The organism is Kocuria nitroreducens (assembly GCF_042879195.1).
Classification (GTDB): domain Bacteria; phylum Actinomycetota; class Actinomycetes; order Actinomycetales; family Micrococcaceae; genus Kocuria; species Kocuria nitroreducens.
Genome location: NZ_JBHZTC010000007.1, coordinates 1 through 55,901, shown reverse-complemented (window position 1 = coordinate 55,901; position 55,901 = coordinate 1). Strand labels below are relative to the sequence as shown.

Here is a 55,901-nt window from a genome sequence, read left to right as displayed (position 1 = left end):
TGGTCGAGGATTACGCTGGGGGCATGCCCTCGCCCCTCCTGTCCCGACCCGTCCGTGCCGTGCTGGGGGCGGGCGCCCTGGTGGCGGTCCTGGCGGGGTGCTCCCCCGCCGTCACCGTGGACCCCGCCGAGAACGCCGCCGACCCGGGGTGCGCCCCGGCGCTGCTGGCCATGCCGGAGACCGTGGGAGAGCACGACCGGCGCGAGACCACGAGCCAGGCCACCACGGCCTACGGCGATCCCACGGCGGCGGTCGTGCGGTGCGGCGTGACACCGCCGGGGCCCACCACGGACGCCTGCTCCTCCGTCAACGACGTCGACTGGCTGATCCGCCGGGACGAGGACGGGAGCACGTGGACCGCCACGACCTACGGCCGGGACCCGGCGGTCGAGGTGGTCTTCGACAGCACCGCCGTGGCGTCCTCCACCCTGCTCGTGGAGCTGGGCTCCGCCGTGGAGCAGATCCCCGCCGAGCGCCGGTGCCTCGACCTCCAGGACACCGTGGAGGGTCTGTGACCCGGAGGCTAGGCGGGTGCCGCCGCGCCTGGGCCGCGCCGCGCCGGGAGCTCGGGAATAGGCCCATGCCCCGCCGGGTTGTGGCGTGGACACGCACGCGAGCGCACCACTTCCAGAAGGAGACACATCCGTGGCAACCGATTACGACGAGCCCCGCGTCAAGCCCGAGGACGAGCCCGCCAACGAGTCCCTCGAGGTGATCCAGGCGCAGCGCAGCGCCACCGCGCAGAGCCCGGCGATCGATGTCGACGACTCGGACACTGCGGAGGGCATCGACCTGCCCGGGGCGGACCTGTCCCAGGAGGAGCTGCTCATCCAGGTGGTGCCCGAGCAGGACGACGAGTTCACCTGCATGTCCTGCTTCCTGGTCCGCCATCGCAGCCAGCTCGCCCGCGAGAAGGACGGCGCCCGGTACTGCATCGAGTGCGAGAGCTGACGCCCCCGGCACGGCACCCTGCCGGGTTCCGCCCGGTCACTCGTGGCGCAGCGAGGCGATGGGATCCTTCCGTGCGGCCCGGACGGCGGGGATCGTCCCGGCCAGGAACGCGATCCCCATGACCGACAGCACGATCAGCGCCACCCGCCACGACTCGAACGCGAACAGCGACAGCCCCGGCAGCCCGGACAGGAACCCGTTGGCCAGCGCCCCGCTCAGGGCGGAACCGCCGACGACGCCCGTGACGGCGCCGACGACCGCCCCGAGGAACCCGATGAAGACAGCCTCGAGGGAGAACAGTCCGAAGACCCTGCCCCCGCTCATGCCCATGGCCTTCATGAGGCCGATCTCGCGGGTCCGCTCCTGCACCGACATCAGCAGCGTGTTGACGATGCCGAGCCCAGCGGCCACGAGGGCGATGACGGCGCAGGCGTTGAGGATCCACACGATGGCGTTGATGACGGCGCGGAACATGCCGAGCTGGTCCTCGACCGTCAGCCCGAGCATGTCGTGGTCCTCCAGCCGCGCCTGGATCCCCGGGGCCCGGGCCATGTCCTCGACCGTGACCGTGGCCATCGCGAAGCTCTCGGGGACCACCTCCGGGGCGCCGCTGACCTGGTAGTCGTAGAGCCGCTCGTTGAAGGAGTCCGACGGGATGGGGTTCAGGGAGGTTCCGACGAGGCTGGCCTGCGTCACGCCGGAGATCGTGGCCGGGAACGCCCGGTCCTGCTCCGCCATGTTGGTCATGACCACGTCGACACGGCCTCCGACGGCCTCCCGCGCGGAGGCGAAGCCGAGGTCGGCGACCCAGCTGTCGGGCACGACGATCTCGTCCCGCCCGGCGGCCGGGGCTCCGCCGGCCACCATCTGCAGGCCCACGGCGTCGACGGGGATCCCCGGGGAGAGCTGGAACCGGCTGCCGTCGGCGGCCTTCAGGTAGGTGGGGGCCACGGAGTACATCGGCTTCACGGAGCGCACCCCGTCGATGTCCTCGATGACCTCGATGTCCTCGGCGGTCAGCCCCTCGAAGGACACGCCGAACCCCGTCCGGATCCGTGTGGTGTCAGGGTCGTACTCCCGGGGACCCGAGCTCGAGGACAGCTCGATGAGAGGCTGCGACTTCTGCACGTAGAGGGCGTCGGAGTCGCCGAACGCCGCCACGGTGTCGTCGATGTACCGGTTCACCCCGGTGCCCATGCCGGAGGTGAGGGTCAGGGCGAACGCTCCGATGAAGACGGCGAGCACGGTCAGGGTGGCTCGGATCCTGGCGCGCCGGGTGTTGGCGACCGCGGAGCCGAGAAGGTCGGGCCATCTCATCTGACGCCCCCGACCGCTCCGACGGCGACCTCGTCGTCCGCCCCGCCATCGCCCGCCCCGGCAACGACAGCGGGTGCCGGAGCAGGGGCGGCCACGACGAGCCCGTCGTGCAGGTGCACCTGGCGGCCGCAGCGCCGGGCGAGGTCCTCGTCGTGGGTGACGACGACCAAGGTGATGCCACGCTCCCGGTGGAGGTCGAACAGGAGGTCCTGGACCACCGCGCCGGTGGCCGAGTCGAGGTTGCCCGTAGGCTCGTCGGCGAAGATCACGGAGGGGTCGTTGACCAGGGCGCGGGCGATCGCGACCCGCTGCTTCTGCCCGCCCGACAGGTCTGCGGCACGGCTGGAGGCCTTCTCCGCCACGTCCAGGCGCTCCAGCACGTCCAGGGCGCGGCGCCGGCGCGCCCCGGGACGGACACCGGCGATCCGCAGGGGCAGGACCACGTTCTCCAGGACCGTTTGGTCGGGGGTCAGGTAGAACTGCTGGAACACGAAACCGAACGCGGCGTTGCGCGTCTCGTTGAGCTCACGGGCCGTCATCGACGCCGCGGGCCTGCCGTCCAGGAACACCGTGCCGTGGGTCGGCGCATCGAGCAGCGCGAGCAGGTGCATCAGGGTGGACTTGCCGGAACCGGACTTCCCGACGACGGCCACGGACTCCCGGTGCCGGATCCGCAGGTCCACGCCCCGCAGCGCGGCGAAGCGGGTGTCCCCCCGGCCGTAGATCTTGACCAGGTTCTCGGCCTCGAGCACCGCGGACGTCATCGGATTCCCCCTGTCGGGGCGCCCGTCCCCCCGGACGGCCGCCGTGGGACCATGTCCCGCCCCCATCATGTGCGCAAGTTAACAGTAGCGGCGACCCGATCCGTGTCCCCACTAGTGCTGTCCTCTGCCGCACGGGCCGTGACCGCGGGCGACGACGCCCCCGGAAGGCAGGGCGGGCGGGGCCCGACGCAGCCCCTTGCGGCCGGCGCAGGATCCCCGACTCCTCCTGTCACGTAGCAATTCGCCCTTGCTAATGCGAAGAACTGGGCGATAGTTAACAGCACAGCTGTTCTTCGGCCGGGGGTTCAGGCTCCGCGGGACGGGCGCACGATCCGTCCGGGCCGGACGACGAGCAGCACGACGTGACGGGGGTCCGTCCGCGCGGGGGCGCGGGAACGATACCGGTGGGGTCGTGCGGCACGCTGGCGGTCCTGGGGTGGGCCCGGGCCGACGAGGGGATACAGGAGATACATCGACATGACTACTACGAGAAAACTGGCTGTCGCCGGTGCCTCGGCGACCGTGCTGGTGGGGGGCCTGTTCATGGGCGCCCCGGCCGCGGTCGCCGCACCGGGCGACGCGCCGCCGGGCGGAGTTCCACCCGGCGCAGCCGCCCCGGTGGTCGAGGAGCCCGCACCGCCGGCACCGCTCGTCCCGGAACCGGCACTGGTCGTCCAGGAGGCACCGGTCGTCGCACCGCCGCCACCGGTCGTCCAGCTGGCGCCGGTCGTCGAGCTGGCGCCGGTCGTCGAGCAGGCGCCCGTCGTCGCACCGCCGCCACCGGTCGTCGAGCAGGCGCCCGTCGTCGCACCGGCACCGGTCGTCGCACCGCCGCCACCGGTCGTCGAGCAGGCGCCCGTCGTCGCACCGGCACCGGTCGTCGCACCGCCGCCACCGGTCGTCGAGCAGGCGCCCGTCGTCGCACCGGCACCGGTCGTCGCACCGCCGCCACCGGTCGTCGAGCAGGCGCCCGTCGTCGCACCGGCACCGGTCGTCGCACCGCCGCCACCGGTCGTCGAGCAGGCGCCCGTCGTCGCACCGGCACCGATTGTCGAGCAGGCACCGGCCATTCAGACGGCCGCACCCGCGGTCGAGCAGGAACCGACGGCATCCCTCCTGGAGACGGCCGCACCCGCGGTCGAGCAGGAACCGACGGCATCCCTCCTCGAGACGGCCGCACCCGCGGTCGAGCAGGAACCGACGGCATCCCTCCTCGAGACGGCCGCACCCGCGGTCGAGCAGGAACCGACGGCATCCCTCCTCGAGACGGCCGCACCCGCGGTCGAGCAGGAACCGACGGCATCCCTCCTCGAGACGGCCGCACCCGCGGTCGAGCAGGAACCGACGGTGCGGGAGGTCGCCGCACAGGCGACGTTGGACGCGGTCGTCAACGAGGGCCTCAACGTGGACACGTTCCTCGAGATGGCACCGATGCATCAGCCGGCCGGCGCTGGAGTGCTCACGGCACTGCTGGCGGCGGCGGTCGCCCTGCCCGGAGCCCTGGCGCTCCGGGCCCGACGGCTCGGCCGCGCCTGAGGCCGAGCTCCGGACCGGGACGGTGCCGCCCTGCGGACGGGACCGTCCCGGTCCCCTTGAACGACAAGGACAGCATGACCGCGAACACCCTGCCGGCCCAGCCGCTCACCGACCGGTCCGCGGTCCGGGATCCGCACGCCCGCGTGGCCGCCGTCGTGACGCTGGGCGCCGCGGTGCTGTGGATCGCGCTGATGAACCAGTGGTTCATCCTCCAGGAGGTCTTCGGCCACACGCCGGTGGCAGCCGCGCCCGTGGGACTGCGGATCGACGCCGTCGGCTTCGACGCGGACGTGCTCCCCTACGACCCGACGGACGAGGACCTCGCAGGCGGCTCGCTCGTGCCGCCGCAGACCTACAGCGGCTACCGGCTCACGCCGTACGGGATGCCCGGCGAGGGGTCGACGAACACCACGTACATCGCCGGGCACAGCTACGACGAGGTGGAGCTGCCCTTCAACAAGCTGAGCGACCCGGCCCTGGTCGGTGAGGAGCTCGAGGTCGAGACCGTGGACGGGACCCTCGACTACGTGGTGGACTCGGTGACCACCTATGAGAAGGACACGCTCAAGGACAGCGACATCTGGCAGGTCGTCCCGAACCGCATCGTCCTGATCAGCTGCTACATCCAGGACGCGGTCGGCAAGAACGTCGTCGTCACGGCGTCGCCCGCTCCGTGACCGATGGGCGGGTCCCCGCACCTGCCGCCGTGCCGCGGCTCAGCGCAGCCCCACCGGCCGTTCCAGGGCGAGGCCTAGGAGCTCGTCGATCAGCTCGGCGTAGTCGAGTCCGGACGCGGCCCACATCCGCGGGTACATCGAGATCGGCGTGAACCCGGGCATCGTGTTGATCTCGTTGATGACGACCCGCCCGTCGGCGGTGTAGAAGAAGTCGGCACGGCACAGGCCCTCACCGTCCAGCGCCTCGAAGGCGGCCACGGCGCTGCGGCGGATCGTCCCGATCGCCTCCTGCGGCAGGTCCGCCGGGCAGCTGAGCCTCGCGGAGGCCTGCGAGACGTACTTCGCCTCGAAGTCGTAGAACGCGTGCTCGTCGACAATCTCGATCTCGCCCGGCATGGAGGTCCGGGGGGCGCCGGTCCCGCGGCCCTGGAGGACGGCGCACTCGATCTCCCGTCCTGCGATCCCTGCCTCGACCACCAGCTTTCGGTCGTGCTCGCGGGCGGTCTCGATCGCGGCGTCCAGCTCCTCGGCGCAGCCCACCTTCGTGATGCCGAAGGAGGACCCCGCGCGGGCGGGCTTGACGAACACGGGGAAGCCCAGCGCGGCGATGCGCTCGCGCACGCCCTGGGGGTCCAGGGCCCACTGCCGGTCGGTCACCACCGTGTAGGGGCCCACCGCCAGTCCGGCCGCCTCGAAGGCGAGCTTCATGAAGTGCTTGTCCATCCCCACCGCGGAGGCGGTGACGCCGCAGCCCACGTAGCGCAGGTCGGCGAGCTCGAGCAGTCCCTGCAGGGTGCCGTCCTCCCCGAAGGGGCCGTGCAGCAGGGGCAGCACCACGTCGATGTGCCGGTCGCGGCTGACGGTCTGCCCGCAGGGACCGTCCTGGCGCACGATGAGCTCGCTCTCCCCGACCTTCAGCGGCAGGCTCACGAGATCGTCGCCCACGGGCAGCTCGGCGATCGGGTTCGCGTCGAGCAGGGCCTCCAGCTCTGCCTGCGGGCAGAGGAACCACTCGCCGGAGGTGGCGATGCCGACGGTCACGACGTCCCACTTCTCCCGGTCGATGGCGCGCAGCACTCCGCGAGCCGTGATGAGGGAGATGGAGTGCTCGCTGGAGCGTCCGCCGAACAGCACGGCGACGCAGGGGCGGGGGGTCATGGGGCGGTCCCTTCGGATTTGATCTCACGGCCCAGCAGCAGCGGGGCCACGTCGTCGATGGTGATCTCCTCGCGGAGGATGGCCACGACGGCCTCGGTGATGGGCATGTCGACGCCGTGTCGGCGTGCCAGGGCGAGCACGGCCGGGGCGGACTTGATGCCCTCGGCGGTCTGGGTCATCTCCTCCTGGACCTCCGCAGGGGTGAGACCCAGGCCGAGGAGCCGGCCCGCGGTGCGGTTGCGGGACAGCGGCGAGGAGCAGGTCGCCACGAGGTCCCCCAGCCCGGCGAGACCGGAGAGGGTCTCGAGCCGGCCCCCGAGGGCCAGCGCGAGCCGGGTGGTCTCCGCGAGCCCGCGGGTGATGATGGAGGCCTTGGAGTTCTCCCCGAAGTGGCGGCCGTCGGCGATGCCCACGCCGAGGGCGATGACGTTCTTGACGACGCCGCCGATCTCGGTGCCCACCACGTCCGTGTTCGTGTAGGGACGGAAGTAGCGGGTCCGGCAGGCGTGCGCCACCCAGGTGGCCAGTTCCGTGGCGGGGGCCGCCACGACGGAGGCCGTGGGCTGCTCCTCGGCGATCTCCATGGCCAGGTTGGGTCCGGAGAGCACGCACGTGCGCGCCCGCCAGTGCTGGGCGCCCCGGCCGGTGTCCCGCCCCAGCTCCTCGGCGACCACCTCGCTCATCCGCAGCCCGGTGGCCCGCTCGAGACCCTTGGCCAGGGACAGCACGACCGCGTCCCGCTCGAGGTGCCCGGCCACGGCGGCCAGCTGGGCGCGCAGCGACTGGGCGGGCACGGCGAGGACCACGAGGTCCGCCCCGCGCACGGCGGCGGCGAGGTCGGCGGTGATCTCCAGGCGCGCGGGCAGCCGGATGCCGGGGACGTAGCGGTCGTTGACGCGGGTGCGCGCGGTGTGGTCCATCGCGGCCGAGCTGCGTCCCCACAGCGCCACGGCCCGCCCGATCGGCTCGGCCCGGGCGTGCGCGGACTCCCGGGCGCTGTCGGCGAGGATCTTGGCGAAGGTCGTGCCCCAGGACCCGGCGCCGAGGACGGCGATCCTGCGCGGCCCGGCGGCGGGCAGGCCGTCGGGGAGCACTGCGCCGGTCCCGGGCGGCGTCACAGGTGGCCTCCTCGGCGGCGGTCCCAGAGGCCGGCCGGTGCGTCCGCCCCGCGCAGCACCGCGAGCTCCCGGGTCACGGCGTGCATGACGGCGTCGGTGGCCTCCTCGAGCCGTGCCGCGTGCCGGCCCACCGGACGGGTCAGGTCGGGGACGTCGTCCCGCCACGGCGTGAGGTCCACGGGCGGCCCGATCCGCACGCGCACGTCCTTCCGAGGGAAGAGGCTGACCGTGCGCCGGCCGGTGGAGCAGTCGTGGTCGAGGACCTCCTGGTCCCCCCAGTGCGCCACCGGGACCACCGGGGCCCCGGTGGCCAGGGCCAGGCGCACGGCTCCCGTGTGCCCGGTCATCGGCCAGCGGTCGGGGTCGCGGGTGAGGGTCCCCTCGGGGTAGATCACCACGGCGCCGCCGGAGGCGAGCTCGGCGCGGGCGGCCGTGAGCGCCGCCGCGGCGTCCGCGGTGCCGCGCAGCACGGGGACCTGGCCCGTGGCCCGGAGCACCGCCCCCACCCCGGGAGCGCGGAACAGCGACTCCTTCGCCAGGAACCGCGGCATGATCCCGTTGTCGTAGAGCGTGATGGCAACCGTCAGGGGATCGAGCTCGGTGAGGTGGTTGGGCACCACGATGAACCCGCCCTCGGCCGGCAGGTGCTCCTCCCCCGTCCAGCGCAGCCGGGCCACCAGCCGGTAGGCCGGTCTGACGACGCCCGCGAGCCCGCGGAACAGGCGGCGGTTCGAGGTGCGGCTCATCGGCGGGCCCGGCTCACTCGCCGTCGAGCTCGAAGGACGCCCCGAGCCCCGTCAGCTTGTCGGTGAAGTGCTCGTAGCCGCGCTTGATCAGCTCGACGCCCGTCACGTGCGAGACCCCGTCGGCCGCCATCGCCGCGATCAGATGGGAGAAGCCGCCGCGCAGGTCAGGGATGTTGATCTCGGACGCCTGCAAAGGGGTCGGCCCGGAGATCACGGCCGAGTGCACAAAGTTGCGCTGCCCGAAGCGGCACGGCACGGAGCCCAGGCACTCGCGGTGCAGCTGGATCGTGGCCCCCATCCCGTTGAGGGCCCCGGTGAAGCCGAAGCGGTTCTCGTAGACGGTCTCGTGGACGATGGACACGCCCTTGGCCTGAGTGAGGGCGACGACGAGCGGCTGCTGCCAGTCGGTCATGAAGCCCGGGTGGACGTCGGTCTCCACGATGAGCGGGTTGAGGTCCCCGCCGGGATGGTAGAAGCGGATGCCGTCCTCGGTGATGTCCAGGCCGCCGCCGATCTTCCGAAAGGTGTTGAGGAAGGTCATCATGTCGGACTGCCGGGCCCCGGCCACGAAGATGTCGCCGCCGGTGGCGAGCGCGGCCGAGCCCCAGGATGCGGCCTCGATGCGGTCGGGCATGGCCCGGTGCCGGTAGCCGGTGAGCTCGGGGACGCCCTCGATGCGGATCACCCGGTCGGTCTGGACGGTGATGATGGCGCCCATCTTCTGCAGGATCGCGATGAGGTCCATGATCTCGGGCTCGGTGGCCGAACCTCGCAGCTCGGTGTGGCCGTCGGCCCGGGTAGCGGTGAGCAGCACCTGCTCGGTCGCGCCGACCGAGGGGTAGGGCAGCTCGACCTTGGCGCCGTGCAGGCCGTGCGGGGCGCTCATCCGGATCCCCGACTCCAGCTTCTCGACCCGGGCACCGAAGTGGCGCAGCACGTCGAGGTGGTAGTTGATGGGCCGGTCGCCGATCTTGCACCCGCCGAGGTCGGGGATGAACGCCTCGCCGATGGCGTGCAGCAGGGGACCGCACAGCAGGATCGGGATCCGGGAGTCCCCGGCGTGGGCGTCGATGTCGGCGTGCCGCGCCGTGGTCACGTTGGACGGGTCCAGGGACAGCCGGCCGTCCTCGCACCCCACGTCGACCCCGTGCAGCGCCAGCAGGTTGGTGACGACCTGGACGTCCTTGATCTCAGGGACGTTCGCCAGGACGGACGGTGTCGAGCCCAGGAGGGCGGCCACCATGGCCTTGGGGACGAGGTTCTTGGCACCTCGCACGGTGACCTGCCCGGACAGGGGAATCCCGCCCGTGATGTGCAGTGCGCTGCTCATGACCTTCCGATCTGCTGTTGCCGGGCCACTCCCGAGCGGGAGCGGCACCCGTACAGTGTAGGTTCCCCGGCGCGGGCGCTCGCACAAGGGCCGGCGTCCTGCGTGTTCAGGACAGCACGACGGCCCGGCGGGCCGTTGAGGGCTCCGCCGGGCCGTGCCGTGCGTGGCGAGGTCAGGTGCGGGCGGGCAGCGTGGTCGGCTTGAACGCGGGACGGCCCGCCTCGAACGCGACGATGTCCTCCTCGCGCTGAAGGGTGAGGCCGATGTCGTCCAGGCCCTCCATGAGGCGCCAGCGCGTGTAGTCGTCGATGGAGAACGGCACGGTGACCGTGTCGCACGTCACGGTGCGGGACTCGAGGTCGACCTCGATCTCGGTGCCGGGGTGCTCCTCGATCAGCTTCCACAGCAGCTCGACGTCCCCCTGGTCCACCTGCGCGGCCAGCAGGCCCTGCTTCCCCGAGTTGCCGCGGAAGATGTCCGCGAACCGGGAGGAGATGACGGCCTGGAAGCCGTAGTCGCGCAGCGCCCACACCGCGTGCTCGCGGGAGGAGCCGGTGCCGAAGTCGGGTCCGGCCACCAGCACGGAGCCGCGCCGGTAGGGCTCCTGGTTGAGCACGAAGTCCTCGTTCTTGCGCCACGCGGCGAACAGGGCGTCATCGAAACCGGTCTTGGTGATCCGCTTGAGGTAGACGGCCGGGATGATCTGATCGGTGTCCACGTTGGACTGGCGAAGCGGGACGCCGACACCCCGGTGGGTGGTGAACTTCTCCATGGCAGGGCCTTTCTGGGCTTCGGGTCGAGGGCTCAGGCGCCGGTGGACACGAGGTCCGTGGGGACGCCGGCGGGCCCGAGGTCGGACGGGGAGGAGAGTGTGCCGCGCACGGCGGTGGCGGCGGCCACCACGGGCGAGACGAGGTGGGTGCGCCCGCCCTTGCCCTGCCGGCCCTCGAAGTTGCGGTTCGACGTCGAGGCGCACCGCTCGCCGGGGGCGAGCTGGTCCGGGTTCATGCCCAGGCACATCGAGCAGCCCGCGAAGCGCCAGTCCGCGCCGAACTCCGTGAACACCCGGTCCAGGCCCTCGGCCTCGGCCTGCAGCCGCACCTTCGCGGAGCCGGGCACCACCATCATCCTCACGTTCTCGGCCTTGGCGCGGCCCTTGACGATCTCCGCCGCCGCCCGCAGGTCCTCGATCCGGGAGTTGGTGCAGGAGCCCAGGAAGACGGTGTCCACCGGGATCTCCTTCATCGGCGTGCCGGCGGCCAGGCCCATGTACTCGAGGGCCCGGCGGGCATTGGCCTTGTCGTTCTCGTCCCCGATGTCCTCGGGATCGGGGACGGGCTGGGACAGCGGGACGCCCTGGCCGGGGTTGGTGCCCCAGGTGACGAACGGCTCCAGCTCGTTCGCGTCGAGGAACACCTCCGCGTCGAACACGGCGTCCTCGTCGGTGCGCAGGGTCCGCCAGTACTCGACGGCCGCGTCCCAGTCGGCGCCCTCCGGCGCGTGCGGGCGCTCCCGGACGTAGTCGAAGGTGGTGTCGTCGGGGGCGATCATGCCCGCGCGGGCACCGGCCTCGATCGACATGTTGCAGATGGTCATCCGGGCCTCCATGGACAGGGCGCGGATGGCCGAACCCCGGTACTCCAGGACGTAGCCCTGTCCGCCGCCCGTGCCGATCTTCGCGATCACGGCGAGGATGATGTCCTTGGCGGACACCCCCGGGCGCAGTGTGCCCTCGACGTTGATGGCCATGGTCCGGAACGGGGCGAGCGGCAGCGTCTGGGTGGCCATCACGTGCTCGACCTCGGAGGTGCCGATGCCGAAGGCCAGCGCGCCGAACGCGCCGTGGGTGGAGGTGTGGGAGTCACCGCAGACCACCGTCATCCCGGGCTGCGTGAGGCCCAGCTGGGGGCCGACCACGTGCACGATGCCCTGCTCGGCGTCCCCGAGCGGGTGCAGGCGCACGCCGAACTCGGCGCAGTTGGCCCGGAGGGTCTCGATCTGCTTGCGGGAGGTGTCGTCGGCGATGCGGGAGAAGATGTCCTGCGTGGGTGTGTTGTGGTCCTCCGTGGCGATCGTGAGCTCGGGACGGCGCAGGGGGCGGCCCGCCAGGCGCAGTCCCTCGAAGGCCTGCGGCGAGGTGACCTCGTGGAGCAGGTGGAGGTCGATGTAGAGCAGGTCCGGCCGCCCGTCCTCACCCTGACGCACGAGGTGGTCCGCCCAGACCTTCTCGGCGAGGGTGCGCCCGTCCGCGGCCCCGGAGGCCGTGGCGGAGGTCGTGGAGGGGGTGGAGGACTGGTAGTCCGGCATGGCGGATCCTTCCGTGCTGCCTGTGCGACGTGTTTCTTCCATGGTCGATGCCCTGCTGTCACTGGGCCAGCTTTCGGGCTTGCTTCTCATATGCTGAGACGGCAGTATCAATGCATGGACACATCTGGACACATGGACCCGTCCGGCGCCCCCCTCGGCACGCCGCTCGGCGGGCAGGGCACCGGGGAGGCGCTCGCGCTGACCTCGACCACGGCACCCAGCGGGGTGGGTGTGGTCGACAAGGCCGCGGTGATCCTCGACGCCCTCGAGGCCGGGCCGGCGACGCTCGCCCAGCTCGTCAGCGCCACGGGACTCGCCCGTCCCACCGTGCACCGGCTGGCCGTGGCACTAGCCCACCACCGGTTCGTGGGCCGGGACATCCAGGGCCGCTTCGTGCTCGGCTCGCGGCTCGTGGAACTGGCGTCCGCGGCCGGCGAGGACCGCTTGATCGCCGCCGCCGGTCCCGTCCTGATGAACCTGCGGGACGCCACCGGCGAGTCCGCGCAGATCTTCCGCCGACAGGGCGACTGGCGCGTGTGCGTGGCGTCGGCCGAGCGGCCGATCGGGCTGCGGGACACCATCCCGGTGGGCACGCAGCTGTCGATGAAGGCGGGCTCCGCCGCGCAGGTGCTCGTCGCGTGGGAGGACCACGACCGTCTGCTCGAAGGCCTGCGCCACGCCCGGTTCTCCGCGACCGTGCTGGCCGGGGTGCGCCGCCGGGGCTGGGCACAGTCGCTCGGCGAGCGCGAACCGGGCATCGCCTCCGTCTCCGCGCCGGTTCGCGGGCCCTCGGGCCGGGTGATCGCCGCGGTGTCGATCTCCGGGCCGATCGAACGGCTCACCCGCCAGCCGGGCCGGCTGCACGCCGAGGTCGTGGTGCAGGCCGCGCGCCAGCTCACGGAAGCGGTCCGGGCCACCACCCAGTAGCCGGACTCCGGCGGCCCCGTCCCGCGGCGGGGCCGGCCCCGGTGGGGAGCGAGCTGCGCCGTCGCCACGGTGCCGACTTCGAGGTCGTGGTCTGCACCGACTGCCCCCACGCGCGGGCGGCTTTCGCGGGCCTCCGGTGCCGGAGGGTCCGGGTCTGCACGATCCCGAGCTGCCGGTCCTGGTCCTTCAGTTCACCTCGCCGCCGACCGTGCTGGTGAATCCTAGCGACCCGGGGATCGCCGACGCGATCGGGCTGAACCGGCCACCGCCCGCGGACAAGGTCGTCGACGTCGTCGGCGCGGGCCCCGCCGGGTTCCTGCGCACGGGCGGAACCCGGGGGATCGAGGACGTTGTGCTCGGCGGACCGGCCAAGCCGCCGCTGCTCCTGGAGACCAGCATGCCCGGCGTCTTCGCGATCGGCGACGTCCGGGCCGGCTCGTCCAAGAGCGCGGCGTCCGCCGTCGGGGACGGCGCCACGGTGGTGTCACTGCTGCACGGCCACCTGGCCGAGCAGCCGCCGGCCGGGCCCGGGGCTCAGCCGCGCAGGACGGCCAGGGCCCTCCGGAAGGCGGCGAAGGCCTCGAGCTCCGTCCGCACGGGTTCGACGACGGTGCGCCGGCCCGCTTCGGCCACCGACGCGCGCAGCCGGCGCCGCACCGAGCGCTCCCGCATCCGGGCGCCGAAGCCGGCGAGGATCCGGCCGGTCAGGGCCACGAAGAGACCGAGCACCACGCCGGCGAGGACGAGCAGCGTGGGCACGGGCAGCGGAAAGCCCTCGACGTACGGGGGCGGCGGGACGGGGATCTGGAACCACTCGAGCAGGAACAGCCCCAGGAGCCACACCAGGCCCGCGACCACCGCGAGCATCGCGAGCCACTGGACGACGTCGAAGACGAGCCACCACCAGGAGTTCCGCCCGGCCCGGAAGTCGGTGCGGGCGACGGCCTGGTCGATCGCGTCCGGCAGCTTCTGCTCGTGGGTGCGCGCGGCCTGCCGGACCGACCGGGTCCACGGCTCCGCGGCCCCGTCCGCGGCGTCGTGGGCGAAGGTGCGCACCGCGGAGTCGGCCGCCGCCCGCTGGGCGGCGCCCATCGGCGGCAGCGACGTCCGGTTGACCTCCGGGTTCACGGTCTCGCCCCGGTCGAGGTTCAGCCGCCGCATCGGGTCCTTGCGGAACTTCAGGAGCCACCGGGTGGCGATCCACCCGGTGTGACCCGCGGCGTGCAGGGCGTAGGACCGCCCGGCGGCCCGCGCGATCCCGGGCACGTTGGCGGCCTGAGCCAGACCGTCGGTGAGCCGCTCCTGCGCCGGTTCGGTGATCCCGGCCGGCTCCCCCTCCCCCGAGGCCTCGGCGAGCCGTGCGGCGGCGTCGTCGACGTCGGCGTCGAGCCGGGCGCCGGCCGCGGCCTTGGTGTCGGCCACCTGGCGGATCCGGGCGCGCAGGGCCTCGACGCCCTCCCCCGTCAGGGCCGAGACGGCCACCGGCTTCGACAGCCCCGTGGTGGGCAGCCCGTCCTGGGCGACGAGCTCCTCGAGGGAGGCCATCACGGCGGGGACCTCCGCGGGCGGCAGGCGGTCCACCTGGTTCATCACCACCATGGTCACCGCCCCGTGGCGGGCCAGGGGCGCGATGAAGTCCTGGTGGATGACCGCGTCGGCGTACTTCTGCGGGTCCACGACCCACACCACGACGTCGACCATGCCGACGAGACGCTGCACGACGGTGCGGTGGTGCAGGCTGACGGAGTCGAAGTCCGGCAGGTCGAGGAGGATCAGCCCGCCGGCCCCCTCCGCGGCGGGCCCGCCCGTGATCCGCTCCTTGACGCGCGTCCACCGGCCGGTGTCCCCGTGCCCCGTGGGCAGGGGCGTGTCGACGTGGTGGCGCTGGGAGACGCCGAGCCAGTCCAGCAGGGCCTCGCTGCCCGGCTCCCCCCAGACGGCCGCGAGCGGTTCCGAGGTGGTGGGGCGGCGGGCCGCCGCCCGGGCGATGTCCCGCCCCACGACCGCGTTGAACAGGGTGGACTTGCCGGACCCGGTCGCCCCGAAGAAGCCCACCACGGTGTGGTCGGCGGACAGGGACCGCCGCTCGGCGGCGCGGTCCAGGACGGTGCGGGACGCCGCCACGGCCTCCTCGTCGAGCCGTCCGGAGGCCAGCTCCGTGGCGCGCGCAAGCGCCGTGAGCCGTTCGGAGAGGGTCGGGGCCGCCTGCCGGGAGGGACTCACCGGCTCTCCCCCAGCGTCCGCCCCGCGGTGCGGATGCGCTCGGCCGCGGCCGCGAGGTCGTCGGCCTCCGGGTGCCCGTCCAGGACGTCGAGGCGCCGCAGGAACACGGACGCCTGCTGGTCCATGACCGTGTGGATCCGGGACTCGAGGTTCTTGCGGGCGTCCTCGGCCATCCGGCGCACGGCGTCCTCCCCGAAGACCGCCTCGAGCAGCTTGGTGCCCACCACGCCGGAGCCGCCGGCGATGCCGACCTCCAGGCCGGTGAGCCCGCCCGTCATGGAGAACACGCCGATCATGAGGATCACCGTCAGCGCGTTGACGCCCAGGGACATGGCCCGCGCCTTGGTCCGCTTGTCCGCGCCCTCGCGCTGGATGAGTTCCATGAGATCGCCCTGCCAGGCGCGCACCTGCTCGGCCGTGCGCTCGCGGAAGTCCGGGGGCAGCGAGCCGAGGTCGGACCCGCCGAGCAGGACCCGGCCGGCGGGCTCGTCCTGCCAGCGGCGCTCCGCGGTCTCGGAGGCGCGCGCGGCCTCCTCGACGATCACGGTCTGCAGGCCGGTCTCGATGGCCTCCTCGACCTGGACCTCGGGCGCGGGCCGCCCGCTGAAGAAGGCGGTGAGCCGGTCCCGCATCCGGCCGATCCCGGCCTCGAGGTTGCGGAAGAACTCGCCGGTGCCCACGAAGTCCTGCCAGCGGGCGAGGACCTCTCCGCGCAGCAGGGTCCCGTCGCGGGTCGACTCGACGACGGCGGCGAGCGCCTCGTCGAAGGCGCGGTCCACGTCGTGGCGCAGCTGCGCCTCGACGCGCTGCTGGGAGAGCACCGCGGTCCCGGCCGCGCCGGTGCGCTCGGCGATGGAGCGCACCGCGCCGCCGAGGGTCCGGCGGGCGATCTCCGAGCGGGAGGCGGCGTTGCGGCCCAGCTCGGCGAGGAAGTCCACGACGGGGTCGACGACGTGGGGCGGGAGCATGCCCGTCTCGTTGAGCGGTGACTCCGGGACGGTGAACACCGGGGCATCGCCCAGCCCCTGCTCTGCGAGCATCCGCCGGAGGTCCTCCTCGATCTCGGCCTCGAGCCCGTGCGGGACCCGGTCGAGGACCACGGCCACCGTGATGTCCCGCTGAGCGGCCTCGACGAGCAGCCGCCACGGCACGGCGTCGGCGTAGCGGTTCGCGGTGGTCACGAACAGCCACAGGTCGGCGGCGGCGAGCAGCTGCCCCGCGAGCCGGCGGTTCTCGTCGGAGATCGAGTCGACGTCCGGGGCGTCGAGCAGGGCGACGCCCTCGGGGATGCGTGGCTCGGCGAGCAGCACGAGGGCCTGGCCGTCCGCGGTGCCGGGCAGCGCGGACGGGGAGGCGGTGTCGGCGACGGTCGAGCCGGCGGGGATGACCTTCTGCGCGTGGATCCGGCTCAGGTGCGGGAGCACCCGCTGGGTCGAGAACGCCTCGGCGTCGCGCGGGTGGTGGATCAGGATGGGCTGCCGGGTGGTCGGGCGGATGGCCCCGGACCGGGTCACGGGGTGGCCCACGACCGCGTTGACCAGGGTCGACTTGCCGGCGCCCGTGGACCCGCCGACCACCGCGAGCAGCGGCGCGTCGAGGGAGCGCACCCGGGGCAGCACGTAGTCGTCCAGCTGGGCGACGGCGCGGTCGATGTCCTCCCGCTCGTGCAGCACGTTGGCCGTGGACAGCGGGAGGGTGGACGCCGCGAGCAGCGCCCGCGCGTCCTCGAGGGCGCTGAGGATCTCTGTCTGGTCGGTCACAGGGCCATTGTGCCAGTAAGCCTGCTGTGCACCTACGCGGCGCGGGGCCTCAGTGGCCCGTTCGGGCACGTCGATGCCCACGACCCGGGACACGTCCCGGCCGGAGCCCCGGTGACCTGTTCCCCCTGCCGGCTCAGCGGCGGGGGTCCCGCCCGTGGTCCTCGGCGTAGGCGGCGAAGACGTCCCGGGGCGTCTCCCCGGTGTGCCCGAAGGCCTCCCGCAGCTGGTGCGCGAGCTGTTCGAGGGCACCGTCGAGGCGCCGCGCGCCGGTGCGCACCTGCGGCGCGGAGGACGCGGCGGCCCGATCGCGCAGCTCGAGCGCGTAGGGCAGCTGCCGGGCGAGCGAGAGGTCCGGATCCTCCTCCTGGAAGTAGTACGTCTCGCCGTGCTGGGTGAAGTCGATCCGGGCCCTGGCCACCTCCGCGGCCAGGCCGTCGAGCACCCGGGCCGCCGTGACCGGGTCCTCCTCCCCGATGTCGTCGGCGTAGTCGACGTCGGCGAGGGACTTCAGCTCGAGTGCGAGGGAGCGGCGCCGGGACAGCGGCGGATAGATCTGGGTGAACCACGTCAGTGCCGCCGTCAGCAGGGCGAACCCGGTCAGCGCCTCGAGCGGGGTGGCCAGCCGGATCCAGGGGTCGGTGGCCACGACGTCCCCGAACCCCAGCGTCGCCAGGGTGACGAACGAGATGTAGAGCGCGTCGAGCAGATCGGGGTAGTCGACCGGGTCCACCCCTGGCGAGTACGTGAACCCGCCGGGGACGTGCGGCAGGTAGACGAGGGCCCAGCCGACGCCCTGCAGGAGCACCCACAGCACGACCACCGTGATCATCGACCCGGGGCCGACTGCCGAACCGAAGCGGTGTCCGGTGCGCCGGGAGATCCACCAGACGACCGACTGCACCCTGCCTCCGATGGCACCCGTGCCGCTGGGGTGCAGCAGGCTGTGGTACATGTCCCACAGCCCGACCACGATGACCGTGATTCCCAGCAGTGTCAGCAGCACGTCCACGTCGGCGTTCCGTTCCTGTCGATGACCGTTCCTGTCAATGACCGTTCCTCCGGGGACCCTACCCCTTCCGGCCCGGGCTGCTCCGGTCTTGGCCCGAGGACCGTCAGCGGGGCTACGGTGGGGGTCGGGCGCGAGCCGGACGGGTTCGGCGGCTCCCACGGACACCGGCGGAAGGACGCGCATGGACATCGACCTGGTGCTGGCGCTGTTCGCCGGAGCCGTCCTGCTGATCTCGGCGTTCTCGACGCTCCTGCAGCGGGCCAGTCTCCCCGGTCCCGTGCTCGCCCTCGGGTTCGGCGCGCTGATCGGGCCCCACGCGCTGGACCTGGTGCGGATCGGGGACTTCGGCCCGCCCCCGGGCACGCTGCTCGAGCAGGCGGCGCGGATCACCCTGGCCGTGGGACTGGCCGGGGTGGCCCTGCGCCTGCCGCACGGCTACTGGCGGCGTGATGTCCGCTGGGTCGGGGTCGTCATCGGCCTCGGCATGGTCCTCATGCTCACCGTGGCCACCGGCGTGCTGTGGGCGGCGCTCGGCGTGCCGTTCCTGCTGGCGCTGCTGCTGGGGGCCGTCGTCACCCCGACGGATCCGGTGGTCACCACCCCGATCGTCACGGGGTCCCTGGCCGAGGAGAAGATCCCCGAGCGGGTGCGGCACAACCTGTCGGCCGAGAGCGGGATCAACGACGGGCTCGCCTATCTGTTCGTCCTCCTGCCGGTGCTGCTGGTGACCGAGCCGGACCGCGCCTGGCACGAGCTGATGACCACGGTCCTGCTGTGGGAGGTGCTGGGCGCAGCCGTGTTCGGGGCGCTGCTCGGCTTCCTCCTGGGCCGGCTGTTCGTCCTCGTCCGCCGGCACGGACTCATGGAGGAGAGCTCCTACCTGGCCTTCGTCGTCCCGCTGGCGCTGGTCTTGCTCGGGACCGGCAAGCTGCTGGGCACCGACGCCCTGCTGGCCGTCTTCGTGGGCGTCGCCGCCTTCGGTCAGGTGATCCCTCAGCGCGACGAGGCGCAGGAGGACAAGGTCCAGGACGCCGTCGCCCGGTTGTTCCTGCTGCCGGTCTTCATCCTCCTCGGGCTGACGCTCCCGTTCGGGGAGTGGACGCGGCTCGGCTGGGTGCCACCCGTGGTCCTCGGTGCCGCGCTGCTGCTCCGCCGCCTCGTCGCCCTGTGGGCGCTCCGGCCGCTGCTGCGGAGCGTGCACGACCGCTCCGAGACGTTCTTCCTGAGCTGGTTCGGACCCATCGGCGTCTCCGCCCTGTTCTATGCCGCGCTGGCCGAGCGGCATACGGGCGACCACGAGATCTTCGTCTACACGACCTTGGCCATCACCCTGTCCGTGCTGATCCACGGTCTGTCCACCGCCCCGCTGAGCGCGTGGCTCCAGCACCGGGAGCCGGCGCGGAAACACCACGAGGAGATCGTTCCATGAGCGCGTCCCGTTCCGTTCCCGTCCACCGCACGGGAGGTGGTCGTCGTGTGGTTTGACGGCTGGCCCCAGATCCTGCGCATCGTCCTGATCGGCGCGGCGGCCTACGCCGCGCTGGTCGTGTGCCTCCGGATCTCCGGAAAGCGCACGCTCGCCCAGCTCAACGTCTTCGACTTCATCGTGACCGTGGCCCTGGGCTCCACGCTGGCGACCGTCCTCCTCAACACCGACGTCTCCTGGGTCGAGGGCGTGACCGCGTTCGGCCTTCTGGCCGGGTTGCAGCTGCTCGTCGCCTGGGTCTGCTCGCGCTGGCCACGCGTGCGCGGCTTCTTCACCGCCGAACCGGCGCTGCTGCTGGCCGAGGGACGGATCCGCCACGACGCCATGCGACGGAACCGGCTCACCGAGTCGGAGCTGCGCCAGGCCGTGCGCATGCAGGGCACCGGTGACCTCTCCCAGGTCGAGGCGGTCGTGCTCGAGACCAACGGCAAGCTCAGCGTCATCACGTCGAGCAAGTACGGCGACGGGTCCGCGCTCAAGGACATCCGCGGGATCGAGGCCCTGGGCGACGACGACCGGCGGAGCTCCGCCTGACCGGAGGGACGGACGGCCTGAGCACTGCGGGAGGGGCCGGTCCGTCGGGCCGGCCCCTCCCGCAGTGACGTCGCGCTCAGCCCAGCGAGGCGAGCAGGTCGGCGCAGGCCTGCTCGCAGCGGCGGCAGGCCTCGGCGCAGACCCGGCAGTGCTCGTGCATGCTCGCGTGCTGCTCGCACTCGTCGCCGCAGGACCGGCAGGCGGTCCGGCACGCCTCGAGCGCTGCGCGGGTGACGTCGACGTTGTGGCCGGTCTGGCGGGAGAGCACGCGACCGGTGGCCGCGCAGACGTCGGCGCAGTCCAGGTTCTTGCGGATGCACGTGGTCAGCTCCGCGACCATGTCCTCGGCCAGGCAGGCGTCGGCACAGGCGGTGCAGGTCTGGGCGCACTCGAAGCACGCGGCAATGCACTCGGCCAGCTTCTGCCGGTCGATGCTTCCCAGGTCCTTCGGGTAGGTCTCGAGCATGGAGGTCACGTGGGTCATGGTCTCGCTCCTTCGTCCGATCGACGGCCTGTCGTCACCGGCCGCTCGTTCCGCGGCGCCGGCAGGGACGCGACGCTGCCGCGCCCCACACGACCGACAGTAGACTTTTCGTTCCACCGGGTGAACCCCGGGACGCCGGAGATCCGACGAGGCCCACCAGGAGCCGGCGGTCCCGCGGCGCCCGCAGCGCTGCGGGACCGCCGTCGGAGCGGGCCGCTCGGACTCACTCGCCGAAGACGGCCTCGGTCACGTGGGTTGGCTTCTCGTACTGCCGGTCCGGGAGGTGCCGCAACGCCTCGAGGACCGAGTCGTCGGCGCCGGAGTCCTGTGCTCCCCGCACGATCTCGTCCTTGCCGACCGGGTAGTCCAGGCCGCTGAGGTGCTTCTGCAGCTCGATGGGATCGGGCTTGTCGGACATGGGGGTCTCCTCGTCGTCGCCGGGTCTCGTCCCGCCGGCGCGGGGGGACACGAACGAATCCAGTCTGTCAGCCTGCTTGCCGTTCGTCAGCCCCGCGTGCGCCGAGGCGGGGCCCGGGGCGACCGTGTGCCGCCGCGCTCACGAGCCGGAACGGCCCTCCTGCTCGAGCAGGCGCAGCCGCTCCCGGTACTCCTCCTCGGTGAGCTCTCCGGCGGCGTGGCGCTCCAGCAGGCCGTCGCGGGCCCGGCGCAGGCCGAGCCGGGTGCGCGACCTGCGGCCCCAGCGGGTGTTCTGCCCGTAGCGTGCCACGAGCCATCGGACACCCCGCGCCACGGTCCACGCCGCGGCGGCGACCAGCAGGGCCCAGGACATCACCTCCCAGCCCTGGAAGGGCGTCAGTCCCAGTACGACCACGGTCCCACCCGTCCCTCCGACGTCGTCCGTCGTTCCTGATCCGGCGCCCGGTCCCGCGTGCGCTCGGTGGCCGGAGACTAGCAGTCGCCTCCGACGCCGGGCCGGGTCCGCACCGGCCGCGACGGATCGATGCCTCCCGGGCGCGCGGTGCCGCCGACGGGATCAGCGGGTGAGGGTGCCGATCCCCTCGAGGATCGCCTCGTGCACGCGCGGGTCGCTCAGCGGCAGGAAGTGCCCGCGCGTGCCGAGCCGGACGTTGCGGGCTCCCTCGAGGCGGCTGCCGCCCGGGATGTGGGGGTCGAACAGGCCGTAGACGGAGACGATGTGCCGGTTGACCTCCCGGCTGGTGGTCAGCGCGGTGAGCTCCGGGGAGTGCGGCAGGAACACACGGATCGTCGGGAGGGGCAGGAGCCGGGCCAGCTCGGAACCGGAGAAGGGGGTGTTGACGGCCACGAGGCCCTGGATGGCCGTGTGCTCGTTGTGGTGGGCCAGGAGGTACTTGCCGATGAGCCCGCCCTTGCTGTGGGCCACCAGCACGCAGCGCTCGAGCCCCTCCCGCCGGATGTGCGCGTCGACCAGCGCCGCCATGTCCTCGATGGTCCCGGTGTTGAACCTCAGGTCCTCCACCACGTGGACGTCGTGGCCGTGCTCCCGCAGCAGCCCGGCCACGGGGAGCAGGAACGTCCACGACTCGTAGATGCCGGGGATCAGCACGACCGGTGTCCTCCCCGGCTCTCCCGGGCCCCGGTAGTGGGCGGGGTCCCAGCGGCCCAGGAGGCCGGCGGCCTGCCACCGGACCGCGTAGACGTAGTCCCGGGCCCAGGCCGCGAGATTGACGCCCGTCTCGCTCAGCCGGTGCGGGATCACGCCGGGCTCCCGGGACGGGGTCGGCAGGCGTCGAGAAAGGGGGCGCATGCGGCGGCGAGCTCCTGGGGGTCGGTGTGCTGGACGTTGTGCGGGGCGCCGGGGATCTCGAGGAAACGGGCGTCGGGCGCCGCCTGGACCAGGCGGCGCGCCCAGTCCCGCCGGGCGATGGGGTCGCGGGAGCCGCGCACGACCAGGCCGGGGGGCGTGCAGCCCCGGATGTCCTCCTCGATCCGGTCCCGGAGCATGTGCCGGGTGGTGCGCAGATAGCGGAGGGGGCCCATCCGGAAGTAGTCGCGGAGGACCGCGGCGTTGGTGGACGGCGGCTCGCGCAGGGTGTCCCGCAGCAGCCGCCACCCCTGGCCGAGCAGGCTGCGGGCGGCCGGGTCCACGGTCGGCCCCACGAGCACGTAGCCCGCCCACATCCCGGGGTGGTCCTTGACCGTGTCCACGGCGACCTGGCAGCCCATGGAGTGGCCGACGACGACGGGGGCCTCCAGTCCCAGCGCCGCGACCGCTCCCGCGACCACGTGGCCGAGCTCGGGCACCGTCAGGGCGTGCGCGGGGCGGGGCGCGGTCCCGTAGCCCGGCAGGTCGAGGGCGTAGACGTCGTGCGTGGTCGCGAGCGCGTCCGCGAGGCGCAGGAAGTAGTTGCCCGACATCCCGATGCCGTGCACGAGGACCACCGGGGGCCGCGCCGGGTCGAAGGTCCCGCGCACGTCCACCGGGTGGGTCCCGGCGACGACGCGCCGTCGCTCGAGGCCGGGGTGCCGCCCCGCCCTCATCGGCGGGTGTCCTCGAGCGCCCGGCGCTCGACGTCGAGCGGGTCCTGACGCGCGGCGAAGGCCGCGCGCTGCCGCCGGGCACCGGAGCCGTCCCGGAGGACGCCGGCCACCACGGACTCCACCTGTTCTGCCTCGCCCCACTCCGCGAGCACGGGGTGCACGACGGCGAGCAGCTCGGCCACGACGTCCCCGGCCGGAGCGGGCGCGGCGGAGGCCGGGCCGATCAGCGGTCCCTCGACGCCGGCCCTGCCGGCCTGCCAGGACCAGGTCCGCAGCTGGGCCCCGCTCACCGGCGGCGCCGGGAGGCCCGCCCGCCACTGTCGGGAGGCCGTCTCGACCAGCGCGAGGGCGACGGCGCGCGCGCCCACCGCGCGGGCGGCGGTGCCGGCCAGTCCGCGTCCGTGGCGGATGGCGGCGCTCTGGTCCGCGAGGCCGGTCAGCGGAGGGCCTGCGACCTCGATCTGCTCCTGCTGCAGCTCGGTGGTGATCGCGTGGGCCGCCGCCGTCGCCGGGGAGGATCGGACGGCGGCGGCGTGCGCGCGCACGGCGTCCACGAGGAGCAGGCCTTCCTCCACGCCGAAGGTGCGGGTGGGGCCGGTGGTCCCTGCGGGGGACGGGTGCGGGAAAACGGTGATCACCACCATCCGGGACGGGCTGGAGCGGTGCGGACGGGCGAGGCGGGAGGCCCCGCCGTCGTCGCCGGGCGTCCCCCGGCTCACTGCGGAGCGTAGCACCGGATGCCTGCCCGGCCGACCCGCTCACGGGGCCCCGGGTCGCCGCGCCACCTCCTGGCGCGGCGACCCGGGGCGTCCCGCACAGCCTCCGCGGAGCAGGGTGAGGACCGCCGAGCCGCTGCTGACGGCCGGCGGGGCGGCGCCACCCGGAGCGTGGCCGGGGCGGAGCCGCAGGGTGGGTCCGGGCAACGCCCCGCCGGCCGCCCGCACGTACCCCTCCCGCACCACGACCGGCTCAGCTCCTGCCGCAGGGTGTCCATCCCGGCGATCTCCGCCTCCGCGGGAACGAGGTCCTTGCCGAGCAGGATCTCGCTCCTCCGCACGGCCGGCTCGTGGTGCGGGATCATCATCCGGGCGCACATCCGGTCCGCGTCGTCGTGCTCGGGAGAGCTCCGTCGCGGCCCCGGAGGCGTGTCCGGTGCTCGTGGCCACGGGAGCGGAGGTGGCCGGAGCGGTGGTCTCCGGGCCCGTGCCGGCGCCTGCTCGGGGGTGTCGGTGCCGCAGCCGGCCGGGGCGGGGCGAGCGCGAGGGCGGGGAGAGCGGTGGATCGGTTCACGCAGCGTCATCCGCTGGTCACCGGTCGTGCCGGGGGTCGGGATCTCGGTGGGTCAGGGGGTGGGGACCGTGGTGGACTGCTCGGCGGGACGACGGTTCTCGGTGCCGGTCGTGGCCAGACGCGCCGGATCCAGGTCGAGCCGGCGCAGCAGCTGGGCGTTCAGTGCCACGACGATCGTGGACACCGACATCAGCACCGCCCCGACGGCCGGGGACAGGACGATCCCGATCGGGGCCAGCACGCCCGCGGCCAGGGGCACGGCGATCACGTTGTAGCCGGTCGCCCACACGAGGTTCTGGATCATCTTCGTGTAGCTGGCCCGCGACAGGTCCATCAGCGACAGCACCGACCGGGGGTCGTTGCCGGCCAGGACGACGCCGGCCGACTCCATGGCCACGTCGGTGCCGGCCCCGATGGCGATGCCGACCTCCGCCCGGGCCAGGGCCGGGGCGTCGTTGACGCCGTCGCCGACCATGGCCACGATCAGGCCACGGGACCGGAGCTCGACGACCTTGGTGTCCTTGTCCTGCGGCAGGACCTCGGCGAAGACCTCGTCGATGCCCAGTTCGGCGCCCACGGCCTCTGCGACCGGGCGGGCGTCGCCGGTGATCATGGCGACCTTCACCCCGCGGGCCTGCAGGGCGCGCACCGCCGCCCGGGACTCCGGCCGGACGCGGTCCTCCAGCGCCACGGCGCCGATGACCTGCCCGTCGCGCAGGACGTGCAGCACGCCGGCCCCGCGCCGGGTCCACTCCTCCGCCGACCCGGCGACCTCGGCCGGGACGGACGCCCCGAGCTCCCGCAGCATGTTCGGCCCGCCCACGGTGACCTCGGTGCCGTCGACCGCAGCGCGCACCCCCCGCCCGGTCACGGAGCGGAACTCCGTCCCGCGCCGCGCCGGCCGGTCGCGCTCCGGGTGCTCCGCCGCGGCCGCGACGACGGCGCGGGCCACGGGGTGCTCGCTGTCGGACTCGGCCGCCGCCGCCAGGGCCAGCAGCTGCGCCGCCGAGATCCCCGCCGCGGGAACGGTGCCGGTGACGGCGTGGGCCCCCTCGGTGAGGGTGCCCGTCTTGTCGAAGAGCACCACGTCGACGGTGCGCATCCGCTCGACGGCCATCCGGTTCTTGATCAGGACGCCGGAGCGGGCCGCGCGCTCGGTGGAGATGGCGATGACCAGCGGGATCGCCAGACCCAGGGCGTGGGGGCAGGCGATGACCAGGACGGTCACGGTGCGGACGACGGCGTCGCCCGGGCTGCCCACCAGCGTCCAGGCGACGGCGGTGAGGACGCCGGCACCCAGGGCGAACCAGAAGAGCAGGGCCGCGGCCCGGTCGGCCAGCGCCTGGGCGCGGGAGGAGGACTCCTGGGCCTCGGCCACCATCCGTTGGATCCCGGCCAGCGTCGTGTCCTCGCCCACGGCACCGATCCGCACGCGCACCGCACTGTCGGTGGCCACGGTCCCGGCCACCACGGTGTCACCGGTGCGGCGGCCGACGGTCCTCGATTCGCCGGTGATCATGGACTCGTCGAACTCCGCCGCACCGTCGACGATCGCCCCGTCGGCGGGGACACGGGCACCGGAGCGCACCAGTACGACGTCGCCGACCGCCAGTTCGGCGACCGGGACGGTGCGGACCTCGGTCCCGGTGACCTTCTCCGCCTCGTCGGGCAGGAGGGCGGCCAGGGCGTCCAGGGCGGAGGAGGCCGCTCCGAGGGCGCGCATCTCCGTCCAGTGGCCGAGCAGCATGATGACGACCAGCAGGGCCAGCTCCCACCAGAAGTCGAGGTCGAACCCGCCGATCCCCAGGGTCGTCACCCAGGAGGCCGTGAAGGCGACGGTGATGGCCATGGCGATCAGCAGCATCATCCCCGGTTGCCTCGACCGCAGCTCGGTGAGCCCCCCGCGGAGGAAGGGGGCCCCGCCCCAGAGGAAGATCACCGTGCCCAGCACCGGAGGGACCCAGGAGGAGCCGGGGAACTCGGGGACGCGGTAGCCCAGCAGGTGCCCGACCATCGGGCTGAAGACCACCACGGGAACCGCCAGCCCGAGACTGACCCAGAACCTGCTCCTGAACATCGCCGTGGAGTGCCCGGCGTGCTCGCCGTGCGTGTGCACCGCGTGGTCCTCGTCCACGGCGGAGCGGGCGTGGTCGGGGGGCATGGCCTGTCCGTGGGTGCCGGCGTCGGCGTGGTGACCGGTGCGGGAGTCGTCCGGGGCGGCCCGGTGGCCGTGGGACTGCGGGGTGCTCATGGTGCTCCTTTCCGCGGCGGCCGGGCGCCGCAGGGTCGGCAGCACCCGGGAAGGGCTCTCAACCTATACCCCCTAGGGGTATAAATCAAGTGGGGTGCGCCGCCGTTCACGGCACCACCCGCCCGTCCCGCTGGACGCCGCCCCCGGCCCTGGGGCCCGTCAGGACGAACACCGGTCCGCCGGGTGGGCCGGGCCGGCCGGCAGGGCGACCCCCAGCACCCAGGGGCCGGCGTCCCGGTGGGCACGCTCCGCGTGGACGAGCTGGGACCACCCGGGCCCCCGCCCCGCCCGCCGCCGCCCCGGAGGCCCGGCGCCGGATGCGGGCCAGGATCCTGCGCCGCCGCTGAGAGAACTGCCCGTGCCGCCACCCGGTCCGGAACCGCACGCGGCCTTCTGAGCCTTCCGGCGCAACGTTGCTACGACCAGCGGCTCAGATGCGAGGATTGGCGGCAGTGCACACGACATCCTGAGCGCGACCCACCATGGGCCCGGGGATGAGGAACAGGACGGCGGGACCCATGAACGACCACCCCACGAGAGACCGGACCGCGGAGGCGACCGGCGGGCTCGACCCCCGCCGGTCGGCCGGGCGCCTGGTTGCCGTGGACGCCGCGCGGGGACTGGCTCTCGTCGGGCTGACGGCTGTCCACTTCCTGCCGCAGTCCTACCCCGACAACGACCGGCCGACCCTGTCCTGGCTGCTGTTCGCCGGGGACTCCGCGGCGCTGTTCGCCCTGCTGGCCGGTGTCAGCCTGGCCTTCTCCACCGGAGGGCGCAGGCCGCGCAAGGGGCGGGACCTCGCCGCCGCTCGCGCCGGGACCGTGGTGCGCGCGGTCCTGATCATGGCGGTCGGGCTGACCGTCGGCTACCTGATGCCGCCGGAACCGCCGGCCGTCAACATCCTGGTCTACTACGGGCTCTTCTTCCTGCTCGCGCTGCCCTTCCTCGGACTGCGGGCGCGGACCCTGCTCCTGTGCTCGGGCGCGTTCCTGCTCCTCGGGCCCTTCCTGATCCACTGGCTGGGCGACGTGGTGCCCGAGCACAGCGCCGCCAACCCGACCTTCGCGCACCTGGTCACCGAACCGGTGGCGCTGTTCTGGCAGCTGACGCTGACCGGCACGTACCCGGCCGTGACATACCTGGCGTACCTGCTCGCCGGGCTGGCCTTCGGCCGGCTCAACCTCAAGAGCCTGCGCGTGCAGACCCGTCTCCTGGCCGTGGGGCTGGGTCTCGCGGCCCTCGCCAAGCTCGTCTCCTGGGTCCTCCTCTACGGCATGGACGGCTACAACGTCCTGCTCTACAGCATCGTCTCCCTGACCCGGGCGGACCTGGACCACATCCTCGTGTTCGGCGCCGGCGAACCGCTGCCGACCTCCTCGCTGTGGTGGCAGGCGCTCTCCGCCCCGCACACCAACACGCCCCTCTCGGTGGCGTGGAGCCTCGGGGTGAGCATGGCCGTGCTCGGCGCCTTCCTGCTCGCCGGGCGGGAGTTCGGCAAGTGGTTGCTGCCGCTCACGGCCATGGGGGCCATGACCCTGTCCCTGTACACCGGGCAGCTGGCCCTGCTCGCCACCGAGGTCCACTACAGCAGCCCCCTGCTCTGGTTCGTCGCCTGTCTCGTCGTCTCCGCCCTCGTGGCGCTCGCCTGGCGGCACGCGTTCGGGCGGGGCCCACTGGAACGGGTCGTGTCCGCGGCGGCGCACGCGACCACCCGTGCCGTCGCCGACCGCGGGACCGCCCGCGGCCCGGACACCCCCAGGAAGCCCCTGGGGTAGCGGGCACCCCGCAGATCCGGCACGCGCCGACGGCTGAAATACGACCCCGGCCGGTGGCACGCCGCACGGGATCGGTTAGCGTGACAGCAGCGCCGTACGGCGCCGGCAGGCGGAGCGCCCGCCTGCCGTGGACCTCAGGAGGAACTATGCCGAAACCCGTCGTCAGCAAGGCCAGCACCGTCTGGACCGGCGATCTCTTCAACGGCTCGGGCACCACCAGCATGAGCGGCTCGGGACTGGGCCCCTTCGACGTGGACTGGGACACGCGCGCGGAGAGCGGCGCCGGTCCCAGGACGAGCCCCGAGGAGCTCCTGGCCTCCGCGCACGCCACCTGCTACGCCATGGCGTTCTCCAACATGCTCGCCCAGAACGACACCCCGCCCACCCGCCTGGACTCCTCCGCCGAGGTGACCTTCGTGGCGGGCGAGGGCATCAAGGGGGTCAAGCTGACCGTCGAGGCGCAGGTGGAGGACATCTCCCCGGACGACTTCGCGCGCATCGCCGAGGAGGCCAAGGCCGGCTGCCCGGTCTCGCAGGCCCTGTCCGTGGACATCACGCTGGACGCCTCGCTGGCCTGATCCGGTCCGCGACTCCCCCGGCCCGGGTCCCGCCCGGGCCGGCGGAGCCCGGCCACGGCACGGTGCTCGCGGTCGGCCGCAGCGGGTGTCCGCCGCGCATGTGGAACAGCAGCTGCCGATGGGACCAGCGGGTGCCGGAGGTTCGCCGCCGCCGGTCGTCCGGGGCGGCGTGGGCCACGAGGACGTGGAAGGTCTCGCGCGCCCACTCCAGCTCTTCGTGGGTCCGTTCCCGCTCGACCGGACCCGTCATGCCCCGGGCGTCATGTCCTGGAACGTGCGGCACGGGCCCGGTCGAGGTCCTCGGCCAGCAGGTCGGTGTTGACGGCCGTACCGGTCTTGAGCCCGGCCGCCGCCGCGGCGAGGACCTGGGCGTGGAGGTCCGTGACGTTGCCCGCCACGTAGATCCCCGGCACGTCCGTACCGCCGGTGGGCGCCGAGGGCACGTAGGTGCCGACGGCATGGCCCTTCTCCTCCTCCTGGGACGTGCTCAGCCCGAGGGACTCGATGAGGTCGGAGCGGACCGTGAAGCGCGGCACCACGACCACGGCACGGCACGGCACGAGCTCGCCGGAGACCAGCCGCAGGCCGGTGATCCGGTCCTCAGCCACCGCCACGCGCGCCACCTCGCCCGCCACGCAGGCGATGCCGAGGGCCGCCAGCTGCTCGCGCTCCTCGTCGTCCGGTTCCGGGGCGGTGTGCTGCACGAACGTGATGTCGTGGCTCCACTGCCGGAACAGCTGCGCCTGCTGCACGCCCAGGGGACCCGTGCCCAGCACGGTCAGCGGCTCGTCCCGCCACTCCCATCCGTGGCAGTAGGGGCAGTGGAGGACGTCGCGCCCCCAGCGCTGCGCCACGCCGGGGACGTCCGGCAGCTCGTCGGTCAGTCCGGTGGTGATCAGCACGCGCCGTGCCCGCACCGACCGGCCGTCCTCGAGCGTGAGGCGGAAACCGATGTCGTCGCCCTCCCCGGTGGAGCGCGCGGAGACCACCGTACCGGCGACGACGTCCGCTCCGTAGCGGGTGATCTCGGCACGCCCGTCCGCGAGCAGCGCGCCCGGGGCGTCGCCGTCCCGGCCGAGGTAGTTGTGGAGGTGCTCGGCGGGGTCGTTGCGCGGGGCGCCGGCATCGACCACGAGGACCGTGCGCCGGGCACGGGCCAGGCACAGTGCCCCGGCGAGGCCTGCGGGTCCGCCGCCGACGACGACCACGTCGTAGCTCTCGTTCATGGTGTGCTCCTTCGTCCCGCTGTATGCCTCCCCCGCCCGGGCCCGCGGGGAGTCAGCGGGGCTGGGACGGGTTGAAGGGCGTGCCCTGCGACGGCGGGTTGATCGGCGGTCCGGACGTGTCCGGCGAGACCGGTGACCCACCACTGGTCCCGGACACCTCGGGGGAGGCCGCGGGCAGCGTGCCGCTGGGCTCGGCTCCCTGGCGCAGGGCCTCGACCCGGCGCTCCAGCACCTGGACGACGGGCAGCCTGTCGCCGTGCGCGCGCTCGTAGTCCAACAGCCTCTGGAGCCCGTCCTCGTCGAGGCCCGTGATCTTCGAGGCGAGCACGCCCACGGGGAGATGGTCGTAGTCGGGCAGCGGGAGGTCGTCGTGCTGAGGGATGTCGTTCACGTCTGCTCCTTGACTCCTGGTCGCCGACCTGGGCCATCGCGGCGACGGTCCTGCCAACGTAACAGTCCGGCGGGCATGATGTAAGTGTGCTTAGTGGTCAGCTTGTCCCGGGTGCGCCGGCGCACCCGTCCCCCGCGCCGGCCGGAGCGAGGCCGACGCCTGTACCGGTGGCACGGGGGACGCCGAAGTCCCCCGGACCGTGCGGTCCGGGGGACTTCTGCCGTGGTGACCCCAGCGGGATTCGAACCCGCGTTACCGCCGTGAGAGGGCGGCGTACTGGGCCGCTATACGATGGGGCCCTGACGATCCGGTCGGCGGTTTCACGCCACCGGCCTCGTACACTGTACCAGGTCCCGGGCGCCGCGCCGGACGAGACGGCCCACTCCCCGGAGCCCGGACATGAGAACACCCCCGGATTGTGTGGTCCGGGGGTGTTCCGCGGTGGTGACCCCAGCGGGATTCGAACCCGCGTTACCGCCGTGAGAGGGCGGCGTACTAGGCCGCTATACGATGGGGCCGTACTGATCCGATGGAGCAGTGCTGGGATACCAGGACTCGAACCTAGAATGACGGTACCAGAAACCGTAGTGTTGCCAATTACACCATATCCCACTGTCGTTCCCGGTCCGGCGGTTTCCCGCGGCGACCGGCGCAACGCAAAAGAACTATACCGGCCTTCCGGCGGGGCGGCAAATCGGGCTCAGCCGCAGTAGCGCTCCTCGAGCTCGCGGTCGATCCCCCGGCGGCGGGCGATCCCCGCCAGCAGCCGGAGGACCGGCCCGAGCCAGCGGTAGAGCCCCGGCAGGTTGATGTCGGTCCACTGGATGAGCAGGGCCGTGCGCAGCAGGCTCTTGGGCCGGCCGTCCCGGCGGGTGCGCCCGTCCCGCGCGAGCCCGTACAGGGCCACCAGTCCCTTCTCGAAGCCCTCGTGGGCGGGCCGCACCTCGACCACGAACCGGGCCGGCGTCCCGGCGGGGTTTTTCCAGCGGAACAGGTGCTCCTGGGGCACCTCGACCTCCCTGCCCGCGCCGAGGTCCCGTACGACATGGCCGACCTGGACCCGCAGCACGCCCTCCAGGACGCGCAGACGCATCACGAACCGGCGGTGGTAGTGGGCGAGCACCTCTCCCCCGGGCTCCACCTCGACGTGCAGCAGGGCGTGCTCACCGCCGCTCCCGGCGCCGGTCAGCAGCCACGTGATGGTGTCCCGCTGCACGGGGTTGTGGTGCTGCGGGCGCCCCGCGCGCATCGCCTCGATCTGCTCGTCCGTCCGGTCCATGGTGATCGCCCCCGTGTCCCAGGCTACGCCGGAGAGCCCCGGTGCGCGCAGATGACGTCGACGACGACGGTCCGGCCCGCCTTCCGCGGCAGGCGGGCCGGACCGCCGTCGTCGGCAGGGAGGGCGCTCAGCCGAGCTGGGCGGCGAGCGCGCGCAGGCGGGTCAGGGACGAGTCCTTGCCGAGGATCTCGAGGGACTCGAACAGCGGAGGGGAGATCCGCCGACCGGAGACGGCGGTGCGGACGGGACCGAAGGCCAGGCGCGGCTTGATGCCCAGCCCGTCCACGATGGCCTCGCGGAGCGCGGTCTCGAGGGCGGCGGCGCTCCAGTCCACGAGCGGCTCGAGGGCGGCGAGCGCGGCCCGCAGGACGTCGCCGGCGGAGTCCTTGAGCTCCTTGCGGGCGTCGTCGGCGACCTCGATCTCGTCCTCGGCGGCGAAGAGGAAGGACAGCAGCTCGGGGGCCTCGCCGAGCAGGTTCATCCGCTCCTGCACCAGCGGCGCGGCGCGGTCCAGGATCTCCTGCTGGCGCTCGTCCAGGGTCTCCCCCAGCACCCCGCCGGCCTGCAGGTAGGGGACGAGCCGGTCGCGGAAGTCCTGGGGGGCGAGCCTGCGGACGTGGGTGCCGTTGATCGCGGTCGCCTTCTTGAGGTCGAACCGCGCCGGATTCGCCAGGACGTCGCGGACGTCGAAGTGCTCCACGAGCTGCTGCACGGTAAAGACGTCCTCGTCCGCGGACAGGGACCAGCCCAGCAGGGCCAGATAGTTGAGCAGGCCCTCGGGGACGAATCCGCTGTCCTTGAGGTGGAAGAGGCTGGACTCGGGATCGCGCTTCGACAGCTTCTTGTTGCCCTCGCCCATGACGTAGGGCAGGTGACCGTACTCGGGCACGTACTTCGCGAAGCCGAGCTCGACCAGGACGCGGAACAGCGCGATCTGGCGCGGTGTCGAGGAGAGCAGGTCCTCGCCGCGCAGCACGTGGGTGATCTCCATCAGGGCGTCGTCCACGGGGTTGGTGAGCGTGTACAGCGGCTGGCCGTTGGCGCGCACCACCACGTAGTCCGGGATGGAGCCTGCCCGGAAGACGATCTCGCCGCGGATCATGTCGTGGACCACGATGTCCTCGTCCGGCATCCGCAGCCGCAGCACGGGCTCCCGCCCCTCGGCCCGGAACGCCGCGACCTGCTCCCCGGTGAGGTCGCGGTCGAAGTTGTCGTAGCCGAGCTTCGGGTCGCGGCCGGCCGCGCGGTGGCGGGCCTCGACCTCCTCCGGCGTGGAGTACGCCTCGTAGACGGCCCCGTGCTCCCGGAGCCGGGTCGCCACGTCGCGGTAGACGTCCAGTCGCTGCGACTGCCGGTACGGTGCGTGCGGGCCGCCGGTCTCGACGCCCTCGTCCCAGTCGATCCCCAGCCACGCCAGCGCCTCGAGCAGCTGCTGGTAGCTCTCCTCCGAGTCGCGCTGGGTGTCGGTGTCCTCGACGCGGAAGACCATGGTGCCGCCGGTGTGCCGGGCGTGGGCCCAGTTGAACAGCGCGGTGCGGATCAGCCCCACGTGCGGGGTGCCCGTCGGGGACGGGCAGAAGCGCACGCGCACGGGCGAGGCGGTGGTCGAGGCGGTGGCCGGGGTGGCGGGCGTGTCGGTCATGGCTCTTTCGTGGATCGGTCGGCGACAGGGCGGGGTCGTGCGGTGGCGCGGGGAGCTCCGGGGCGCGTGCAGGTCAGCGGCGACAACCAGCGGTGAGAGCAGCGGCGGGGGTCAGCGGCGCAGGACGGTCGGCAGGACGCCGATGCCCTCGACCTCGACCTCGATCCGGTCGCCCTCGTCGACGATGCCGACGCCGGCGGGCGTGCCCGTGAGGATGACGTCGCCGGGCAGGAGCGTGAACGCCTGGGACACGTAGGAGACGACGAACGGGACGTCGAAGACCATGTCCCGGGTGTTGCCGTCCTGCTTGGTCTCGCCGTTGACGCGGCTGCGCACGGCGAGGGCGGAGGTGTCGAGGTCCGTCTCGATCCAGGGTCCGAGCGGGCAGGCCCCGTCGAAGCCCTTGGCGCGCGCCCACTGGCCGTCGGTCTTCTGCACGTCGCGGCCGGTGAGGTCGTTGGCGGCGGTGTAGCCGAAGACCACCTCGGGCACGCGCTCGACGGGGACGTCCTTGCACATGCGGCCGATGACGACGGCGAGCTCGGCCTCGTAGGAGACCTGCTCGGTCCACGGGGGAAGGGTCACGGGGTCGCCGGGGCCGGCGACGGACGTGTTGGGCTTGAAGAACAGCATCGGGGAGCTGGGCAGCTCGTTGCCCAGCTCGGCGGCGTGGTCGGCGTAGTTGCGGCCGACGCACACGATCTTGGACCGGGGGATGACGGGGGCCAGGAGGCGGACCTCGGCGAGGTCGTGGCGCTGATGGGCGGGGGTGATCCCGGTGTAGAAGGGGTCGCCCGCGAGGACGGTGACCGTCTCCTCGCCGGCGGCGCCCTGCACCGCGCCGAAGTGGATCTCGTTGTCGACCGTGAACCTGGCAATTCGCATGGGACCAGGCTATCCCACGGCCTGCGGCAGGCAGCGCGGCCCCCGGTGGCGCCACCGGGGGCCGCCGGGGCTCAAACCAGGCGGGTCAGCCAGCCGTGCGGGTCCTCCGCGCGGCCTGTCTGGATCTCCAGGAGCTGCTTGCGGATGTCCATCGTGACCTCGCCCGGCCGGGCCCCCTCGTCGCCGATGGTCTCCTCGGCGGAGACGAGCCGGCCGATGGGCGTGATGACGGCGGCGGTCCCGCACGCGAACGCCTCGGTGAGGGTCCCGGCCTGCCAGCCCTCGCGCCACTCCTCGAGGGTGAAGCGGCGCTCCTCGACGTCCATCCCGCGGTCCTCGGCGAGCTGGATGATCGAGCGGCGGGTGACGCCCTCGAGGATCGTGCCGGTGAGCTCGGGGGTCACCAGGCGGCCGTCCTCGTAGACGAAGAACACGTTCATGCCGCCCAGCTCCTCGACGGCGTCCCCGCGGTCGCGGTCCAGGAACATCACCTGCTGGCACCCGTGGGCGTCGCCCTCCATCTGGGCGATCAGGGAGGCGGCGTAGTTGCCGCCGCACTTGGCCGCTCCCGTCCCGCCGCGGCCCGCCCGGGCGTAGGTGCGCGACAGCCAGATGTCCACGGGCTTCACCGGACCGCCGAAGTAGTTGCCGGCCGGGGAGGCGATCACCGAGTACAGCGCCTGCCGGGACGGGCGCACGCCGAGGAACGCCTCCGTGGCGATCATGAACGGGCGAAGGTACAGGGACTCGCCGTCCCCGTCGGGCACCCACTGCTCGTCCACCGACACGAGCTCCCGGAGCGAGTCCAGGAACATCTGCTCGGGCAGCTCCGGCAGCGCCAGCCGGCGGGCCGACCGGTTGAGCCGGGCGGCATTGGCCTCGGCCCGGAACGTCCACACGGAGCCGTCCGCGTGCCGGTAGGCCTTGAGCCCCTCGAAGATCTCCTGGCCGTAGTGCAGCACGGCCGCGGCGGGGTCCAGCACCAGCGGCCCGTACGGCTCGATCCGGGGGTCGCTCCAGCGCCCCGTCCCCTCCTCGACGTCCCCGAACCAGTCGATCTTCACCATGTGGTCCGTGAAGTTCGTGCCGAAGCCCGGATCGGCGAGCACGGCCGCCCGAACCTCCTCCGGGACCGGGTCCTGGCTGAGGTGGTGGGCGAAGGTGGTGGGCTGTGTGGTCACTGCGTCTCCCTGCGAGGTCGACCCCGTGGCGACCGGCACGCGGGGCTCAGCTGTTCGTTCCGTTCCCCAGCCTATCCCTGGAGCACGGCCGGATCGGCTCAGGCCAGGGCGGCGAGCACGCCGTCGCCCACCTGGGCGGTGGTGCGGGACTCGTTGCCGTGCGCGGCGAGGTCCTGCTGCACGGCGGCCTCGATCCGGGCGGCGGGCCCGGAGTGGCCGAGGTGCTCCAGCATCATGGCGGTGGCGAGGATCGCCGCCACCGGGTTCGCCGACTGCTGCCCGGCGATGTCCGGTGCGGAGCCGTGGACGGGCTCGAACATCGACGGCGCGGTGCGGTCCGCGTTGATGTTGCCGGCCGGGGCCAGGCCGATGCCGCCCGTCACCGCCCCGGCGAGGTCGGTGAGGATGTCCCCGAAGAGGTTGTCCGTGACGATGACGTCGAAGCGTCCCGGGTCGGTCGTGAGGAAGATCGTGGCCGCGTCCACGTGCAGGTAGTCGACGGTGACGTCGGGGAACTCGGCGCCGACCTCCTCGACGAGGCGGGTGTAGAGGCGGCCCGCGTTGACGAGCACGTTGTGCTTGTGGACCAGGGTCAGCTTCTTGCGCTCCCGCCCCGCGGCGAGCTCGAAGGCGTAGCGCACGAGGCGGCGCACGCCGTAGGCGGTGTTGAGCGAGACCTCCGTGGCGATCTCGGCGTGGGTGCCGCCCCGGAGGACGCCGCCGTTGCCGGCGTAGGGTCCCTCCGTGCCCTCGCGCACCACGACGAAGTCGATGTCCCCGGGGGCGGAGAGCGGACTGGTGGTGCCGGGGAAGAGCTTGGACGGGCGGAGGTTGACGAAGTGGTCGAGGCTGAAGCGCATTCTCAGCAGCACGTCGCGCTCGATGATCCCGGACGGGACCCGGCGGTCGCCCGGGGCGGCGCCGACGGCGCCGAACAGGATGGCGTCGTGGGTTCGCAGCTCGTCCAGCGTCCGGTCGGTGAGGGTCTCCCCCGTATCCAGCCAGTGCTGGGCGCCGAGGCCGAACTCCTTCTTCTCCACCGTGACGCCGGCCGCGGCGGTCACCGCGTCGAGGATCTTCTCCGCCTCGGCCACGACCTCGGGGCCGATGCCGTCGCCGGGGACGAGGGCGATCTTCAGGTGGGCGGGGGCTGCTGCGGAGGTCGGCTGGCTCATGGCCCCAGGATAGGAGCAGTGCAGCCGGCCCGACCACGGTGTGGACGGACGTCTCGCATGCTGGACACCGGGGCGCTCAGGCCTGCAGCGCCGCGGGCTCCTCGTAGCGCGGGAACACCGGCGCGGGCGGGGGCAGCTCGGTCCCGGCCACGAGGCGTGTGTCCAGGGCGGTGAACAGCCGGGCGTCGCCCTCGGCCTGGCCGAGCACGTCGAGCAACCGTGCGGCGGCGTCCGGCACCACCGGCTGGACGAGGACGCCGACGACGCGCACCACCTCGAGCGTCACCCAGAGCACGGTGGCCATCCGCTCGGCGTCGGTCTTGCGCAGCTTCCAGGGCTCCATGGCGGTGAAGTACCGGTTGGCCTCGGCGACCACCCGCCAGATCCGCTCGAGCGCCCGGTGGAACTGCTGCTCGTCGAACTCGGCGCGCACCGGCCCGTAGAGCCCGGCGGCGGCGGCGAGCATGGCGCGGTCCTCGGGGGTGAGCTCCCCCGGCACGGGGACCCGGCCCTCGCAGTTCTTGGCGACCATCGACAGCGAGCGCTGTGCGAGGTTGCCGAGGTCGTTGGCGAGGTCGGAGTTGATGCGGTTCTTGATCCCGTCGTGCGAGTAGCTGCCGTCCTGGCCGAACGGCACCTCGCGCAGCAGGAAGAAGCGCAGCGGGTCGAGCCCGTACTCGGCCACGAGCGCGTGCGGGTCGATGACGTTGCCCACGGACTTGGACATCTTCTCGCCCTGGTTGAACAGGAAGCCGTGGGCGAAGACGCGCCTGGGCAGGGGCAGCCCGGCGGACATCAGGAACGCCGGCCAGTACACGGCGTGGAAGCGCGCGATGTCCTTGCCGATCACGTGGGCGTCGGCCGGCCAGTACCGCCGGAAGGTCTCCGCGTCGGTCTCCGGGAAGCCCACGCCCGTGAGGTAGTTGGTGAGGGCGTCCACCCACACGTACATCACGTGCTCCGGGTTGCCGGGCACGGGCACGCCCCAGTCGAAGGTGGTGCGGGAGATCGAGAGATCGTCCAGGCCGGAGCGCACGAACGAGGCGATCTCGTTGCGGCGGGTCTCGGGGTGGACGAAGCCCTCCTGCTCGTAGAGGGCCAGCAGCCGGTCCTGGTAGGCGGAGAGGCGGAAGAAGTAGGACTCCTCCTCGGTCCAGCTGACCTCCGTGCCGGTGCCCGTCGAGCAGCGCACGCCGTCCTCCCGGAGCTCGGTCTCGTCCTCGCCGTAGAACGCCTCGTCGCGCACGGAGTACCAGCCGGCGTACTTGCCGAGGTAGATGTCCCCCGCCTCCTCCATCCGCCGCCAGATGGCCGCCGACGCCGCGTAGTGGTCGGCGTCCGTGGTGCGGATGAAGCGGTCGTAGGAGATGTTCAGGGCGTCGTCCATCTCGCGGAAGCGCGCGGAGTTGCGGTCCGCGAGCTCCCGGGCCGTGAGGCCCTCCCTCTCCGCGGTCTGCTGCATCTTCTGGCCGTGCTCGTCGGTGCCGGTCAGGAAGCGGACGTCGTAGCCGTCCAGCCGCTTGAACCGGGCCATGACGTCGGTCGCGATGACCTCGTAGGCGTGCCCGATGTGCGGGGTGCCGTTGGGGTACGCGATGGCCGTGGTGATGTAGTACGGGGTGCGGTGGGAAGAAGTCACGGCCTCCACTCTACCGACCTGCGGGACGGTGCGGGTCCGGGAGCTTCGGTGCCACGATGGGTCGGGACAGCACGCACCGAGAACCCAGGAGGCCACCGTGCGCAGCGAGCTCTTCGCCCAGGACCACTTCGAACACCAGAGCCAGGAGCGCTGGACACGGCAGTCGGACCGGATGCTGCGCGTGGGCCTGGGGCCCGACGTCGTCGCCACCAAGGGTGCCATGGTCGCCTACCAGGGCCGGATGGCCTTCCGGCACGAGGGCTCCGGCTCCATCGGCAAGCTCATGAAGAAGGTGCTCACCAACGAGGACGCCCCCATGATGCGGGTCTCGGGCGAGGGCGAGGTGTTCCTCGCCCGGCAGGCGCGCCACGTCTTCACCGTCCTGCTCGAGGGCGAGGCCGTCACCGTCAGCAGCGGGTCCCTGCTGGCCTTCGACGACGCCCTGGCCTGGGACATCCGGCGGGTGGGCGGGGCCGGTCTGATGGCCGGCGGGCTGTTCAACCTGCAGCTCTCCGGCCGGGGCGTGCTCGCCCTGTGCTCGGACGGGCCGCCCATGATCCTCGACTGCTCCGTCCAGCCCACCTTCGTGGACCCGCAGGCGGCGGTCGCGTGGTCGGCCGACCTCGTGCCGGGGATCCAGAACGACCTGTCGATGGGCTCGCTGCTGCGCGGCGGCTCCGGCGAGGCCTTCCAGCTCGCCTTCTCCGGCCCGGGCTTCGTCGTCGTCCAGCCCTCCGAGGGCGTGCCGGCGGCGCGGCAGGGCTGAGCCACCGCTGCCGGTCCGCGCGGTCGCCCCCGGCGACCGGGTCCAGGACGGACGACGGGGGCCGTGTCCGCCCGGAGCGCTCGTCGCGCTCCGGGCGGACACGGCCCCCGGGCTCGTGGGGATCGCGGATCAGCGGGCCGCGGTGCCCTCGACGTAGTCGGCGTCCGGGGAGGTCCAGGCGAAGAGCTTGCGCAGCTCGCGGCCGGTGACCTCGATCGAGTGGGTCTCCTCCTTCTCGCGCAGCTTCTGGAACTCGGGGCCGCCCTGGTCCTGGTCCTCGATGAAGCGCTTCGCGAAGGTGCCGTCCTGGATGTCGGCGAGCACGGCCTTCATGTTCTCCTTCACCGCGGGGTTGATCACTCGGGGGCCGGAGACGTAGTCGCCGTACTCGGCGGTGTCCGAGATGGACCAGCGCTGCTTGGCGATGCCGCCCTCGACCATGAGGTCCACGATGAGCTTGAGCTCGTGCAGGACCTCGAAGTAGGCGATCTCCGGCTGGTAGCCGGCCTCGGTCAGGGTCTCGAAGCCGTACTGGACCAGGTGGGAGACGCCGCCGCACAGGACCGCCTGCTCGCCGAAGAGGTCGGACTCGGTCTCCTCGGTGAAGGTCGTCCTGATGACGCCGGCGCGGGTGCCGCCGATGGCCTTGGCGTAGGACAGGCCCAGCTCGAGGGCCTTGCCGGAGGCGTCCTTCTCGACGGCCACGAGGGCGGGCACGGCGCGGCCGGCCTCGAACTCGCGGCGCACGGTGTGGCCGGGGCCCTTGGGGGCGACCATGACCACGTCGACGCCCTCCGGGGCCTCGATGTAGCCGAAGCGGATGTTGAACCCGTGGGCGAAGAAAATCGCGTCGCCCTGCTCCAGGTTCGGGGCGATGGACTCGGCGTAGACATGGCGCTGGACCTGGTCCGGCGTCAGGATCATGATGACGTCGGCCTCCTCGACGGCGTCCGCGACGGTGAGCACCCGCAGGCCCTCGGCCTCGGCCTTGGCCCGGGAGCGCGAGCCCTCGGCGAGTCCGATGCGCACGTCCACGCCGGAGTCGCGCAGGTTCAGGGCGTGGGCGTGGCCCTGCGAGCCGTAGCCGATGACGGCCACGGAGCGGTCCTGGATGATCGAGAGGTCGGCGTCGTCGTCGTAGAAGATCTCTGCCATGGAATTGTCTCCTTCAAGCATGGGTGGGCGCGGCGGGCGCACCGCCGCGAGGTGGTTGGGGTGTCTGTGGGCCGGCGCCCGCGTCCACCGGCGCCCGGGGGCGTCAGTGGCGCAGGGCGCGGTCGCTCATCGACTTGGGACCACGTCCGAGGGCCAGCGTACCGGCCCGGACGATCTCCCGGACGCCGAAGGGCTCCAGGATGTCCAGCAGCGCCCGGAGCTTCTCCGGGGCGCCGGTGGCCTCGATGACGAGCGACTCGGTGGAGACGTCGACAACGGTGGCCCGGAACAGGTCTGCGGCTTGGGTGACCTGCAGACGGGTCGCGGCGTCGGCGCGGACCTTGACCATGATGTGGTCGCGTTGCACCGACGACTCGGTGGTGAGCTCGACGATCTTGATCACGTTGATGAGCTTGTTCAGCTGCTTGGTGACCTGTTCGAGCAGCTCGCCCTCGGCGTCCACCACCACGGTGATGCGGGAGACGCCGTCGAGCTCCGTGGGTCCCACGGCGAGCGAGTCGATGTTGAAGGCGCGGCGCGCGAACAGTCCGGCCACCCGGGTCAGCACGCCCGGCTTGTCCTCGACCAGCACGGAGAGGGTGTGTCGGCTCATGGTCAGTCCTCCTCGTCCCAGGCGGGGGTCATGTTGCGGGCGATCTGGATCTGGTCGTTGGACACGCCGGAGGGCACCATCGGCCACACCATCGCGTCGGCGGAGACCACGAAGTCGATCACCACGGGGCGGTCGTTGATCTCGAGGGCCTGCCGGATGACGTCGTCCACGTCCTCGTCCCGGGTGCAGCGCAGGGCGGCGCACCCGTAGGCGTCGGCGAGCTTGACGAAGTCCGGCACCATGATGCTGTCGTGACCCGTGTTGAGGTCGGTGTTGGAGTATCGGCCGTCGTAGAACAGCGTCTGCCACTGGCGCACCATGCCCAGCGACGAGTTGTTGATCACCGCCACCTTGATCGGGATCTTGTTGATCGTGCAGGTGGCGAGCTCCTGGTTGGTCATCTGGAAGCAGCCGTCGCCGTCGATCGCCCAGACCACGCGGTCGGGCTGCGAGACCTTGGCCCCCATCGCGGCGGGGACAGCGAAGCCCATGGTCCCCAGCCCGGCCGAGTTCAGCCACTGGCGGGGCCGCTCGTACCGCACGAAGTGAGAGCTCCACATCTGGTGCTGGCCCACGCCGGAGACGTAGACGGCCTCGGGACCCGTCAGGGCGGAGATCCGCTCGATGACGTGCTGCGGCGACCCCAGGCCGTCGGCGGGCTTGGGGTAGCCCAGCGGGTAGGTGGCCTGCAGGCTGCTCAGCGCGGTCCACCACGAAGAGAGGTCCGGGCTGCCGCTGCGCTCGACCTCCTGGCGCACGGCGCCCACGAGGTCCGGCAGGATCTCCTTGAGGTCGCCCACGATCGGGACGTCGGCGGTGCGGTTCTTGGAGATCTCGGCGGGGTCGATGTCCGCGTGGATGATCTTGGCCGTGGGGGCGAAGGTCTCCAGGTGGCCCGTGACGCGGTCGTCGAAGCGCGCGCCGAGGGTCACGAGCAGGTCCGCCTGCTGCATCGAGTACACGGCCGGGACGGTGCCGTGCATGCCGGGCATCCCGAGGTTCTGCTCGTGGGAGTCCGGGAACACCCCCCGGGCGGTCAGCGTGGTGACCACCGGCGCGCCGGTCAGCTCGGCCAGCTCCATGAGCTCAGCGGCCGCGTCGGCGCGCATGGTCCCGCCGCCCACGTAGAGCACGGGCCGCTGGGCGGCCGCGATGAGCTTGGCGGCCTCCCGGATCTGCTTGGCGTGCCCGCGCGTCACGGGCCGGTAGCCGGGCAGGTCCATCCGGGGCGGCCAGGAGAACGTCATGGTGTCCTGCTGGGCGTCCTTGGGGATGTCCACCAGCACGGGCCCGGGGCGGCCGGTCGAGGCCAGGTGGAACGCCTCGGCGAGCACGCGGGGGATGTCCTCGGCGTGCGTCACCAGGTAGGAGTGCTTGGTGACCGGCATCGTCATCCCGACGATGTCCGCCTCCTGGAAGGCGTCGGAGCCGATCACCTTGGACGAGACCTGCCCGGTGATCGCGACCATCGGGATCGAGTCCATGTGCGCGTCCGCGAGGGCGGTGACGAGGTTCGTGGCGCCGGGGCCGGAGGTCGCGATGCAGACGCCGACGCGACCCGAGGCGAGGGCGTAGCCCTCGGCGGCGTGGCCGGCGCCCTGCTCGTGGCGGACCAGGATGTGGTTGATCTTGTCCGTGTCCATGAGCGGGTCGTAGGTCGGCAGGATCGCGCCGCCGGGCAGGCCGAAGACGTCGGTGACCCCGAGCTCCTCCAGCGCCCGGATGACGGCCTGGGAGCCGGTCATCTCCGTGGGGGCCACCGTGCTGCTCGGGCCCATGACGGACGGGACGGCGGGGACGGACTTCTCCGGGGCCCCCGGGGGCCGGTGGTCAGCGGCGGTCTCCGCGCGCTTGGTGGCCATCAGCGCTGGGCTGATCGGCTGTCCCTTGCTCATGTCACTGTCCTTCTGGTCTGGGCTGGTGATGCTGTTCCGGCTCGATCGCCGCTCCCCGGGGCGCCGGGCAAGAAAAAAGGCCCTCGCAGCACCGGGAGGTGCGACAGGGCCCGTGCGCTCGACCGGTCGTCGGCTCAGGCCCCGCGTCCGACGAGGACGCGTACCGTGAGCTGGACGACACCGTGGCTGAGTTGCATGCTCCCATGCTCTGCCGCTCGTTCCGGCGTGTCAATCTTCGGACGCCGTGTCCCACGATGTGAGACATGGCGCGTCCGGGGACTTGGGGCACTCGGGGCACTCGGACGTCGAGCCGCCCCTCCTGCTGCAGGAACATGGGCCGCCTACCTGCGGCGATGCGCTCCAGCTGGGTCTGCAGCAGACGCCGCACGCGCGGCCTGCACGAGGTGCTGGAGCCACCGGTGGGCGGGGTGGGGAGCGCCCCGGGGGCGCGGACCAGCGGGCGGTCGCCGGGGAAGAGCTCGGGATGGACGACGTCGAGGGCGCAGCGGAGCCGCCCGGACACGACCTCCTCCTCGCCCACGCCCGGCACGAGCACCCGGCAGTCGGCCAGGCTGCGGGTCTCGAAGCGGCGCCAGAGCTCGTCGCGCAGCCGCAGCGCGGCGCGGTCGCGTTCCCGCCGTGCGGCGGTCATCAGGCCCAGGGCCGGCTCGGCGGTCCCGGCCGCGTGCCCCCAGCCCGCCGTCGAGAGCCCGAGGGCGGGCCCGGCGGCCTCCGGCACGACGTCGAAGCCGGTGCTCTGCAGCTGCACGAGCCGCAGGCGCGTCGCGGCGGGCAGGACGCCGATCCAGCGGCCGGTGAAGTATCGGCCCACTGCCACGTCGGTCTGTCGGCACGGGCCCCGACCGGGTCGCCGGGCCATGTCCCACAGGACGCAGCGGAAGCCCGGAACGCGGGCGCTCACGCGGTCCACGAGCTCCTCCTCCGGCAGGGAGACCACCCGGAGATCGGGGAGCGGGACGGACGGCGCGGGGAATCGGGCGCAGGACATGACCGCCGTGCCGGGCGCCGCCTCGCGCGGGCGGGGCACGGAATGGACAGGGCGGGACGAGCTGGTAGAGTACTTTCTCGTTGCGAGGCGGGACCCGGCGGAGGCCGACCGGCACGATTCGGCCCCAGGGCCGGGGGCGTGCTAGTGTTCTTGCCGCACCACCAGCGCCTCTAGCTCAATTGGCAGAGCAATTGACTCTTAATCAATGGGTTCTCGGTTCGAGTCCGAGGGGGCGCACCACAGAAGGACTCCACCGCGGGGCACAGCGGTGGAGTCCTTTGTCGTCCGCGGGCTCCTCGTCGCACCCGGGACCGACGGCCGCCCTTCCCGGGCACGGGCTGCGGGCACGAAAAAACCCGGGGTCGTCGTGCCCCGGGTGCTCTCGACGGAGGTCACCACGCCGTGACCTCGAGGGCGCTCGTGCCGGGGCCCTCGACCCCGTGCCGGCCTCCCCGGCCCGTCGGTGCGGGAACCGCGAACCGCGGCCGGATCAGGGGGCGGTGTCCCCCTGCGTGCCGGCCTCGGCGATCTCGCGCGACTCCTCGGGCGTGGTCGCGTCGGCGGACCCGGCGTCGGTGACGGTCCCGTCCGGCTGGACCCGCAGCTTCCAGCGGGCGCCGCCGAGCGTGGTGATGATGTCGGCCAGCGTGCGGCGCAGGTTCTCGTCCGTCAGCAGCCCGTCGTCCACCAGCTCGTCCTCGAGCTGGGTGGCGGCCTCGAGGATGCGCTGGCCCTCCGGGGTGATCGACACGAGGTGGCTGCGGCGGTCGTGGACGTTCTTGGACCGGGTGACGTGACCGTGCAGCTCGAGCCGGTGCAGCGTCTTGCCCATGGTCTGGGCCTGCACCCGGACGCGGTGTGCCAGCTGGGCCTGGGTCATGCTCCCCGCCGTCTTCAGGACGTCCAGCGCCATGACGCCCGCGTGGGTCACCCCGAGCGTGGCCAGGCGCTCGTTCCACGCGTGCTCTACGAGCCGAGCCGCGGTCGAGAGCAGTCGGTTGGTCGGCCATTGAGTGGTGAAAGGCATGCAAAGCAGTCTACCGACCCGGAACACGGAATACAGCATCATGCTAAGCAAACTTACGAGCATTTCTCTGCGCGTGGACGATCGGCCGACCGGAGCGCTCCCCCTGGCCCGCCGGAGTCCCCGGGGCGAGCGCCGGTAGTGTTCGTGGTCCGAGGCCGTCCCGCGGCACCGGCACCACGACTGGCACCACCACCGACAACACGGAGGAGCATCCCCATGGCAGCACGTCTCGAACCCGGCCGGCCGGCCCCCGACTTCGCCCTGCCCGACGCCCAGGGCCGGACCGTCTCGCTCGCCGACCACCGCGGTCAGCGGGTGGTCGTCTACTTCTACCCGAAGGCCTCCACCCCCGGCTGCACCACGCAGGCGTGCGACTTCCGGGACAGCCTGGAACGCTTCGCCGCGGACGGGTTCGCCGTGCTCGGCATCTCCCCGGACCGCCCGGAGGCCCTGGCGCGGTTCGCCGAGGACCAGTCCCTCCCCTTCCCCCTGCTCTCCGACGCAGACCACCAGGTCGCCGAGGCGTACGGAGCCTGGGGCGAGAAGAAGAACTACGGGAAGACCTACGAGGGCCTGGTGCGCTCCACCGTGGTGGTCGGGCCCGGGGGCGACGTGGAGCTTGCCCAGTACAACGTGCGCGCCACGGGTCACGTGGCGAAGCTGCGCCGCGACCTCGGCCTGGAGGGCTGAGGCTAGGATGGGCGAAGGGGCCCGGACGGGCCCCTTTCGGCGCGAGTGGTGGAACTGGCAGACACGCAGGATTTAGGTTCCTGTGCCCTGACCGGCGTGCGGGTTCGAGTCCCGCCTCGCGCACCCGACGGTCCCCGGGCACGGCCCGGGGCCGGCGCACGACCACACCGACGACCGAACCGGCGAGGCAGCGAAGGACCCATGGCGCCCAGGCGAACCCCCCGCACCGCGGCCGCGCTGGCGCTCGTCGCAGGGCTCCTCGGCGGGTGCGCACCCGCGGGCGAGGGGCTCGACACCCCGGTCCCCTCCCGGTCCGTGCCGAGCGCGGAGTTCGTGTTCGCCAACGCCGCCGCCGCCCCCACCTTGGACCCGGCCACGGTCAACATCCTGGAGACGTCCCGGATCGGGGCACAGATGCTGGAGGGGCTCGTCTCCGCCGACCCCTCCACGGGGGAGGCGGTGCCGGCCCTGGCGAGGTCGTGGGAGCGCTCCGAGGACGGGCTCACCTACACCTTCGACCTCCGCCGGGACGTGCGCTTCCACGACGGCACCGATCTGGACGCGGCGGCGGTGTGCGCGAACTTCGAGCGCTGGGAGGCCCTCGCCGCCGACGGGGCGCGGACCCCGTTCGCCACCGTCCTGCGCACCGGCGCCCCCGGCATCGACCCCCTCTACGCGGGGTGCGCCGCGGCGACGGACTCCTCGGTGGTGCTCTCGCTGACCGCGCCGCACACCCCCCTGCTCCGGGCGCTGACGCAGCCCGCGTTCGGGATCGCGTCCCCCGCGGCCCTGGCGGCCGGCACGCACGAGACGCAGCCCGTGGGCACCGGTCCCTTCCGCTACGAGTCGGGCGACGGGACGAACGTGGTCCTGAGCGCGAACCCGGACTACTGGGGCGAGCTCGGGGACATCGGCCGGCTCGAGTTCCGCACGATCGCCGAGCCCGAGCTGCGCTACGTGGCGCTGCGCCTCGGCCAGGTGGACGGCTACGACCAGGTGGGCCTGGACTCCTTCGCCCCGCTCGCCCGCGAGGGCGTGCAGGTCCTCCAGCGCGATCCGTACTCCGTGTCCTATCTCGGCATCAACCAGGACGTGGCACCTCTGGACGATCCGGACGTGCGAGCGGCGATCGCCGCCGCCGTGGACCGCGGCGCGATCGTGCGCGAGCACTACCCCGACGGCACCCGGGTGGCCGACCAGTTCCTGCCCGCCCGCTTCGCGATGGACGGGACCGACCTGCAGGTCCCGTCCTACAACCCGCGGCGGGCGCAGGAACTGCTGGAGGGCTCGTCGTACGCCGGCGAGCCGCTGCGGTTCTACTACCCGCGCGGCACCTCCCGCACCTACATGCAGGAGCCGGAGAAGATCTACGCCGACATCGCGGCCCAGCTCGTGCGGGCGGGGTTCGTGATCGAACCCGTCCCGGTCGACTGGTCGGACGGCTACGTGGAGCAGGTCCTGGACCCGGAGGGCGATCACGCCCTGCACCTGCTCGGCCTCAACGGCGGGTACCGCGACCCGGACTACTTCACGGCCGCCCTGTTCGGCTCCCCCCGCGGGGAGTTCGGCGTGGACGCCGCGTCGCTGTTCGGCGCGGTCAACCGCGCGGCGGCCCTGCCCGACGGCGAGGACCGGTCGAGCGCGTACGCGTCGATCAACGACCGCGTCTCCCGGCTGCTGCCCGCCGTTCCCCTGGCCCACCCGATCTCGGCGGTCGCCGTCGGCGACTCCGTGACGTCCTTCCCCCTCAGCTCCACCGGCAACGAGGTCTTCAACCGGGTGGACCTCGGCACCGGCGAGTGAGAGCCGGCCTCGACGCGCCCCCGGCCGCATTCGGGGTTCGTCCGAGCGTGGCGATAGTCTGATCCCGACCACTCACCGGCGCAGCGCCGGGCGTTGAACGGGAGCATCGACTGTGACAAGACCTCAGGCAACGGAAACGACCGACGTCCTCCTGATCGGCGGCGGCATCATGAGCGCCACCCTGGGCGTGTTCCTCAAGGAACTCGAGCCGCAGTGGGACATCACGATGCTGGAGCGCCTCGACCAGGTGGGTGCGGAGAGCTCCAACGTCTGGAACAACGCCGGGACCGGCCACTCCGCCCTCTGCGAGCTCAACTACGCGCCCCAGGCCGCCGACGGGTCCGTGAGCCCGGAGAAGTCGCTCGGCATCAACGAGCAGTTCCAGCTCTCCCGCCAGTTCTGGGCCTCCCTCGTGTCCGAGGGCAAGCTGCGGGAACCCAGTTCCTTCATCAACCCGGTGCCGCACATGTCCCTCGTCTTCGGCGATGCCCACAGCGACTACCTGCGCCGCCGCTGGGAGGCCCTCCGGCCGCACAAGCTCTTCGAGCGCATGGAGTACACCGAGGACCGCGAGAAGATCGCCGAGTGGGCACCGCTGACCATGCACGGCCGCGGCGCCGGGCGCGTGGCGGCGTCCCGGTCCCCCGAGGGCACCGACGTCGACTTCGGGGAGCTGACCCGGCAGCAGGTCGCCCACCTGCAGGCCCGGGGCGGCCGGGTGCGCTACGGCCAGCAGGTCCTGGACCTCGAGCGCCAGGGTGACGGCACCTGGGTCGCGAAGGTCAAGAACCGTCTCAACACCGAGGGCCACCGGCTCGTGCGCGCGAAGTTCGTGTTCGTGGGGGCCGGCGGCGGCGCCCTGCCGCTGCTGCAGAAGTCCGGCATCCGGGAGGCCAAGGGCTACGGCGGGTTCCCGGTCTCCGGCCTCTGGTTGCGCAACTCCGACGAGCACGTGGCGGCACAGCACAACGCCAAGGTCTACGGCCAGGCCTCCGTGGGCGCCCCGCCCATGTCCGTCCCGCACCTGGACACCCGCTACGAGCACGGGCGGCGCGCGCTGATGTTCGGCCCCTACGGCGGGTTCAAGCCCAACTTCCTGAAGCAGGGGTCCTACCTGGACCTGCCGCTGTCCGTGCGCCCGCACAACCTCTATCCGATGACCCGTGCCGGCCTGGCCAACCTGGACCTGGTGAAGTACCTGGTGAGCGAGCTGACCAAGTCCAAGGGCCAGCGGGTCGAGGCGCTGCAGCAGTTCTACCCGACGGCCGACGGCTCGCAGTGGGAGCTGATCGAGGCGGGGCAGCGCGTGCAGGTCATGAAGCGGGACAAGGAGAAGGGCGGCGTGCTCCAGTTCGGCACCGAGCTCATCACCGCTGCGGACGGCTCCATCGCCGGGCTGCTGGGGGCCTCCCCGGGCGCGTCCACCGCGGTGCCGATCATGCTCAACCTCCTGGCGAAGTCCTTCCCGGCGCGGATGTCCGGGTGGGAGCCGCGGATCAAGGAGCTCATCCCCTCCTACGGAGTGAAGCTCAACGACCACCCGCAGCTCGCGGACGAGGTCATGGGCCGCACCGCCCGGGTGCTCGGCATCGACTGACGACGCAACGACCGACACCGCGAGGAACCGCACGGCACCGGCCGGCACGGCACCCGCGGGACGAGGCCCCGGACCGGCCGGTCGGGGGCCTCGTCGTCGTCCGGTCCGCCCCCGCCCCCGGGTCCGTGAGGACCCGGGGAGCTGTCGGTCGGCGACGGTACGCTGAGAGGCGTGCGTGCCGGCCCTGCCGGGACGCTCTCGACCTTCCCTCCCCAAGGAGCACGAGTGTTTCTCCTCGCCCGCGCGTCGATGGCCAACCGAGCCCTGATCGTGCTCATCACGCTGTTCGTCGCGCTCTTCGGGGTGCTCAGCATGCGCTCCATGAAGCAGGAGCTCATCCCGTCCCTGGAGATCCCCGCCATCAGCGTGGTCTCGGCGATGCCCGGCGCGTCCGCGGAGGTCGTCGACGAGCAGGTGGGCAGACCCCTGGAGCGCGCGCTCAACATCGTGGAGGGCCTGGAGAGCTCGACGTCCTCCTCGCGCAGCGGCCTGTCCAACATCCGGCTCGGCTTCGAGTACGGCACCGACCTGGACCGGGCCCGCAACCAGGTGGAGCGGGCGATCTCCAACGTGCGCCCGCAGCTGCCCGACGACGTCGAGCCCACCGCGTTCGCCGGTTCCGTGGCGGACTTCCCCATCGTCTTCCTGGCCGTGTCCTCCGACGAGGACCTCAGCCCGCTCGCGGCCGACCTGGAACGGCTGACGGTCCCGGACCTGCAGAGGATCGAGGGCGTGCGATCCGCCGAGGTCAGCGGCGCTCCCGAGCAGGTCGTCTCGATCCTGCCGGACCGGGCCGACCTCGCCCGGGCCGGCGCCACACCCGCCGACATCCGCACGGCCCTGGAGGAGAGCGGCGGCCTGGTGCCCGTGGGCACCGTGGACGACGGCGCCACGACCCTCCCCGTCCAGGCCGGCTCCCCGCTCGACTCCCTCGAGGCCGTGGAGAACGTCCCGCTGCCCGTCCCGGAGGACGCGCCCGACGGCGCCGAACCCACCACCGTCGGCGCGGTGGCCACCGTGGAGCTCGCCGAGCAGGAGCAGACGTCGATCACCCGCACCAACGGGGACCCCACGCTCGCCCTGTCCGTGACCAAGACCCCGGACGGGGACACGGTGGGGATCTCCCGGGCGGTCGAGGAGATGACGCCCGAGCTCGAGGAGGACCTCGGCAACGGCGCCGAGATCACTGCGGTCTTCGACCAGGCCCCCTACATCGAGCAGTCGATCGAGGACCTCACGGTCGAGGGCCTCCTCGGGCTCGCGTTCGCCGTGCTCGTCATCCTGGTCTTCCTGGCGTCGTTGCGCTCGACGCTGGTCACCGCCATCTCCATCCCGCTGTCCCTGCTCGCCACGTTCATCGGGATCAACGCCCTGGGCTACTCGCTGAACCTCCTGACCCTGGCGGCGATCACCCTGTCCGTGGGGCGGGTCGTGGACGACTCGATCGTGGTGATCGAGAACATCAAACGCCACTACGGCACGGTCGACCTGCGCACCGACCCCGCCAACGCGAAGCGCAGGGCCATCCTCACCGCCGTGCGCGAGGTCGCGGGCGCGATCACCGCCTCCACCCTCATCACGGTCGCGGTGTTCGTGCCCATCGCGTTCGTGGGCGACGTGACCGGCGAGCTGTTCCGCCCCTTCGCTCTCACCACGACCATCGCGCTGCTGTCCTCGCTCGTGGTGTCCCTGACCATCGTGCCCGTGCTGGCCTACTGGTTCCTGCGGGACCCCCGCCTGGTCCGGAGGACCCGCCGGGCACCGGCGGGCCGCCCCGCCCCCTGGGCCGACGGCACGCCCGGCGCTGGGGCCGACAGCACGGCCGGCACGCCGACGCGGCTGGCTCAGGGCTACCTCCCCGTCCTGCGCGGCACGCAGCGCCACCCGTGGGCCACCCTCGGGGTCAGCGTCCTGGTCCTCGGCGGCACGGCCGCCCTGCTGCCGGTGCTGCCCACCAACCTGCTCGGGGACACGGGGCAGAACACCATGACGATCGAGCAGGACCTGCCGCCCGGCACCGCGCTGGCGGTGACCTCCGAGCAGGCGAGCCGCGCCGAGGAGGTGCTCGACTGGACCGAGGGCATCGAGGACGTGCAGGTCACCATGGGCCCCGGCGGAGGCTTCTCCGCGTTCCTGCCCGGCAGCGGCACGAACAGCGCCACCTTCTCCGTGACGACGGACGCCGGGGTGGACCAGGAGCGGCTGCGCCGCACCGTCGGCGAGCGCCTGGAGCGGCTGGACGGCGCCGGGGAGTTCTCGGTGCAGGGCGCCCAGGACTTCACGAGCAACGACGTCGAGATCTCCGTCACCGGCACGGACCAGGCCACCCTGGCCCAGGCCGACGACGCCGTGGTGCAGGCCATGCGGGAGCTCGGGTCCGCCGGACAGGTCACGAGCAACCTGGCCGCCACCCAGCCCACCGTCGTGGTCACGGTCGACCGGGCGGCCGCCGCCGGCCGCGGTCTGAGCGAGGAGCAGGTCACGGGGGCGCTCGCCGGCACCGTGAACCCCCTCCCCGCTGGGTCCATCGACCTGGACGCCGACTCGGTGGCCGTGACCGTCGGCGAGGGCCGCGCCGTCGAGGACGTCGAGGCACTGCGGGCCTTGCCGGTGCCGGCGGCGGGCGGGACCGTCCGGCTCGACGAGCTGGCCGAGGTCGGGGAGGCGCTCACGGTGGAGACCATCACCTCGAGCAACGACCAGCGCACCGCCACCGTGTCCGTCACCCCGGGTGGCGACGACCTCGGCGCCACCAGCGCCGAGGTCCGGGACGCGCTCGCGGGACTGGACCTGCCCCAGGGCGCCTCGGCCGAGCTGGGCGGGGCCGCCACGGAGCAGGAGACCACGTTCCGGCAGCTGGGGCTGGCCGTGCTCGCCGCGATCGCGATCGTCTACGTGGTGCTCGTGGCGACCTTCAAGTCGTTGGTCCAGCCGCTGATCCTGCTGGTCTCGATCCCCTTCGCCGCGACGGGCGCGGTGCTCGCGCTGCTGGCCTTCGGGGTGCCGCTCGGCCTCGCCTCGCTGGTGGGCGTGCTGATGCTCGTGGGCATCGTGGTGACCAACGCGGTCGTGCTGATCGACCTCATCAACCAGTACCGGGGCCGGGAGCACGGCATGGACCTGGAGGAGGCCATCGAGAAGGGCGCCACCCGCCGGCTGCGGCCCATCGTGATGACGGCCCTGGCGACCATCCTGGCGATGACGCCCATGGCGCTGGGGATCACGGGCCAGGGCAGCTTCATCTCCCAGCCGCTGGCCGTGGTGGTGATCGGTGGGCTGATCTCCTCGACCCTGCTCACCCTGGTGCTCGTGCCGGTGCTGTACCGGCTCGTGGAAGCACGCAAGGAGGAACGGCACCGACACCGGGAGGAACGGATCGCGGCCCTGGCCCGGAGCGGGGCGGGCGCATGACGCCCGCAGCACGGGACGTGACACCGGACACCGTGCGCTCTTTCGTGGACGTTCGCTGATGAGAATCCAGGAGGAGAGCACCAGGCCTGCGTCGCCGGCGACGTCCGGGAGTTATCATTCCCGCACGTCACACCGGAAAACCTGGAGCCACCGCGGGCTGTGCCGCCCGCGACCCGGCAAGGCATCCCCCGAAAGGGGGGACACCCGGGCGCCGCACACCGATGTAACCGAGTCGTAGCATTAGCGTGTGCCCCGCAGAGAAACAGATCGTGTGCAGAACAGCGCCGACGCCTGGGAGGCCCTCTTCAGGGCCCAGGTGACGGTCATGCGGCGCCTTCAGCGCCAACCCGAATTCGCGGAGTTGTCCGCCCGCGAGTACGACGTCCTGTTCAACCTCTCCCGCTCCGACGAGGCCGGCATGCGCCTCAACGAGCTCAACGAGTACGTGCTGCTCACCCAGTCCAGCCTCAGCCGGATGCTCGAACGGCTGGAGCTCAAGGGACTGGTGCACCGCTGGCAGGACCCGCAGGACCTCCGGGGGCTGCGGATCCGCCTGACCGACCCGGGCCGGCAGATGCAGGCGCAGATCGCCGAGCAGTTCCGGGTGCACGTCCACGAGCTGATGTCCGCGGGCCTGGACCCGGAGGAGCTGCGCATCCTCACCCGCCTCGCCGACCGCCTGAGGGAAGCCGTCAACGACCTCTGAACCGGACTCCGGGGCCGTCCTACAGCGGGAGGACGACCCTGGCCTCCGGGTCCTCGCGCCCGGGCGCGGAGGACTCCGCGGACACCCGCATCTCGCCCAGGGTGATCTCCCCCTGGAGCGTGGTCAGGAACGCCGTCTCGGAGGCGTCCGCGCCCGTGGCGATGCGCACGAACTCCGTGCGCGGGGCGAGCCCGGTGGCGTCGAGGACGTACCAGGTGCCGTCGTGCCAGGCCTCGACCACCGCGTGGAAGTCCATGGGGGACAGCCCGGGCGCATAGACCGACACGAGCCGCGCCGGCACCCCGAGGCCCCGCAGCAGGGTGATCAGCAGGTGCGCGTAGTCCCGGCACACGCCCTGCCGGGTGAGGAACGTGTGCACGGCGGTGTCGGTGGCCGTCGAGGCGCCGACCACGTAGTCCAGGTGCTCGTGCACCCAGTCCCGCACCCGCTGGAGCGTCTCGTAGCCGCCGCCGCGGGCCCCGGGGAAGAGGGCGTCGGGGGTGCCGGTCATCTCGTCGAAGGGGCAGAAGCGGCTCGGCCGGGTGTAGCGGACGACGTCCACGGACTCCCCCGGGGGCGGCGAACCGGCCGCTCCGTCCAGCTCCAGCGCGTAGGACACCGTGCACTGCGTGCCACCCGGCAACCGGGCCAGGTGCAGCCGCGTGCCGTGCAGGTCCTCCGCCTCCTCGAGCGAGGCCTCGACCCCGTCGACGCGAAGGCTCAGACGCTCGCCCGGGCGTGCGCGGCCCGTGGGTTCGGCGGCGGCGAGGGAGAACACCGCCAGGTGGTCGGTCTCCGACGCGAAGTCGACCTGCGCGGACACGGTGCGCCGAGTGGTGGGCACGGATGGCCTCCTGAGTGGGGGAACATGCGGCGCACCGGTGGTCCGCCCGCTCCATTGTCGCTCACGGGGGCAGTTCGTCAGTACACTGATCCACGAGACATCCCCCACACGCCCCGCCGCCGGCCGGAGCCCGCGCACCGCACCCGGCGGCCGATCGCGAAGGACGCAGCATGGCCCAGGACACCACCCAGGACAGCCGCTCCAAGGAGCGCACCGCACCGGACCCCGAGGACCCCCGCAAGCCGGACAGCCCCACCGAGATGAGCAAGCCCTCGTGGGGCTACGTCGCCAAGCGCGCACTCTCCGAGTTCTCCAAGGACGACTGCACCGACCTCGCCGCGTCCTTGACGTACTTCGCGGTGCTCTCCCTCTTCCCCGCACTGCTCGCCATCGTGTCCCTGCTCGGCGTGTTCGGCCAGGGGCAGGCCACCACCCAGGCCATCACGGACTTCCTCGAGCAGTACGCGCCGACCGACCTCGTGAGCCTCCTCGAAGGGCCCATCAACAACCTCACCACCAGCACCGGTGCCGGGCTCGCCCTGGTCACCGGTATCGTCGGCGCCCTGTGGACCGCCTCCGGCTACACGGGGGCCTTCGGCCGGGCCATGAACCGCATCTACGAGGTCGAGGAGGGCCGGCCCGTCTGGAAGCTGCGGCCCATGAACATCCTCGTGACCCTCGTGCTGGTCCTCATCGTGGTCCTGATCATGCTCATGGTGCTGCTCTCCGGCGGCATCGCCCAGTGGGTCGGTGACCTCGTCGGGCTCGGTACCACGGCCGTGACGGTGTGGAACATCGCCAAGTGGCCGGTCATCGTGGTCCTCGCCGTCCTGCTCATCGCGGTGCTCTATTACTTCACCCCCAACGTGCAGCAGCCCAAGTTCCGCTGGATCAGCATGGGCTCGATCGTCGCCCTGCTCGTCGCTGCCCTGGCGGCGGCGGCCTTCACCTGGTACGTGATCAACTTCGCGTCCTACAACGCGACCTACGGGATCATCGGATCCGTCATCATCCTGCTGCTCGGTCTGTGGATCATCAACAACGTGCTGCTGCTGGGCGCGGAGATCGACGCCGAGGTCGAGCGCGGCCGTCAGCTGCAGGGCGGGATCAAGGCGGAGGAGACCATCCAGCTCCCGCCGCGCGACACCCGCCAGGTCGACAAAAAGGAGAAGAAGGAGGAGAAGCTCGTCGACCAGGGCCGCAAGCTGCGCCTCGAGCACGAGCACCTCGACTACTCCTCGGACGACTCCGAGAAGTACTCGGACAAGGATGCCGACAAGGTGTCCGGCAGGAGCTGACGGCTGTCCCCGGATCCGAGCGAACGGCGCGCACGGAGTTCCTCGATCCCGGCGGAGACCCCAGCGGCGGACCCTTGGTGCTGATCCACGGGTTCGCCGCTTCGTCGTTCGCGGCATGGGTTCGCACCGGCTGGGTGCGTGCGCCCGGACGCGCGGGCTGCCCCGCGCTGGGAACTGGCTCGCCCGGGCACGGGCCGCACGCCGCTCCCGCACCGTCGGGCACCAGCCGCGCGGGGCTCGGCGCCGCCCTCGCCGGGGCGGACCGCAGCGGGAACCGCGGTCGGATCGAGCGCTTTTCCGCGTCAGCGCGCCTGGTCGGGGCCGAACCGCTCGCCCCGGACGCCGGGGCGCCCGCCCAGCTCCTGCTCCTGTGCACCGGCGGGGCGGAAACCGGGGCCGTGGCCAGGCTTCGCGACAGGGTGGAGGCCCCCACCGAGCTGCACGTGCTGCCGGAGCGCGACCACGCCGACGTCCTCACGGCCCGTGCGGCACGGCAGGGCCCCGCCGTGGTCCTCCGCCGCTCTCTCGCACCGCTTCCGGGGTCTTCCCTAGACTGGGGAGCGGTGTTCCGGACCGGAACCGTCACGTCACGTCGTCCGAAGGAAAGGTCCTACTCATGCACGAGGTCAGAGCCGTCGTCGTCAAGGCGCAGAACGCACCAGCCACCCTCGAGACGATCCTCGTCCCGGACCCCGGTCCCGGGGAGGCGCTCGTGGACGTGCTCACCTGCGGGGTGTGCCAGACCGATCTGCACTACAAGGTCGGCGCCGTGGGCGACGACTACCCGTACCTGCTCGGTCACGAGGCCTCGGGCGTCGTCTCGGCGGTCGGCGAGGGCGTCACCGAAGTCGCCGTCGGCGACAAGGTCATCCTCAACTGGCGGGCGGTGTGCGGCGAGTGCCGGGCCTGCCGCAAGGGCGAGCCCTGGTACTGCTTCGCCACCCACAACGCCACGACCAAGATGACG

General features: G+C 72.6%; 51 protein-coding genes and 5 tRNA genes. 19 read left to right on the top strand and 37 right to left on the bottom strand.

Features of this window, described 5'->3' with window-relative positions; genetic code table 11:
* Positions 1-23 precede the first annotated feature (23 nt).
* Together ACFYE1_RS06300 and ACFYE1_RS06295 are read left to right on the top strand one after the other, a co-directional pair.
* The gene (locus tag ACFYE1_RS06300) at positions 24-515 is read left to right on the top strand and encodes a DUF3515 family protein (RefSeq protein WP_387741074.1); all 492 of its coding nucleotides are present in this window, start codon (positions 24-26) and stop codon (positions 513-515) included.
* Between the two features lie 130 nt (positions 516-645).
* Positions 646-951, top strand: coding sequence for a DUF4193 domain-containing protein (locus ACFYE1_RS06295; RefSeq protein WP_387741073.1), 306 nt, complete (start codon positions 646-648; stop codon positions 949-951).
* A 36-nt stretch (positions 952-987) separates the two neighbouring features.
* Here the strand turns inward: ACFYE1_RS06295 and ACFYE1_RS06290 are convergent, their stop codons facing one another.
* Positions 988-2,268, bottom strand: a complete 1,281-nt coding sequence (locus ACFYE1_RS06290) for an ABC transporter permease (protein ID WP_387741071.1) — start codon at positions 2,266-2,268, stop codon at positions 988-990.
* Positions 2,265-3,032 (bottom strand): ABC transporter ATP-binding protein, encoded by a 768-nt coding sequence (locus tag ACFYE1_RS06285; protein WP_387741069.1) that lies wholly within the window; start codon positions 3,030-3,032, stop codon positions 2,265-2,267. The genes ACFYE1_RS06290 and ACFYE1_RS06285 overlap by 4 nt, the downstream gene beginning before the upstream one ends.
* Before the next feature lie 477 nt (positions 3,033-3,509).
* Here ACFYE1_RS06285 and ACFYE1_RS06280 point away from each other — a divergent pair, with 477 nt between their 5' ends.
* Positions 3,510-4,568: a hypothetical protein gene (locus tag ACFYE1_RS06280; RefSeq protein ID WP_387741067.1), complete on the top strand. Its 1,059-nt coding sequence runs from the start codon at positions 3,510-3,512 to the stop codon at positions 4,566-4,568.
* A gap of 74 nt (positions 4,569-4,642) precedes the next feature.
* A complete protein-coding gene (locus tag ACFYE1_RS06275) occupies positions 4,643-5,245 on the top strand; it encodes a class F sortase (RefSeq protein WP_387741065.1) in 603 nt (200 codons plus the stop codon).
* A 39-nt stretch (positions 5,246-5,284) separates the two neighbouring features.
* Here the strand turns inward: ACFYE1_RS06275 and ACFYE1_RS06270 are convergent, their stop codons facing one another.
* From ACFYE1_RS06270 to leuC, 6 genes are all read right to left on the bottom strand, one after another.
* A complete protein-coding gene (locus tag ACFYE1_RS06270) occupies positions 5,285-6,403 on the bottom strand; it encodes a D-alanine--D-alanine ligase family protein (protein WP_387741063.1) in 1,119 nt (372 codons plus the stop codon).
* A complete protein-coding gene (locus tag ACFYE1_RS06265) occupies positions 6,400-7,521 on the bottom strand; it encodes an NAD(P)H-dependent glycerol-3-phosphate dehydrogenase (RefSeq protein WP_387741062.1) in 1,122 nt (373 codons plus the stop codon). The genes ACFYE1_RS06270 and ACFYE1_RS06265 overlap by 4 nt, the downstream gene beginning before the upstream one ends.
* Complete coding sequence (locus ACFYE1_RS06260) at positions 7,518-8,267, bottom strand: lysophospholipid acyltransferase family protein (protein WP_387741060.1); 750 nt, start codon at positions 8,265-8,267, stop codon at positions 7,518-7,520. The genes ACFYE1_RS06265 and ACFYE1_RS06260 overlap by 4 nt, the downstream gene beginning before the upstream one ends.
* A 13-nt stretch (positions 8,268-8,280) precedes the next feature.
* Positions 8,281-9,597 (bottom strand): UDP-N-acetylglucosamine 1-carboxyvinyltransferase, encoded by a 1,317-nt coding sequence (gene murA / locus ACFYE1_RS06255; RefSeq protein ID WP_387741058.1) that lies wholly within the window; start codon positions 9,595-9,597, stop codon positions 8,281-8,283.
* A gap of 172 nt (positions 9,598-9,769) precedes the next feature.
* Entirely contained in the window at positions 9,770-10,369 is a 600-nt protein-coding gene (gene leuD / locus ACFYE1_RS06250; protein WP_387741056.1) for a 3-isopropylmalate dehydratase small subunit, read from the bottom strand.
* 32 nt (positions 10,370-10,401) lie between these two features.
* Entirely contained in the window at positions 10,402-11,904 is a 1,503-nt protein-coding gene (gene leuC / locus ACFYE1_RS06245; RefSeq protein WP_387741054.1) for a 3-isopropylmalate dehydratase large subunit, read from the bottom strand.
* 114 nt (positions 11,905-12,018) lie between these two features.
* Between leuC and ACFYE1_RS06240 the strand changes: the two genes are divergently transcribed.
* Complete coding sequence (locus tag ACFYE1_RS06240; RefSeq protein ID WP_387741052.1) at positions 12,019-12,831, top strand: IclR family transcriptional regulator; 813 nt, start codon at positions 12,019-12,021, stop codon at positions 12,829-12,831.
* A 534-nt stretch (positions 12,832-13,365) separates the two neighbouring features.
* On the opposite strand, the gene ACFYE1_RS06235 is transcribed toward ACFYE1_RS06240, so the two are convergent.
* The 3 genes from ACFYE1_RS06235 to ACFYE1_RS06225 all read right to left on the bottom strand — a co-directional run bounded on the left by ACFYE1_RS06235 (position 13,366) and on the right by ACFYE1_RS06225 (position 17,823).
* Complete coding sequence (locus ACFYE1_RS06235; protein WP_387741050.1) at positions 13,366-15,054, bottom strand: GTPase; 1,689 nt, start codon at positions 15,052-15,054, stop codon at positions 13,366-13,368.
* Positions 15,051-16,814, bottom strand: a complete 1,764-nt coding sequence (locus ACFYE1_RS06230) for a dynamin family protein (protein ID WP_387741048.1) — start codon at positions 16,812-16,814, stop codon at positions 15,051-15,053. Before ACFYE1_RS06230 ends, ACFYE1_RS06235 begins: the two co-directional genes overlap by 4 nt.
* A gap of 133 nt (positions 16,815-16,947) precedes the next feature.
* Positions 16,948-17,823: a potassium channel family protein gene (locus ACFYE1_RS06225; RefSeq protein WP_387741046.1), complete on the bottom strand. Its 876-nt coding sequence runs from the start codon at positions 17,821-17,823 to the stop codon at positions 16,948-16,950.
* Positions 17,824-18,004: 181 nt separating this feature from the next.
* Here ACFYE1_RS06225 and ACFYE1_RS06220 point away from each other — a divergent pair, with 181 nt between their 5' ends.
* On the top strand, positions 18,005-19,252 hold the full coding sequence (locus tag ACFYE1_RS06220; RefSeq protein ID WP_387741044.1) for a cation:proton antiporter domain-containing protein: 1,248 nt from the start codon (positions 18,005-18,007) through the stop codon (positions 19,250-19,252).
* A gap of 45 nt (positions 19,253-19,297) precedes the next feature.
* On the top strand, positions 19,298-19,843 hold the full coding sequence (locus ACFYE1_RS06215; protein ID WP_387741042.1) for a DUF421 domain-containing protein: 546 nt from the start codon (positions 19,298-19,300) through the stop codon (positions 19,841-19,843).
* A gap of 76 nt (positions 19,844-19,919) precedes the next feature.
* Here the strand turns inward: ACFYE1_RS06215 and ACFYE1_RS06210 are convergent, their stop codons facing one another.
* From ACFYE1_RS06210 to ACFYE1_RS06180, 7 genes are all read right to left on the bottom strand, one after another.
* Positions 19,920-20,327: a four-helix bundle copper-binding protein gene (locus ACFYE1_RS06210; protein ID WP_387741040.1), complete on the bottom strand. Its 408-nt coding sequence runs from the start codon at positions 20,325-20,327 to the stop codon at positions 19,920-19,922.
* A gap of 223 nt (positions 20,328-20,550) precedes the next feature.
* The gene (locus ACFYE1_RS06205; RefSeq protein WP_387741039.1) at positions 20,551-20,745 is read right to left on the bottom strand and encodes a DUF2795 domain-containing protein; all 195 of its coding nucleotides are present in this window, start codon (positions 20,743-20,745) and stop codon (positions 20,551-20,553) included.
* Between the two features lie 138 nt (positions 20,746-20,883).
* Positions 20,884-21,159, bottom strand: coding sequence for a hypothetical protein (locus tag ACFYE1_RS06200; protein ID WP_387741037.1), 276 nt, complete (start codon positions 21,157-21,159; stop codon positions 20,884-20,886).
* Between the two features lie 162 nt (positions 21,160-21,321).
* Positions 21,322-22,026, bottom strand: a complete 705-nt coding sequence (locus tag ACFYE1_RS06195; protein WP_387741036.1) for an esterase/lipase family protein — start codon at positions 22,024-22,026, stop codon at positions 21,322-21,324.
* Positions 22,023-22,808 carry an alpha/beta fold hydrolase gene (locus ACFYE1_RS06190; protein ID WP_387741034.1) on the bottom strand — a complete coding sequence of 262 codons (786 nt, stop codon included), beginning with the start codon at positions 22,806-22,808 and terminating at the stop codon, positions 22,023-22,025. Before ACFYE1_RS06190 ends, ACFYE1_RS06195 begins: the two co-directional genes overlap by 4 nt.
* Entirely contained in the window at positions 22,805-23,542 is a 738-nt protein-coding gene (locus ACFYE1_RS06185) for a hypothetical protein (RefSeq protein ID WP_387741032.1), read from the bottom strand. Before ACFYE1_RS06185 ends, ACFYE1_RS06190 begins: the two co-directional genes overlap by 4 nt.
* Before the next feature lie 608 nt (positions 23,543-24,150).
* On the bottom strand, positions 24,151-26,349 hold the full coding sequence (locus tag ACFYE1_RS06180) for a heavy metal translocating P-type ATPase (RefSeq protein WP_387741030.1): 2,199 nt from the start codon (positions 26,347-26,349) through the stop codon (positions 24,151-24,153).
* A gap of 518 nt (positions 26,350-26,867) precedes the next feature.
* On the opposite strand from ACFYE1_RS06180, the gene ACFYE1_RS06175 reads away from it, so the two are divergent.
* Positions 26,868-28,124: a heparan-alpha-glucosaminide N-acetyltransferase domain-containing protein gene (locus tag ACFYE1_RS06175; RefSeq protein WP_387741028.1), complete on the top strand. Its 1,257-nt coding sequence runs from the start codon at positions 26,868-26,870 to the stop codon at positions 28,122-28,124.
* Positions 28,125-28,270: 146 nt separating this feature from the next.
* Complete coding sequence (locus ACFYE1_RS06170; protein ID WP_387741026.1) at positions 28,271-28,702, top strand: OsmC family peroxiredoxin; 432 nt, start codon at positions 28,271-28,273, stop codon at positions 28,700-28,702.
* On the opposite strand, the gene ACFYE1_RS06165 is transcribed toward ACFYE1_RS06170, so the two are convergent.
* The 12 genes from ACFYE1_RS06165 to metG all read right to left on the bottom strand — a co-directional run bounded on the left by ACFYE1_RS06165 (position 28,677) and on the right by metG (position 38,120).
* Positions 28,677-28,952, bottom strand: coding sequence for a hypothetical protein (locus ACFYE1_RS06165; protein WP_387741024.1), 276 nt, complete (start codon positions 28,950-28,952; stop codon positions 28,677-28,679). The genes ACFYE1_RS06170 and ACFYE1_RS06165 overlap by 26 nt on opposite strands.
* A gap of 10 nt (positions 28,953-28,962) precedes the next feature.
* Positions 28,963-29,928 carry an NAD(P)/FAD-dependent oxidoreductase gene (locus ACFYE1_RS06160; protein WP_387741022.1) on the bottom strand — a complete coding sequence of 322 codons (966 nt, stop codon included), beginning with the start codon at positions 29,926-29,928 and terminating at the stop codon, positions 28,963-28,965.
* 52 nt (positions 29,929-29,980) lie between these two features.
* A complete protein-coding gene (locus ACFYE1_RS06155) occupies positions 29,981-30,319 on the bottom strand; it encodes a hypothetical protein (RefSeq protein ID WP_387741020.1) in 339 nt (112 codons plus the stop codon).
* Between the two features lie 223 nt (positions 30,320-30,542).
* A tRNA-Glu gene (locus tag ACFYE1_RS06150) sits at positions 30,543-30,618 on the bottom strand.
* 143 nt (positions 30,619-30,761) lie between these two features.
* A tRNA-Glu gene (locus ACFYE1_RS06145) sits at positions 30,762-30,837 on the bottom strand.
* 22 nt (positions 30,838-30,859) lie between these two features.
* A tRNA-Gln gene (locus tag ACFYE1_RS06140) sits at positions 30,860-30,931 on the bottom strand.
* An 88-nt stretch (positions 30,932-31,019) separates the two neighbouring features.
* On the bottom strand, positions 31,020-31,598 hold the full coding sequence (locus ACFYE1_RS06135) for a cupin domain-containing protein (RefSeq protein WP_387741019.1): 579 nt from the start codon (positions 31,596-31,598) through the stop codon (positions 31,020-31,022).
* A 127-nt stretch (positions 31,599-31,725) separates the two neighbouring features.
* Complete coding sequence (gene gltX, locus ACFYE1_RS06130; RefSeq protein WP_387741017.1) at positions 31,726-33,240, bottom strand: glutamate--tRNA ligase; 1,515 nt, start codon at positions 33,238-33,240, stop codon at positions 31,726-31,728.
* 111 nt (positions 33,241-33,351) lie between these two features.
* Positions 33,352-34,125 (bottom strand): fumarylacetoacetate hydrolase family protein, encoded by a 774-nt coding sequence (locus ACFYE1_RS06125; protein WP_387741015.1) that lies wholly within the window; start codon positions 34,123-34,125, stop codon positions 33,352-33,354.
* 71 nt (positions 34,126-34,196) lie between these two features.
* Positions 34,197-35,306 carry a branched-chain amino acid aminotransferase gene (locus tag ACFYE1_RS06120; protein WP_387741013.1) on the bottom strand — a complete coding sequence of 370 codons (1,110 nt, stop codon included), beginning with the start codon at positions 35,304-35,306 and terminating at the stop codon, positions 34,197-34,199.
* 98 nt (positions 35,307-35,404) lie between these two features.
* On the bottom strand, positions 35,405-36,481 hold the full coding sequence (locus ACFYE1_RS06115; protein ID WP_387741011.1) for a 3-isopropylmalate dehydrogenase: 1,077 nt from the start codon (positions 36,479-36,481) through the stop codon (positions 35,405-35,407).
* Between the two features lie 76 nt (positions 36,482-36,557).
* Positions 36,558-38,120: a methionine--tRNA ligase gene (metG, locus tag ACFYE1_RS06110; RefSeq protein WP_387741009.1), complete on the bottom strand. Its 1,563-nt coding sequence runs from the start codon at positions 38,118-38,120 to the stop codon at positions 36,558-36,560.
* Positions 38,121-38,217: 97 nt separating this feature from the next.
* On the opposite strand from metG, the gene ACFYE1_RS06105 reads away from it, so the two are divergent.
* Positions 38,218-38,886 carry an AIM24 family protein gene (locus ACFYE1_RS06105; RefSeq protein WP_387741007.1) on the top strand — a complete coding sequence of 223 codons (669 nt, stop codon included), beginning with the start codon at positions 38,218-38,220 and terminating at the stop codon, positions 38,884-38,886.
* 129 nt (positions 38,887-39,015) lie between these two features.
* Here ACFYE1_RS06105 and ilvC read toward each other — a convergent pair whose 3' ends face one another.
* The 4 genes from ilvC to ACFYE1_RS06085 all read right to left on the bottom strand — a co-directional run bounded on the left by ilvC (position 39,016) and on the right by ACFYE1_RS06085 (position 43,558).
* Entirely contained in the window at positions 39,016-40,041 is a 1,026-nt protein-coding gene (ilvC, locus tag ACFYE1_RS06100) for a ketol-acid reductoisomerase (protein WP_387741005.1), read from the bottom strand.
* Between the two features lie 103 nt (positions 40,042-40,144).
* Entirely contained in the window at positions 40,145-40,654 is a 510-nt protein-coding gene (gene ilvN / locus ACFYE1_RS06095) for an acetolactate synthase small subunit (protein WP_344123350.1), read from the bottom strand.
* Between the two features lie 2 nt (positions 40,655-40,656).
* Positions 40,657-42,549 carry an acetolactate synthase large subunit gene (locus tag ACFYE1_RS06090; protein ID WP_387741003.1) on the bottom strand — a complete coding sequence of 631 codons (1,893 nt, stop codon included), beginning with the start codon at positions 42,547-42,549 and terminating at the stop codon, positions 40,657-40,659.
* A 1-nt stretch (position 42,550) separates the two neighbouring features.
* Complete coding sequence (locus tag ACFYE1_RS06085; RefSeq protein ID WP_387741002.1) at positions 42,551-43,558, bottom strand: hypothetical protein; 1,008 nt, start codon at positions 43,556-43,558, stop codon at positions 42,551-42,553.
* Positions 43,559-43,722: 164 nt separating this feature from the next.
* On the opposite strand from ACFYE1_RS06085, the gene ACFYE1_RS06080 reads away from it, so the two are divergent.
* Positions 43,723-43,798 (top strand) — tRNA-Lys (locus ACFYE1_RS06080).
* A gap of 250 nt (positions 43,799-44,048) precedes the next feature.
* Here the strand turns inward: ACFYE1_RS06080 and ACFYE1_RS06075 are convergent.
* Positions 44,049-44,585: a MarR family winged helix-turn-helix transcriptional regulator gene (locus tag ACFYE1_RS06075; protein ID WP_387741000.1), complete on the bottom strand. Its 537-nt coding sequence runs from the start codon at positions 44,583-44,585 to the stop codon at positions 44,049-44,051.
* Between the two features lie 216 nt (positions 44,586-44,801).
* On the opposite strand from ACFYE1_RS06075, the gene bcp reads away from it, so the two are divergent.
* From bcp to ACFYE1_RS06045, 6 genes are all read left to right on the top strand, one after another.
* Positions 44,802-45,275: a thioredoxin-dependent thiol peroxidase gene (gene bcp / locus ACFYE1_RS06070; protein WP_387740998.1), complete on the top strand. Its 474-nt coding sequence runs from the start codon at positions 44,802-44,804 to the stop codon at positions 45,273-45,275.
* A gap of 39 nt (positions 45,276-45,314) precedes the next feature.
* Positions 45,315-45,398: transfer RNA gene (locus ACFYE1_RS06065), tRNA-Leu, on the top strand.
* A gap of 78 nt (positions 45,399-45,476) precedes the next feature.
* Positions 45,477-47,078, top strand: coding sequence for an ABC transporter substrate-binding protein (locus ACFYE1_RS06060; protein WP_387740996.1), 1,602 nt, complete (start codon positions 45,477-45,479; stop codon positions 47,076-47,078).
* A 112-nt stretch (positions 47,079-47,190) separates the two neighbouring features.
* The gene (locus tag ACFYE1_RS06055; protein WP_387740994.1) at positions 47,191-48,675 is read left to right on the top strand and encodes a malate:quinone oxidoreductase; all 1,485 of its coding nucleotides are present in this window, start codon (positions 47,191-47,193) and stop codon (positions 48,673-48,675) included.
* Between the two features lie 225 nt (positions 48,676-48,900).
* The gene (locus tag ACFYE1_RS06050; RefSeq protein WP_387740992.1) at positions 48,901-52,086 is read left to right on the top strand and encodes an efflux RND transporter permease subunit; all 3,186 of its coding nucleotides are present in this window, start codon (positions 48,901-48,903) and stop codon (positions 52,084-52,086) included.
* A 271-nt stretch (positions 52,087-52,357) separates the two neighbouring features.
* Positions 52,358-52,792 carry a MarR family winged helix-turn-helix transcriptional regulator gene (locus ACFYE1_RS06045; protein WP_387740991.1) on the top strand — a complete coding sequence of 145 codons (435 nt, stop codon included), beginning with the start codon at positions 52,358-52,360 and terminating at the stop codon, positions 52,790-52,792.
* A 19-nt stretch (positions 52,793-52,811) separates the two neighbouring features.
* Here the strand turns inward: ACFYE1_RS06045 and ACFYE1_RS06040 are convergent, their stop codons facing one another.
* Positions 52,812-53,636 carry a transglutaminase-like domain-containing protein gene (locus ACFYE1_RS06040; RefSeq protein WP_387740989.1) on the bottom strand — a complete coding sequence of 275 codons (825 nt, stop codon included), beginning with the start codon at positions 53,634-53,636 and terminating at the stop codon, positions 52,812-52,814.
* Between the two features lie 170 nt (positions 53,637-53,806).
* Between ACFYE1_RS06040 and ACFYE1_RS06035 the strand changes: the two genes are divergently transcribed.
* A complete protein-coding gene (locus tag ACFYE1_RS06035) occupies positions 53,807-54,934 on the top strand; it encodes a YihY/virulence factor BrkB family protein (protein WP_387740987.1) in 1,128 nt (375 codons plus the stop codon).
* A gap of 302 nt (positions 54,935-55,236) precedes the next feature.
* Here the strand turns inward: ACFYE1_RS06035 and ACFYE1_RS06030 are convergent, their stop codons facing one another.
* Positions 55,237-55,398: a hypothetical protein gene (locus ACFYE1_RS06030; RefSeq protein ID WP_387740986.1), complete on the bottom strand. Its 162-nt coding sequence runs from the start codon at positions 55,396-55,398 to the stop codon at positions 55,237-55,239.
* Positions 55,399-55,550: 152 nt separating this feature from the next.
* Between ACFYE1_RS06030 and ACFYE1_RS06025 the strand changes: the two genes are divergently transcribed.
* Positions 55,551-55,901 (top strand): alcohol dehydrogenase catalytic domain-containing protein (locus ACFYE1_RS06025; protein WP_387740984.1); only part of this gene is annotated, 351 nt, incomplete at its 3' end.

Bases quoted from the DNA above. Each gene is read 5' to 3' on its own strand.
- ACFYE1_RS06300 (WP_387741074.1), top strand. From the start codon at position 24: ATGCCCTCGCCCCTCCTGTCCCGACCCGTCCGTGCCGTGCTGGGGGCG.
- ACFYE1_RS06290 (WP_387741071.1), bottom strand. From the start codon at position 2,268: ATGAGATGGCCCGACCTTCTCGGCTCCGCGGTCGCCAACACCCGGCGC.
- ACFYE1_RS06285 (WP_387741069.1), bottom strand. From the start codon at position 3,032: ATGACGTCCGCGGTGCTCGAGGCCGAGAACCTGGTCAAGATCTACGGC.
- ACFYE1_RS06280 (WP_387741067.1), top strand. From the start codon at position 3,510: ATGACTACTACGAGAAAACTGGCTGTCGCCGGTGCCTCGGCGACCGTG.
- ACFYE1_RS06275 (WP_387741065.1), top strand. From the start codon at position 4,643: ATGACCGCGAACACCCTGCCGGCCCAGCCGCTCACCGACCGGTCCGCG.
- ACFYE1_RS06270 (WP_387741063.1), bottom strand. From the start codon at position 6,403: ATGACCCCCCGCCCCTGCGTCGCCGTGCTGTTCGGCGGACGCTCCAGC.
- ACFYE1_RS06260 (WP_387741060.1), bottom strand. From the start codon at position 8,267: ATGAGCCGCACCTCGAACCGCCGCCTGTTCCGCGGGCTCGCGGGCGTC.
- murA (WP_387741058.1), bottom strand. From the start codon at position 9,597: ATGAGCAGCGCACTGCACATCACGGGCGGGATTCCCCTGTCCGGGCAG.
- leuD (WP_387741056.1), bottom strand. From the start codon at position 10,369: ATGGAGAAGTTCACCACCCACCGGGGTGTCGGCGTCCCGCTTCGCCAG.
- leuC (WP_387741054.1), bottom strand. From the start codon at position 11,904: ATGCCGGACTACCAGTCCTCCACCCCCTCCACGACCTCCGCCACGGCC.
- ACFYE1_RS06240 (WP_387741052.1), top strand. From the start codon at position 12,019: ATGGACACATCTGGACACATGGACCCGTCCGGCGCCCCCCTCGGCACG.
- ACFYE1_RS06220 (WP_387741044.1), top strand. From the start codon at position 18,005: ATGGACATCGACCTGGTGCTGGCGCTGTTCGCCGGAGCCGTCCTGCTG.
- ACFYE1_RS06210 (WP_387741040.1), bottom strand. From the start codon at position 20,327: ATGACCCACGTGACCTCCATGCTCGAGACCTACCCGAAGGACCTGGGA.
- ACFYE1_RS06205 (WP_387741039.1), bottom strand. From the start codon at position 20,745: ATGTCCGACAAGCCCGATCCCATCGAGCTGCAGAAGCACCTCAGCGGC.
- ACFYE1_RS06190 (WP_387741034.1), bottom strand. From the start codon at position 22,808: ATGAGGGCGGGGCGGCACCCCGGCCTCGAGCGACGGCGCGTCGTCGCC.
- ACFYE1_RS06180 (WP_387741030.1), bottom strand. From the start codon at position 26,349: ATGAGCACCCCGCAGTCCCACGGCCACCGGGCCGCCCCGGACGACTCC.
- ACFYE1_RS06175 (WP_387741028.1), top strand. From the start codon at position 26,868: ATGAACGACCACCCCACGAGAGACCGGACCGCGGAGGCGACCGGCGGG.
- ACFYE1_RS06170 (WP_387741026.1), top strand. From the start codon at position 28,271: ATGCCGAAACCCGTCGTCAGCAAGGCCAGCACCGTCTGGACCGGCGAT.
- ACFYE1_RS06165 (WP_387741024.1), bottom strand. From the start codon at position 28,952: ATGACGGGTCCGGTCGAGCGGGAACGGACCCACGAAGAGCTGGAGTGG.
- ACFYE1_RS06160 (WP_387741022.1), bottom strand. From the start codon at position 29,928: ATGAACGAGAGCTACGACGTGGTCGTCGTCGGCGGCGGACCCGCAGGC.
- ACFYE1_RS06135 (WP_387741019.1), bottom strand. From the start codon at position 31,598: ATGGACCGGACGGACGAGCAGATCGAGGCGATGCGCGCGGGGCGCCCG.
- gltX (WP_387741017.1), bottom strand. From the start codon at position 33,240: ATGACCGACACGCCCGCCACCCCGGCCACCGCCTCGACCACCGCCTCG.
- ACFYE1_RS06125 (WP_387741015.1), bottom strand. From the start codon at position 34,125: ATGCGAATTGCCAGGTTCACGGTCGACAACGAGATCCACTTCGGCGCG.
- ACFYE1_RS06115 (WP_387741011.1), bottom strand. From the start codon at position 36,481: ATGAGCCAGCCGACCTCCGCAGCAGCCCCCGCCCACCTGAAGATCGCC.
- ilvC (WP_387741005.1), bottom strand. From the start codon at position 40,041: ATGGCAGAGATCTTCTACGACGACGACGCCGACCTCTCGATCATCCAG.
- ilvN (WP_344123350.1), bottom strand. From the start codon at position 40,654: ATGAGCCGACACACCCTCTCCGTGCTGGTCGAGGACAAGCCGGGCGTG.
- ACFYE1_RS06090 (WP_387741003.1), bottom strand. From the start codon at position 42,549: ATGAGCAAGGGACAGCCGATCAGCCCAGCGCTGATGGCCACCAAGCGC.
- ACFYE1_RS06085 (WP_387741002.1), bottom strand. From the start codon at position 43,558: ATGTCCTGCGCCCGATTCCCCGCGCCGTCCGTCCCGCTCCCCGATCTC.
- ACFYE1_RS06075 (WP_387741000.1), bottom strand. From the start codon at position 44,585: ATGCCTTTCACCACTCAATGGCCGACCAACCGACTGCTCTCGACCGCG.
- bcp (WP_387740998.1), top strand. From the start codon at position 44,802: ATGGCAGCACGTCTCGAACCCGGCCGGCCGGCCCCCGACTTCGCCCTG.
- ACFYE1_RS06060 (WP_387740996.1), top strand. From the start codon at position 45,477: ATGGCGCCCAGGCGAACCCCCCGCACCGCGGCCGCGCTGGCGCTCGTC.
- ACFYE1_RS06035 (WP_387740987.1), top strand. From the start codon at position 53,807: ATGGCCCAGGACACCACCCAGGACAGCCGCTCCAAGGAGCGCACCGCA.